Origin of the sequence: Methylobacterium sp. CB376 (assembly GCF_029714205.1) — a bacterium.
Classification (GTDB): Bacteria; Pseudomonadota; Alphaproteobacteria; order Rhizobiales; family Beijerinckiaceae; genus Methylobacterium.
In genome coordinates, this window is the sequence record NZ_CP121648.1 from 3545694 (window position 1) to 3602396 (window position 56703).

The following is a 56703-nucleotide window of genomic DNA, read 5'->3' on the forward strand; positions in this document are numbered from 1 at the left end:
CAGTGGCGCCGCCGAGGCCGCCGAGGCCGCCGCGGGCGCGCGAGGCCCTCCCGGGGCGCGCCGCCCCGCGCGGGCCGGCGATCGCGGGATCGCGCCCGGAGGCCGCGCGGCCTCTCCCGCGCGCCTGGACGTGCCCGGACGGGTCGGGGGGCGCCTCCGGATTCGCTCCGCGGGGACGGGCGGGGGCCGAGGGGCCCCCACCCTCACGCCCCGGCGTCGACCGGGGCGCCGCTGCCGTTGAGCGTGCGGGGTGCCGGCAGGGCCAGGGGCTCCTCCGGGGCGGCGAGCTTGGCCGGGCCGTGGTGGAGGCGAAGCCGCTTGATGCGGCGTGGATCGGCGTCCAGCACCTCGACCTCGAAGTCGCCCGGAACCGCCACGACCTCGCCCCGGGACGGCACCCGCCCGGTGATGGTGACGACGAGGCCGCCGATCGTGTCGACCTCCTCGGCGAGTTCGCCCACCGCCCCGGCGATGTCGAAGCCGGTCGCCTCCGCGACGTCGTCGAGGCTCGCGCGCGCATCCGCCACGTAGATCTCGGCCTCGCCGTCGACCCGCAGCACCCGGTGCCCCTCGGCCACGTCGTGCTCGTCCTCGATGTCGCCGACCACGACCTCGATCAGGTCCTCGATCGAGATCAGCCCGTCGGTCCCGCCATACTCGTCGATGACGAGGGCCATGTGGGTCCGGCTGGCCTGCATCCGCACCAGGAGGTCGATCGCCGGCATCGAGGGCGGCACGTAGAGCACGGGCCGCAGGATCCGCGTGGCGGCGAGGGAGAGGTCGAGATCGACCTCGCACAGGTCGGGCGTCCGGGCGAGGTGCGGCCGGCGCGCCCGCCCGTCCCCCTGGATCACCGGCGGCGGCTCGGCCGCGGGCTTGGCCGGGGAGTTGGCCGGGGAGTTGGCCGGGGATCTGGCCGGGGATTTGGCGCCGTGGGCCGCGCCGGCCTCGGCGCGGGTGGCGAGGTGGTCGACGAAGTCGCGGATGTGGACCATGCCGCGGGGATCGTCCAGGGTGTCGCCGTAGACCGGCAGGCGCGAATGGCCCGCCGTCCGGAACACCTTCAGGAGTTCGCCGAGGGAGATCTCCGCCGGCACGGCGACGATGTCGGCCCGCGGCACCATCACGTCGTCGACCCGCACCCGGTGCAGGCTCAGCACGTTCTTCAGCATCGCCCGCTCGACGGGCGAGAAGGCGTGATCGCCCGACTGCGCCTCCGCCAGCGCGTCGGTGATCTCGTCGCGCGGAGCCTCCCGCGGCTTCAGGTGGAAGATGGTGAGGAGACGGTCATACCACGGCTCACGGGCCGGACTGTCCTCGTCCGGGGCGGGCTGGGCGGTCGCGGCGGCGCCACGACTTCGATCGTTGCTCATGTCTCTCTGGTCTGGAATTGCAGGATCCGCGGCTCATTCCGCGGGCTCGCCGTAGGGATCCGGAACGCCGAGCCGCGCCAGGGCCGCGGCCTCCAGAGCCTCCATCGCCTCGGCCTCGGCCTCGCCGGTCTCATGATCCTGGCCCAGGAGATGGAGCGTGCCATGAACCAGCAGATGCGCGAGATGGTGGCCGAGAGGCTTCGACTGCTCCCCACTCTCGCGCAGCATCGTGTCATACGCAAGAACCACGTCGCCGAGGGGCCGCGGCGCCCCGCCATGGGCGTGGCCGGCCGGGAAGGAGAGCACGTTCGTCGGCTTGTCCTTGCCGCGCCATGTGCGGTTGAGCTCCTGCACCGCCTCGTCGTCGGTGAGCAGGACGCTCACCTCGACCGCCTCCGCGGGCGGCAGGATCGCCAGGGCCGCCTCGACGGCGCGGCGCACGAAGGGGCCGAGATCCGGGATGGCCGCCTCCCAGCGCTCGTCCTCCAGGACGACGTCGATCTCGTTCTCCACGGCTCAGGCCCCGCGGCGCGGGGCGGGACGGTCCTCGGCCCCGGCGCGGCTCGTATCCGCCTCGTAGGCGCTGACGATCCGCCGCACCAGGTCGTGCCGGACCACGTCCGCGTCCTTGAAGGTGACGCGCCCGATCCCCTCCACGCCCTCCAGGATGCGGACCGCCTCGACGAGGCCGGATTTCTGGCCGGGCGGAAGGTCGATCTGGCTCGGATCGCCCGTCACGATCATCCGCGAGTTCTCGCCCAGGCGGGTCAGGAACATCTTCATCTGCATGGAGGTGGTGTTCTGCGCCTCGTCCAGCAGCACCACCGCGTTGGTGAGGGTGCGCCCGCGCATGAAGGCGAGCGGCGCGATCTCGATCATGCCGGTCTGCAGGCCCCGGTCGACGTGGCGCGCCTCCATGAAGTCGTAGAGCGCGTCGTAGATCGGGCGGAGATAGGGATCGACCTTCTCGCGCATGTCGCCGGGCAGGAAGCCGAGGCGCTCGCCCGCCTCGACGGCCGGGCGCGACAGGATCAGCCGCTCCGCGTGGCCCTGCTCCAGGAGCGAGACCGCGTGGCCGACCGCCAGCCAGGTCTTGCCGGTGCCGGCCGGCCCCTCGGCGAAGACGAGTTCGTTGGCGCGCAGGGCCTTGATGTAGGCGTCCTGCGCGGCGTTGCGGGCCCGCACGGCCCCGCGGCGGCGGGTGGCGATCTGGTCGAACTGCGCGCGCTCGCCGTTCGACGGGGCCTCGCTCGCCGGAAACAGGCTGCCCTGCAGGGAGGCCTCCTGGATGACGCCGTCGACGTCGCCGAGGGTCAGCGGCAGCCCGCCGCCGTCGCGCACCCGGGCATAGAGGGTCTCCAGCACGATCCGGGCCCGCTCGGCGGCCTCCGGCGTGCCCTTGACCACCACGTGGTTGCCGAGCGCGGTCGCGGTCACGCCGAGCCGCCGCTCCAGATGCGCCACGTTCTGGTCGTACTGGCCGAAGACCAGGCTGGCGAGGCGGTTGTCGTCGAAGGTGAGCGCGATCTCGGCGGCCTCGCTCAGGCCAGCGACCGGCCTGCCCGGCCCCTCGCGCCCCCGTCCGCCGCGTCCCGCGTTGTCGCCCGGTCGCACATGCGTCCCCTATGCTGCGGCGGCCGGGGCCGCCTCGGCCCGTTCCCCGAACAGGCTGTTCGATCCGGCGCGGGTGAGGCGCACCGGCAGGATCGTCCCGATCACCGCCGGCTCCGCCTCGATCTGCACCGCCTGGAGGTAGGGCGACTTGCCGGCGACCTGGCCCGGATGACGGCCGGGCTTCTCGATCAGCACCTCGACCGTGCGGCCGAGGCTGGCGAGGTTGAAGGCCCGGGCCTGCCCGTCGATCAGCGCCTGCAACGCGGCGAGGCGCTCGCGCTTGACCGCCTCCGGCACCGCGTCGGCGCTCTCCGCCGCGGGCGTGCCCGGGCGCGGGCTGTACTTGAACGAGAAGGCGCCCGAGAAGCCGATCTCCGCCACGAGCCGCATCGTCTCGGCGTGGTCCGCGTCGGTCTCGCCCGGGAAGCCGACGATGAAGTCGGAGGTGAGGGCGATGTCCGGCCGCGCCGCCCGGATCCGGTCGATCAGCCGCCGGTAGGTGTCCGCGTCGTGCCGGCGGTTCATGGCCGCCAGAATGCGGTCGGAGCCCGACTGCACCGGAAGGTGCAGGTAGGGCATCACCGCCGGGCAGTCCCGGTGGGCCGCGATCAGGTCGTCGTCCATGTCCCGCGGGTGGCTGGTCGTGTAGCGCAGCCGCGCGATGCCCGGCACCTCCGCGAGGCGGCGCATCAGGCGCCCGAGGGACCACGGGCGCCCGTCCGGCCCCTCGCCGTGGAAGGCGTTCACGTTCTGGCCGATCAGGGTGAGTTCCCGCGCGCCGCCCGCGGCCAGCCGCTCGGCCTCGGCGAGGATCTTCGCCACGGGCCGCGACACCTCCGCCCCCCGCGTGTAGGGCACGACGCAGAAGGCGCAGAACTTGTCGCAGCCCTCCTGCACGGTGAGGAAGGCGGAGGGACCGGCGACGCGGCGCGGGGGCAGGTGGTCGAACTTGTCGTCGAGGGGGAACTCGGTGTCGACGACCTTGCCGTCCCGGGCGCGGGCCAGGAGCTCCGGCAGCCGGTGGTAGCTCTGGGGTCCCACCACCACGTCGACGGCGGGGGCCCGGTGGATGATCTCGCGGCCCTCCGCCTGCGCCACGCAGCCCGCCACCACGATCGTGGTCTCGCGCCCCGCCCCGGCCCGCTCGCCCTTCAGGTCCCGCACCCGGCCGAGTTCGGAATAGACCTTCTCGGCCGCCTTCTCGCGGATGTGGCAGGTGTTGAGGATGACGACGTCCGCCTCCTCCATCGCCTCCGTCTCGGCGAAGCCCTCGCGGCCGAGGAGGTCGACCATCCGGGCCGCGTCGTAGACGTTCATCTGGCAGCCGTAGGATTTGACGAACGCTTTCTTCAACGAACCGGCCTTCGCGGATGGGGGAATGGGGCGACAGCCCCGTCATGTACGCGGTCGCGGCCGGAATGAGAATAGGGCGATGCCGCGCAGCGTCCCGCGCGGGCGGCGCCGGTTCGCCGGAGAAAAGAACGGCACGTCAGCGGCTTGGCCCGAATGGCGACCGCCCCCGGCCGGATCCCGCGAGGCACGGCCTCGGCCGGGCCCGCGGCGGGTCGTCCGGGAGCCGGCCGCCCGCGCCGCGAGCGTCCCGGGGGCGGCCCTGGGCAGAACGGCGTCGGGTGATTCTGCTCAGGCCCTTGTCTCCACATCATGTTTCGCTGACGCGGTGCTTCGGTTCGCCGCCGAAGCGGCGACCGCGTCGGCGCAAGCTGCTCGGATCACGAATGTTGCGCGGATCAGTAGCCGCGCGCCCGCGGCGAGGTCGGGTCGAGGTAGTCGAGGCCCGAGAGGTCGACCGTGACGGCGGCGCGGCGGGCGCCGATGAACGGCCCGTTGGTGATCGGGTCGGGCAGCACGCCGAAGCCGCCGAAGCGCTCGCGGTTGGCGATGTAGGGCGGCGAGGCGAGGTACGAGGCGGTGATGAAGTGCGGGTTCGTCGCCGGGTTGGAGACGGCGCCGGAATTCGCCTCCACGACGTTGCCGGCATCGAGCCAGCTGCGCGGGCGCACCCGGATGGCGAGGCCCTGGCCGCCGCGGGTGCTGCGGATGACGTAGGAATCCTGGGCCTGGGAGGCGGCGGTCTCGGCGCCGAGCGCCGCGAGGGAGAGAAGGCCGATCAGGGCCAGTCTGGACGTGCGCATGGCGGAACCTCGTTGTCGCGCCGCACCCTAGGCGGCGAGGTCATAAGGAAAGGTCAGCGGCTTGCCTCAGGATGACGTCCGAGCGCGGCCGTGGTTCCGGGCTCCAGCAACGCTTGGGCTGATTGTCGCACTTTCGCCGCATTCTTCCGGTCGCGCCCCTTTCGGGGCGCCAGCGCGGCGGCGGGCGGCGTGGGCGGCGCGCAGACCGGCCGGGCCGGCCGCGTCAGCAGATCGACGATCCCGGCGGGCAGCAGGACGCTGGGGCGCGCGGTCAGGCGGTCGATGGCGCAGCCGACCGCCGCGGGCTCGGGCGGCAGGCCCAGCGGCGCGCAGAGCCAGCCGTCGAGGCGCATTCCCGCGTCGAGGAGGCGGAAGGCCGTGCAGGCGCGGCGCCCTTCCGGCCCCGAGAGCGTCGCCTCGACGGTCTCGACCGGCCCGAAGCGGCTCTCGATCGCGCCGCGGTCGCCCGCGCGCAGGACGGCGAGCCCGTCATGCTCCGCGGCGCGGCGGGCGAGGGTCACGAACAGGCTCGCCTCCGGGTCGGGGGACTCGGCCAGGGTCAGGCGCAGGAAGGGCTGCTCGATGCTGCCGAACGCGCCGGCGACGAGGCTGTCCTCGCGCAGGCCGAGGCTCGGCCGGCGGCGGGCGGTGGCGCGCACCTCCTCGTCGCCCTCCAGGGCGTAGCGGTCCGCCGCCACGCCCTCCCAGGGGGGCGCGGCCGCGACCGCGGCGGCCTGCGCCTCGGCCTCCGCCTGCCGCCGCTCGCCCGCCAGGATGCTCAGGAGCGCGATCACGGCGGCCGCGCCGATGCAGCGCCGCAGCAGGCGCCAGCCCCCGCCGCCCGCCGCCCGCGGCAGCGGGCGCGGCAGGACGGGCTCGGCGGGACCGAGATCCCGGGCCAGGGCCCGGCCGGCCCGCGTGAGGGCCGCGTCATCGAAATCCCGATGCCTCACGGGGCCTCCGAACGCTCGCGCGGCCGTCGCGCGGCCGCCCCGCCATGCAAGCGCGCAGGCCTCGCCATCCGGTTGACGCCGGCGCGCCGTCCACGGAAGCGCGCGAACGTGGTGAACAATCCGTCACCGCATGACGGCCGCGCGATTCTGTTGCCGGCGCGGCCAAGCGGCCCTTGACAGATCCGCCGCCGCGCGGTGTTGGTGCGCTCGGCCGTGCCTCCGATGAGCGGAGCACCGTCCGGGGACGATTCACCGCGCCATGCGTGCCGCGTCGCAGACGACGAAAACGAAAGCGCTGACGGCGGTCATCGCCGGCTGAAGCCTCGCGTCGTCCTCGGATCCCTCCCCGTCCGCGGCGGACGGAGGCCGGGCTCCTTCGAGCGAGGCCCGATCACGATCTCCGGGGAGGGTCGTCGCCAAGCTGGAGTGAGTGAGATGGGTTACAAGGTCGCCGTCGTGGGAGCCACCGGCAATGTCGGCCGGGAGATGCTGGACATCCTGGCGGAGCGCGCCTTCCCGGCCGATACGGTCGTGGCGCTGGCCTCGCGCCGCAGCCTGGGCCAGGAGGTCTCCTTCGGCGACAGGACGCTGAAGGTCCAGGCCCTCGACCAGTACGACTTCTCCGACACGGACATCTGCCTGATGTCGGCGGGCGGCGAGACCTCGAAGGAATGGTCGCCGCGGATCGGCGCGCAGGGCTGCGTGGTGATCGATAATTCCTCGGCCTTCCGCTACGATTCCGACGTGCCGCTGATCGTGCCGGAGGTGAACGCGGACGCGGTCGTCGGCTTCTCGAAGAAGAACATCATCGCCAACCCGAACTGCTCGACCGCGCAGCTCGTGGTGGCGCTGAAGCCGCTGCACGACGCCGCCACCATCAAGCGCGTCGTCGTCGCCACCTACCAGTCGGTCTCCGGCGCCGGCAAGGACGCCATGGACGAGCTGTTCAACCAGACCCGCGCCGTCTTCACGGCCGGCGAGGTCAAGGTCCAGAAGTTCACCAAGCGGATCGCCTTCAACGTCATCCCCCACATCGACGTCTTCATGGAGGACGGCTCCACCAAGGAGGAGTGGAAGATGGTGGCCGAGACCAAGAAGATGCTGGATCCCAAGATCAAGCTGACGGCGACCTGCGTGCGGGTGCCGGTGTTCATCGGCCATTCGGAGGCGGTGAACGTGGAGTTCGAGCGGCCGATCAGCGCCGAGGAGGCGCGCGAGATCCTGCGCTCGGCGCCCGGCGTGCTGGTCGACGACAAGCGCGAGCCGGGCGGCTACATCACGCCCCACGAGGCGGCGGGCGAGGACGCGACCTACGTGTCGCGCATCCGCGAGGACATCACGGTCGAGAACGGCCTGTCCTTCTGGTGCGTCTCCGACAACCTGCGCAAGGGCGCGGCGCTGAACACGGTCCAGATCGCCGAGGTGCTGATCAACCGCAAGCTGATCAGCCCGAAGAACAAGGCGGCCTGAGGGCCCCCGGCCGGATCCGCGGCCGCGCCGGCGAGGTGCTCCGGCGCGGCCGCCTTTTGCCCCCAGCCCCGGACACCCGCATGGCCCCGACCGTCCTCTCCATCCGCGACGACCTCCTCGCCGTGCTGGAGCGGCTCGGCGTCCCGGCCTCCTTCGCCAGGACGGGCCTGCCGGTCCGCTCGCCCATCGACGGGCTGGTGATCGGCCACCTGCCCGAGACCCGGGAGGCCGGGCCGGCCATCGCGGCGGCCGCGGAGGCCTTCCCGGCCTGGCGCAGGGTGCCGGCGCCCCGCCGCGGCGAGCTGGTGCGGCTCCTCGGCGAGGAGTTGCGGGCCGCCAAGGCCGATCTCGGCCGGCTCGTCACCCTGGAGGCCGGCAAGATCCTCTCCGAGGGCCTCGGCGAGGTCCAGGAGATGATCGACATCTGCGACTTCGCGGTCGGCCTCTCGCGCCAGCTCCACGGCCTCACCATCGCGACCGAGCGCCCGGACCACCGCATGATGGAGGTCTGGCACCCGCTCGGGCCCTGCGGGGTGATCACGGCCTTCAACTTCCCGGTGGCGGTCTGGTCCTGGAACGCGGCGCTCGCCCTGGTCTGCGGCGATCCGGTGGTCTGGAAGCCCTCGGAGAAGACGCCGCTCACGGCCCTGGCCGTACAGGCCATCGCCGGGCGCGCGCTCGCGCGCTTCGGGCCCGAGGCGCCCCCCGGGCTGCTCTCGGTGCTGATCGGCGGGCGGGCCCTGGGCGAGGCGCTGGTGGCCGATCCGCGCATCCCCCTCGTCTCGGCCACCGGCTCGACCGCGATGGGGCGTCGGGTGGCGCCGATCCTGGCCGCGCGCTTCGCGCGCGCCATCCTGGAACTCGGCGGCAACAACGCCGCGATCATCGCGCCCTCGGCGGATCTCGACCTCGCGCTGCGGGCCGTCGCCTTCGCGGCGATGGGCACGGCCGGCCAGCGCTGCACCACGCTGCGGCGCCTCTTCGTGCACGAGAGCGTCGCCGGGAGCTTCCTGCCGCGGCTGCGGCAGGCCTACGCCTCGGTGCGGATCGGCGACCCTCGCGACCCGGCGACGCTGGTCGGCCCGCTGATCGACGTCGCGGCGGCCGAGGCCATGGCCCGCGCCCTCGACGAGGCCCGCGCCCTCGGCGCCGCGATCCATGGCGGGCAGCGCCTGACCGACATCCGCGGCGAGGAGGCGGCCTATCTCCGCCCGGCCCTGGTCGAGATGCAGGCGCAGGCCGGCCCGATGCTGCGCGAGACCTTCGCGCCGATCCTCTACGTGGTGCCCTACCGCGACCTCGCCGCGGCGATCGCGGCCCAGAACGCGGTGGCGGCGGGCCTCTCCTCCTCGATCTTCACCCGCGACCTCGGGGAGGCCGAGACCTTCCTGTCGGCGGCCGGGTCCGATTGCGGCATCGCCAACGTCAATATCGGCCCCTCGGGCGCCGAGATCGGCGGGGCCTTCGGCGGCGAGAAGGAGACGGGCGGCGGGCGCGAGGCCGGCTCGGATGCCTGGAAGGCCTACATGCGGCGGGCGACGAACACGATCAATTACGGCCGCGCCCTGCCCCTCGCCCAGGGCGTCAGCTTCGATCTCTGATCCCGACGGCCCTGTCTCATGACCGTCGGTTCGGTTCCCGAATGTTCGTCACGCCACCGGCTTGCGTCGACGATTCATGATGGTCGACGGCCCGATGCGGCAGCATCCTGGGCCGCCGGGGCGAGGCGCATCCGCTCTCGCCTCCTCCAAGCGGAATTGCCCCATGCAATTCTGCTCGGTCTCTTGGTCTCGCATCGTGTTTCGCCGACGCGGTCCTTCGGTTCGCCGCCGCACCGCTGAGCCCTTCGGCCCCGGCCGGCGGAATGAGGCTCAGGCCGGCATCGCCCGCTCGATCAGCCGCGCCCACAGGGACACGCCGTAGGGCGTGGCGGCATCGTTGAAATCGTAGGCCGGGTGGTGCAGGCCGGGCCCGTCGCCGGTGCCGAGGAAGATGTAGGCGCCCGGCCGCTCCTCCAGCATGTAGGAGAAGTCCTCCGCCCCCATCATCGGGTCGACGGCGCGGTTCACCCCGGCCTCGCCCGCGACCTCCTCGGCCACGTCGGCCATGAAGGCGGCCTGATCCGGGTGGTTGTCGGTCACCGGGTAGCCCCGCACGTAGTGGGTCGTGGCGCGCGCCCCGAAGGCCTCGGCGATCCCGGCCGCGAGCGCGCCGATCCGCGCCTCGCACAGCGCCCGCACCGGCTCGGCGAGGCAGCGCACCGTCCCGTTCAGCACCGCCGTCTGCGGGATGACGTTGAAGGCGTCGCCCGCCCGCACGGTCGTCACCGACACCACCGCGGAGGCGATCGGGTCGGCGTTGCGCGCCACAACCGATTGCAGGGCCGTGATGATCTGGGCGGCGACCACCACCGTGTCGATGCAATCGTGCGGCGCGGCCGCGTGGCCGCCGCGCCCCTCGATCGTGATCGTGAAGCGGTCCGCCGCCGCCATGATCGGCCCGGGCCGGATCGCGAAGGAGCCGAGGGGCAGTCCCGGCTTATTGTGCAGCCCGTAGACCTCCTGGATGCCGAAGCGCTCCATGAGGCCGTCCTTCACCATGGCGGCGCCGCCCCCGCCGCCCTCCTCCGCCGGCTGGAAGATCACCACCGCCGTGCCGTCGAAGTTGCGGGTCTCGGCGAGGTACCGGGCCGCGCCGAGCAGCATCGCGGTGTGGCCGTCATGGCCGCAGGCGTGCATCGTGCCGGGCACGGTCGAGCGGTAGGGCAGCTGGGTCGCCTCCTCGATCGGCAGCGCGTCCATGTCGGCGCGCAGCCCGATCGTGCGGCCGGACTCGGCCCTGCGGCCCCGGATGAGGCCGACGACGCCGGTCTTGCCGAGCCCGGTCACCACCTCGTCGCAGCCGAAGGCGCGCAGCTTCTCGGCGACGATGCCGGCGGTGCGGTCCACCGCGTAGAGGAGTTCCGGGTGCTGGTGGAAGTCGCGGCGCCAGCCCGTGATCTCGTCGGCGAGGGCGGAAACGCGGTTGATGACGGGCATGGCGGACTCTGGGGTGAGCGGGGATGGGCCGCCGCACAGCAAGCCCCGGGCCAGGGAGCAGGTCAACTCCGGCGCGCATTGCGCCCTGCGCATGGCCGGCCGCGCGGCCCGCCCGGCGACCCGCGCCCGGTGCAAGCTGGACCCTGGCCGGGGCGGTGGTCTAACTCTGCGCCGCGGCCCGGGCGCGGCCGCCCGGGGAGATCGCGATGAGTGAGACGGTGGAGATCCGCAGCGGCGACACCCGCGCCCGCATCGCCCTCGACGGCGCCGAGCCGGTCTCCTGGCAGGTGGCGGGCCGCGAATGCCTGTGGGGCGGCGACCCCGCGCACTGGAACCGCCACGCCCCCTGGCTCTTCCCGGTCGTCGGCGCCTCGGCGGAGGGGCAGGTGACGGTCGCGGGCCGCGCCTACCCGATGGGGCAGCACGGCTTCGCCCGCGACAGCCGCTTCACCCTGGTCGAGCAGGGTCCCGACCACGTCCGCCTGCGGCTCGAGGAGAGCGAGGCGACGCTGGCGCGCTACCCGTTCCGGTTCCGGCTCGAGATCACGGCGCGCCTGCGCCCGGGCGAACTCGCCCTCGCCTGCGAGGTCGCCAATCCGGGCGAGGAGCCCCTCCCCTACGCCCTCGGCTTCCACCCGGCCTTCCCGTGGCCCTTCGCGGGCGGCGCGCGCCGGGCGGGGGGCGGCTACGCGGTGCAGTTCGAGCGGGCCGAGACGCCCGCCGTGCCGGAGGTCGGCCCGGGCGGGCTGCTGCGGCGCGAGCGGCGCCCGGTGCCGCTCGACGGCGACCTCCTGGCGCTCGATCCGGAGACCTTCACGGAGGCCCTGGTCTTCCTCGCCGCGCGCAGCCGCTGGATGCGCTTCGTCGCCCCCTCCGGCGCCGCGATCCGGCTCGAGGCGGAGGATTTCCCGCACCTCGCCGTCTGGACGCGGCCGAGTGCCCCCTTCCTCTCCCTCGAATGCTGGACCGGCCACGCGGATTGGGTCGGGTTCTCGGGCGAACTCGCCGAGCGCGACTCGCAGCGCCTGCTCGCCCCGGGCGCGCAGGCGCGGCACGGGGTGGTGCTGGCCTTCGAGCCGGGCTGAGGGCGGGCGCAACCCGCGGTGGATGGCGGGCGCGTCGTCAACGGAGCCTCAACGGCTGACGGGTCTGCTGGGGCGGCCGCCCCGGCGGGGCGGCGCCACGAGGGACCCGCGCCGTGCTCCAGACCACGCCCCCCGACCTCCTCCCCGGCGCCGCGGACGTGCGGGAGGCGGTCGCCTCCTGGCTGACCCTGCTCGCGCGCGAGCGCCGCTTCTCGCCCAACACCGTCGAGGCCTATGCGCGGGACCTGCGCCAGTTCCTGGCCCACCGCGCGCGGGCGGGAACCCAGCCCGACATCCCGTCCCTCGTCGCCCTCAAGCCGCGCGACCTGCGCGCCTTCATGGCCGCGCGCCGGGCCGAGGGGATCGGCGGGCGCAGCCTGATGCGGGCGCTCGCGTCCCTGCGCTCCTTCGCCCGCCACCTGGAGCGGGAGGGGCACGGCACGGTCTCGGCCCTCTCCGCCGTGCGCTCGCCCAAGGTGGAGCGGCGGCTGCCACGGCCCCTCCCGGTCGCCGCCGCCGTGGCGCTGGCAAGCCCCGACATCCGGGCCGGCGAGGATCGCCCCGACTGGGTGCTCGCCCGCGACGCGGCGGTGCTCGCGCTGCTCTACGGGGCGGGTCTGCGCATCGGCGAGGCGCTGGGCCTGCGGCGCAAGGATGCGCCGGTCGGCGGCCTCGACACGCTCACCATCGTGGGCAAGGGGCAGAAGACCCGCATGGTGCCGGTGATCGCCCCGGTCCAGGCCGCCCTGGCCGAGTACCTCGCCGCCTGCCCCTACGCGCTCGCGCCGGACGGCCCGCTCTTCGTCGGGCAGAAGGGCGGCCCGCTCTCGCCCCGCGTGGTGCAGCTCGCGGTCGCGTCCCTGCGCGGCGCCCTCGGCCTGCCCGACAGCGCGACGCCCCACGCCCTGCGCCACTCCTTCGCCACGCATCTCCTGGCGCGGCAGGGGGACCTGCGCGCGATCCAGGACCTGCTCGGCCACGCCTCGCTGGCCACCACGCAGATCTACACCAAGGTCGATTCCGCCCGCCTGATGAGCGCCTTCGAGGCGGCGCATCCGCGGGCCGGGCGGATGTGATCCGGGATCCGCTTGATCGAAGCGGATCCCGGATCACAAGCCTGCGCGGCGCCTGAGCGAAGCCCACATCCGCCATCCCGAAGGGATCAAGCGGATCCCGAGCCCGCGCGGCGCCTGAGCGAAGCCCACATCCGCCATCCCGAAGGGATCAAGCGGATGTGGGATGAGCGGGGCCGGGCGCCGCCCGGACCCGCTCAGGCCCCGGCCGCGTCCCGCGGGCGCGCCGCGCCGTCCGGATCCTGCCCGGCCATCATCAGCCCGAGCCGCGTCAGGTCGAGGCGCTCGGACTCGAGCGCCGGTGACAGGCGGGAGCGCACCATCACGGCGATCCGGTCGCTCAGCGCGAGGAGTTCGTCGAGATCCTCCGAGATCAGCACGATGCCGGCCCCGCGCAGCCGCGCGTCGAGGAGGCGGCGGTGCACCTCCGCCACGGCCCCGACGTCGAGGCCCCGGGTCGGCTGGGCGGCGACGATCAGGCCCGGCGCGCCGTCGAGGGCGCGGGCCAGGATCGCCTTCTGCATGTTGCCGCCCGAGAGGAGCCGGATCGGCGCGTCCGGGCCCGGGCAGCGGATGTCGTAGTCGCGGATCGCGGCCTCTGCGCGCGCCCGGATCGCGGGAAAGCGCAGCAGTCCCGCCCGCTGGAAGCGGGTGCGGATCCCCTCCGCCGCGATGGTCTCGGCCACCGACATCGTCGCCACCACGCCCTCGTGGTGGCGGTCCTCCGGGATGCGGCCGATGCCGAGGGCCACGGCCTGCTTCGGCGCGAAGCGGCGGAGCACCTGCCCGTTCACGCGCACCGTGCCGGCGCTCGGCCGGGCGAGCCCGAACAGGAGCCGGGCCAGGGCGGCCTGGCCGTTGCCCGCCACCCCGGCGATGCCGAGGATCTCGCCCTCGCGCAGGGACAGGCTCGCCCCGTCGAGGCGGTTGCGGGCATCCGGCCCGGCGACGCTCACGCCGTCGAGGGCCAGCACCTCGCGGCCGGGGGCCCGCGCCTGCCGGCGCGAGGCCGGCACGGCCCGGCCGACCATCAGCTCGGCGAGGACCGCCCGGTCGGCGCCGGCGGTCGGGCGCTCGGCCACCTTGCGCCCGCCGCGCAGCACCGCGACGCGGTCGCTCCCGCCCAGCACCTCGCCGAGCTTGTGCGAGATGAAGGCGACGGCGAGCCCCTGCCCGGCGAGCGCCCGCAGGGTCGCGAACAGGCCCTCGCTCTCGGCCGGGGTGAGCACCGCGGTCGGCTCGTCGAGGATCAGCACGCGCGCGTCGCGGTAGAGCGCCTTCAGGATCTCGACCCGCTGGCGCTCGCCGACCGCGAGCCGCGCGACCGGCACGTCGAGGTCGACGCCGAGGCCCGAGCGCCGCATCAGCCCGTCCAGGCGGCGGCGCGCGGCGGCGACGCGGCGGCCGGGGCGCCAGAGCGGCTCGGTGCCGAGCGTGACGTTCTCGAACCCGGTCAGCGCCTCGGCCAGGGCGAAGTGCTGGTGCACCATGCCGATTCCCGCCGCGAGCGCCGCCCGCGGCCGGCCGGGCGGGAGCGCGACGAGGCGGCCGTCCGGGCCGGCGACGCGCACGCTCCCCGCATCGGCCGTGTAATGGCCGAACAGGATGCTCATCAGCGTCGTCTTGCCGGCGCCGTTCTCGCCGAGGAGCGCCAGGATCTCCCCTTGCCTCAGGTCGAGGTCGATGGCGTCGTTGGCGACGAGCGATCCGAAGCGCTTGGTGATCCCGCGCAATTCCAGCACGACCCGCCCGGACCCGTCAGGCCCGGGACGGGAGGGGGCTCGGCCGCTCACCTCAGGCGCTGGATTTCGGCTCGGAATCGTTCACCGCCACCGTGAAGGAACCGCCGCGGATCTCCTTCTCCTTGGCGAGGACGAGATCGATCACCGGCTGCGGCACCAGCTTCGGATCGAGGGGGGCGAGCGAGCAGCCGCCCTTGGCCATGTGGCTCCAGGGGCCGTAATCCTCCGCCGTGAAGCTGCCCTCGATGACCTTGGCGACGGCGCGGTCGATCGTCGGCTCCATGTGCCAGAGGGCCGAGGCGATCACCGTGCCCGGGTATTGCGCGGCCGTGTCGATGACGTTGCCGATCGCCTTGACGCCGCGCTCCTTGGCGGCGTCGGAGACGCCGAAGCGCTCCGCGTAGAGCACGTCGGCCCTGCGCTCGATCATGGCGAAGGCGGTCTCCTTCGCCTTGGGCGGGTCGTACCAGGAATTGATGAAGGAGACCAGGAACTTGACGTCCGGATTGACGGACCGGGCGCCGGCCATGAAGGCGTGCATCAGCCGGTTCACCTCCGGGATGGCGTAGCCGCCGACCATGCCGATGATGTTGGTCCTCGTCTCCTTCCCGGCCACGATCCCGGTCAGGTACGAGGCGTCCTGGATGTAGTTGTCGAAGACCGAGAGGTTGGGCGCCTGCGCCGGGAAGGACGAGCCCATCAGGAAGGCGGTGGACTTGTAGTCGGCGGCGATCCGGCGCGCCGGCCGCTCCAGGCCGAAGGCCTCGCCGATGATCAGGTCCTTCCTGCCCTCCGCGTATTCGCGCAGGACGCGCTCGGCATCGGTGTTGGCGACGTTCTCGGAATACGCGTAGGTGATGTCGCCGCGCGCCTGCGCCGCCTTGAGGGCGAGGTGGATGCGGCTGATCCATTGCTGCTCGATCGGCACCGAGGCGACGAGGGCGACGGCGATGGGCTTCGCCTTCGCGGCGCGGGCGCCGCCGCATCCGAGCCCCGCGAGGGCCGCCCCGCCCGCCGCCAGCAGCGTGCGCCGGCTCAGCTGTCGTCCCGGGTCCGTCATGGTCCTCCTCCCCGAAAGCCCGGGCAGGCGACCATGGCGGGCGGCGCGGCGCAAGCCGTTTCGGCAGGCAATCCTGACCGGTTTGCGCTCAGCGGCCGAGGCTGACGCGTCCGTCTCCCCGCCACCGGCCCGGCGGCCTCTCCGGCGGATGGGGCTCAGGCCGTCACGGTGAAGCAGGTCCCCAGGCAGGGCTCGACCTCGATCCGCGCGTTGATCTGCTCCAGCATCGCCCGCACGAGCTTCATGCCGAGGCCGGTGCCGCGGGCCGGGGCCTCGGCCCAGCCCGTCGGCAGTCCGCGCCCCTCGTCGCGCACCGAGAGGCGCACGCGGCCCTCCGCCTGGGAGGCGACGCTCACGGAGACCCGCCCGCCCTCCGCGCCGTCATAGGCGTACTTGAAGGCGTTGGTGACGAGTTCGGTGGCGATCAGCGAGAGGGCCACCGCCTTGCGGTAGGGCACCATCAGGCCCTGCTCGGCATCGAGTTCCAGCGTGTGGCGATCCCCGGCCATGGCCGAGAGGTCCGCGCACAGGTTCTCGATGGTCTGCCCGAGATCGACCTCGTCCACGCTCTCCGTCTGGTAGAGGCTGTCATGCACGCGGGCGACGCTCATCACCCGCCCCATCGTCTCCGAGAAGGCCTGCTGGGCCGCCGGATCCTTCACCTGGCGCCGCTGCATGTGCAGGAAGGCCGAGACGATCTGCAGCGAGTTCTTGACCCGGTGGTCGATCTCCTTGGCGAGCAGGTCCTTCTCGGCGAGCAGCGCCTCCTTCTCGGCGAGCAGGCCGGTGAGTTCGGCGATCTTGCGCCGCTGGCGCAGCACCACCCCCTCCACCGCCTGGGCCAGCGCCTCGGCCATGCCGACCTGCCACTCGGCGAAGGGCTCGGCGGCGCCGCGCCGCTCCTCCACCCAGCGCTCGAAGGAGCGGCGCGGCAGCATCGTGGCGGTGCCGGCGGCGGCGAGGACGGGCTTGCGCGGGTCGCCGCCCCAGGTGACCGTGCTCGACACCTCCGGCCGAAACCAGAGCAGGAGATGATCGCGGGCCGGATCGACGAAGGCCGCGAGCAAGCCGCTCGCGATCTCCGCGTAGGGCCGGGTCGGCGGGTGCTCCGCCGCGAACTCCGTGGCCGCGTAGCTCGACCGTTCGGCCGGCAGGCGCGCGCGCAGATGCGCCGCGATGGCCAGGATCGCCGCGTCCGGGGGCGCGGCGCCGAGCCGGCGCACGGCGCCCTGCGCGACGATGGCCGCCCCGGTCGCGCCGAAGAGGTCGAGGAGCGTCGTCTCGCCGGAGGTGAGCGCCGTGAGCACGTCGTCCGAGCGGGCGAGCGCGCGCACGAGCCGGCTCTCGGCCGCCAGATGCGCCTGCTGCTCGCGCCGGAGACGGCGGCTCTCCAATTCGTGCAGCCGCAGCGCCAGGGCGTCGGTCAGCAGGCCCGCGGCGGCGCGCGTCTCGGGGGCGACGTAGTGCGGCTTGCGGTGATGCCCGATCATCAGGCCCCAGAGCCGGCCCTCGAGCAGGATCGAGACCGACATGGAGCCGTTCACCCCGAGATTGCGCTGGTACTCCAGGTGGATCGGCGACAGGCTGCGGCTCTGCGCGAAGGTCAGGTCGATCGGCCCCGGCGCGTCCGGGCCCGCCAGCAGCGGGACCGGCACGTAGTCGCGGTCGATGACGAAGCGGCTCTTCGCCCGCGCGTAGAGGGCGCGTGCCTGGGCCGGGATGTCGGAGGCGGGGAAGTGCAGCCCGAGGAGCGAGCGGTCCCAGGCGGGATCCCGCGCCTCCGCGATGGCCTCGCCGTTCCAGTCCGCGTCGAAGCGGTAAATCAGGATGCAGTCGAAGCCGGTGAGGCGCCGCGCCTCCCGGGCGGCGACGCGGGCCGCCTCGGCCAGCGTCTCGGCCGCCCGCAGGTGACCGATCGCCTCCTCGACCTCGGCGAGGCTCGCCGCCGCGAAATCCGCCGGATCGGCCGGCACCCGTTCGAGCTCGACGATCACCCGCGCCCCGCTGCGATGCGCCAGCACCTCGTGCGGGGCACCCCCGGGCGCCAGGGCCGTGCGCCAGCGCAGGATCCGCCCCGCCTCCCAGGCGGAGGCGGCGGCCGCGCGGATCGCCGCGACGAGCGGGTCCGGCAGCAGTCCGGCGAGCGGGCGGCCGAGCGGCGCGGCGCCGAGGGTCTCGGCCGCATTGGCGCTGCAGGCGGCCACGGTCAGGGTCGCCGCGTCGCAGGCGAGCAGGACGGCGTGCGGCTGGATCGCGCCGGGGACGTGGATCGGCTCCCGCGCGCAGAGATCGGGATCGATCGGCTCCGCCCGGACGCGCTGGTCGACCGCGACGCGGACCGCCTCACGGGCCTCCGAGACGGTGACCTGCCCGACGGGCCGCGTCACGATCCAGTAGCGGCCGGGCGTCGCCGAGCCGCGCAGGGCGACGCGGACCCGCAGCGGCTGCGGATCGAAGCCGTAGGCGAAGGAGAACACCTCGTCGAGGACGCCCCGCCGCACCCCCTCGCGGAAGCGGCCGTAGAAGGCGGGCAGGCGCGTGCAGGGCGCGACGTCGCGGAAGAAGTTGCGGCCGACGACGCGCTCCGCCGACCGGCCCGAGAACACGCTCTCGGCCCGGTTGTAGAGGAGGATCGTCCCGTCGGAATCGACCTGGACGACGCCCAGGTCGAGGGCGTCGATCTCCCCGGTCGAGAGGGCGTCGAGCCGCGCGGCTTCCGCGGCCAGCGCGCGGTCGGACATCGTGTTCATCACAGCGGTCTAATCTTATCGGCTTAAGCTGAAGCCGAAAAGTGCCGGGCTGACGCCGCGCCCGGCCGCGCGACGGGGCGGGCCTCGCCAGGGACGATCCGTCGCGACCGCCCACCCTGCCGCCGCTCCCCCCGCATCGCGCCGCCCCGTGCTCCTCGACCGCCAGGAAGCGCGGGCGATTGCGATTGGTTCCGCGGTCAGCCGCCCGCCGGTTCGGCGAGGAGCCCCGCCACGAAGGCGTCGAGCCCGACCTGCCGGGTGCGGCGCAGGCGCTCGGCGCTGAGGATCGCCTCCAGGGTCTTGAAGGAGCGGTCGAGGTCGTCGTTGACGAGGACGTAGTCGTATTCCGACCAGCGCTCGATCTCGCTGCGGGCATTGCGCAGGCGCCGCTCGATCGTCTCGCGGGAATCCTCGGCCCGGCGCTCCAGGCGGCGGCGCAGCTCCGCCATGCTGGGCGGCAGGATGAAGATCGTCACCACGTCGTCGCGCAGCTTGGCGCGCACCTGCCGCGTGCCCTGGTAATCGATGTCGAAGATCATGTCGCGGCCGGCCGCGAGCGCCCGCTCGACCGGGCGGCGCGGCGTTCCGTAGAAATTGCCGTGCACCTCGGCCCATTCGAGCATGTCGTCGCGCTCGCGCAGCTGCTCGAAGGTCTCCCGGTCGATGAAGCGGTAGTGCTGGCCGTCGATCTCGGAGGGCCGCCGGGCCCTGGTCGTCACCGAGACCGAGAGCTCGAGCCCCCATTCGGGCTGCTGGGCGAGGGCGCGGGTCAGCGTCGTCTTGCCCGCCCCCGAGGGCGAGGACAGGATCAGGACCAGACCGCGCCGCGACACCGGCGTCTGCGACCCCACGCTCATCTGCACTCGATTCTCCCGGGCCTCGTCGCGCCAGCTTACCGTTCGACCGTTAAGGACCCGCGGCGGCCGGGCCCGCTACTCGACGTTCTGCACCTGCTCGCGGAATTGCTCAACGACGGCCTTGAGGTCGAGGCCGATGCGCGAGAGCGCCACGTCGTTGGCCTTGGCGCAGAGCGTGTTGGCCTCGCGGCCGAATTCCTGGGCCAGGAAGTCGAGCCGCCGCCCGACCGCCCCGCCGGCCTCCAGCAGGGTGCGGGCCGCCGCCACGTGGGTGCGCAGGCGGTCGATCTCCTCGCGCACGTCGGCCCGCGAGGCGAGCAGCACCGCCTCCTGGTGCAGGCGCGCCGCGTCGAAGGCGGAGAGCTCCATCAGCGCGGCGATCTGGGCCGCGAGCTTGGCGCGGATCGCCTCGGGCTGGCGCGCCGGGCAGGCATCGGCCGCATCCGCCAGGGCGGCGATGGTCGCGAGCTGCTCGGCGATGAGGCCGGCGAGCGCCCGGCCCTCCTCGGCCCGCATGCCCGCCAGCGCCTCCGCGAGGCGTGCGCCCGCCGCCGAGAGGTCGCTCTGCAGGGCGCCCGCATCCTCGCGCACCTCCTCGGATTCGATGACGCCGCGCACCTGCAGCAGCCCGTCCAGGGTCGCGGGCGCGACGCCCTCCGGCCGCGGCAGCCGGGCCACCGCCTCGATCAGGGAGGCGAGCAGCGCCTCGTTGACGCGCACGCGCGGCGCGGACTCGGCGCGCGAGAGCGTCAGGGCGAGCTGGCACTGGCCGCGGGCGAGGCGCCTCTGCAGGCGGCCCCGCACCTCCTCGCCGAGGGCCTCGAAGCCCGGGGGCACCCGCACCCGCACGTCGAGGCCGCGGCCGTTGACGCTCCTGACCTCCCAGGCCCAGTGGACCGGGCCGGTCACGCCCGCCTCGCGGGCGAAGCCCGTCATGCTCGCGATCGCCATCGCTCCGGCCTCGTCAGGGATTGCGCAGGACCGGAACGGTCTTGGGATAGGTCAGGTCGTAGGTCTTGTTGCGCAGAGGATCGCGCGCCGTCCCCTCCGAGGCGTCGAAGCCCCGCGGCTTCGCGTTGGGATCGGCCGCGTCGTAGGCCAGGGGTGCCGCGCCGAGCCCCCGCGTGGCGGGCAGCGCGGAGGGATCGGCCGCCGGCGGCTCGACCTTGTCGACGGAGGTGGCCGCGGCCGGGTCGGTCGCGGCCTTCGCCTTCTCGGCCGCCCGCCAGCGGGCGACGTTGCGATTGTGCGCGTCGAGGCTCTCGGCGAAGGCGTGGCCCCCGGTGCCGTCGGCCACGAAGTAGAGCTCCCGGGTGCGCGACGGGTTCGCCACCGCCTCCAGGGCGGCGCGGCCCGGATTGGCGATCGGCCCGGGCGGCAGGCCCTCGATCACGTAGGTGTTGTAGGGGTCGGGCGCTCGATCTCCGAGCGCAGGATGCCCCGCCCGAGGGTGCCGCGCCCGCCGACCAGCCCGTACACGATGGTCGGGTCGGATTGCAGCTTCATGCGCTTCTGCAGGCGGTTGACGAAGACGCCGGCGACCCGCGGGCGCTCGTCGGCCCGGCCCGTCTCCTTCTCGACGATCGACGCGAGGGTCACCAGTTCCTGGGGCGTCTTGACCGGGATGTCGGGCGAGCGCCGGGCCCAGACCTGGTTCAGCACCTCGCGCTGCTTGGCGCGCATCAGGTTGATGATCTTCTGGCGGCTGTCGCCGCGCTCGAACTTGTAGGTGTCGGGCAGGAGCGAGCCCTCGGGCGGGACCTCGCCGATCTCGCCGGTGAGTATGTCGTTGTCGTTGAGCCGGGCGACGATCTGCTCGCTGGTGAGCCCTTCCGGGAAGGTCACGGCGTGCTGGACGGGACGGCCCTGGACCAGGGTGTCGATCACGTCATCGATGCTGGCATGGGCCCTGAAGTTGAACTCGCCGGCCTTGAGCGGCTGCTTGCGGGCGAAGCGGGCCGTCAGCTCGAACAGGGCCGGGTGGTCGATCACGCCCTCGCGGGCGAGCAGCGCCGCCATCTCGCCGACGCTGGAGCGCGGCGGCACCACCACCACCTTGTCGTTGGCGAGCGGGCCGGCCTCATTGACCTGGCGGTTGAGCACGACGAGCCCGAGCATCGCCCCGAGCCCCAGGATGGCGAAGAGCGTGAGGAAGCCGCTGATCGCCGAGAGCAGGCCGCCGCGCTCGCGCGGGGGCGGCTCCGGCGGGGGCGGCGCCGCGGTCGGCTTGATCGCCTCGCTGGGGCTGCGGGGGGCGAGACGGCTCGGCGGGGCCGGCTGATCCGGCGCGCTCGGCGGGGGCGCGTCGGTCTTTCGGGTACGGAACATGGCGGTCCTGTTGTGGCGGTCCCCGAGGCGGGACGCGCGCGTGGCCGGCCCGCGGGTCCGGGACCGCCCGACCCTACCAGCCTTTATGGCGAAATGGAGCCGGTCCCGCCCGGCGCGGATGGGCGCGCCGCGCGATCCGGACTGCAACGCCCGGTTGGCCGGGTGCCCGCGCGACCGGATCGGCTTGATTGCGGCGGCGCTTCGCTGCGCCCGTTCGAGCGAGACCCCCGACGCGTCGCGCCGCCGGACGCCGAACCGGCCGGCATCCCGGCTCGGGGGCGCTCGCGGCCTCCTTCGCCGCAATGGCCACCGGGTCGTCAGCTCCGATGACCGTCACAGAATGAACCGTCCGACTGACCCCGGGCACATCCGATCAGGTGCAGTGCGGGCGCGCGGCGCAAGAGAGACGGAGATGCGAGAGAGACAGGACGTGCCACGCATTCGCAATTCATGAAGCGTCGAAGAGAAGCCGGTCAAGAATGCGACCAGATGGACAATACTGCGTCATCAATATTGATAAATGCCATGCGAATCCGCTGATCACATGATCACCGTGCAATTGCACGACTGGAAATACATTCCTAGAAAAAGCAGTTTATCATTAAAGAGAAAATACATTGCAATTGATTCACGCATTTCGATCTCGTAAGCAGAGCGGCGATCCGAAGCTGTTGCCGCTTCTGGTCGCCATGAGCAGCGCTTCGATTCGTGAGAAATCCGGCATAGTCTGCAGGAGGACAGAATGACGACGGGAATCAGAGGCTTGAGCAATCGCTCCGACACGGGAGTGTCTTTCGTAAACACTGAAAACTCACGAGATGATCGCTATATCCATCCAAATACAAAAGATTATAGTGTCTATGCCTGGATCTCACAGCACCGCGAACGCCCATTGGTTGTACAAACCAAAAAAGGCACGCTCAAGATTTGGGATAGTGACTGGAAGATATACGGAAATTGGAACGGGCAATCCGATTTTACCCTGATACCGGATGCGAAGAATACGCAGGATTATTTTATAAACGTCGACGAGTCGGGAGATATCTATTTATCCATCGGCGAAGGCACGAAGAACCGCTACCTTCAGGTCACGGCGATCAAGTGCATCAAACCGTCCGAGCCGGTGGCGAGCGGCCCGCCGGCCTTCTTCCTGGCCGTCCTGGGCGGCGCCGCCGCTCTCGCCGTGACCGTCGGCACCGCAGGAACGGGTGCGATCGTGCTCTCCGTGGCAGGAGGCGCCATCGGCGGCCTGGCCGGCGCCGCCTCGATCTATCCGGAATTGAACAAGATCTTCGACGGGCTTCCCGACGATGTCTTCCTGAGCGTGAACGGCAACAAGGTCTGGCCTCAAAACCAGAATTGCGTCAGCATGAAATCGCAAGAGAGAAAAGAAGTCAATATGATGTTCCAAATGACGGACGAGATGAAGCTTGAAATCTACGATTGGGACGTGATTCGCAATGATGTATTAGGCTCGCGCACTTTCCATAAAAGCAGGCCAGAAGATATTGGTGGCTTCATCATGTTCGGCAACAACGAAGGAGCATTGTATGAGGTCGAATGTGCGATCGTTTATGCCTAGAGCATTTTCGACGAAGTGGACGCCGATTCGGCGTAGGCAACGCGGCGAAATCAACACACCAAAGCAGGGTCCCGCTGCAACTTGATCGAACCCTGCTCTCGAGCATCTCACGCTGACGTGAATGCCGGTTCGTCGGAAATGCGGTGAATCAAGGACCGAGAGCCGCGCCCGATGGCGACGCGATCGGGCGCGGCTCCAGGCTGGCGCATGGTCATGTCCCATGACCCCCGGTTCCGTTCTCGCATTGTCGTCGCGCGATCGGCGTGTCTCGAGATTTCGAGAGGGTCGACGGCCCGGTGCGTGAGCATCCCGGCCGTTGGTCTTCTCTCGGTCTTTCTGGCCTTCGGCGCTTCGTTCCGATTTGGGCCGAAGCGGGGTGATCCGGATTGCCGGCGATCGGTTCGGCGCGAGATCCGGGCAGGGCCGCATCGCCTGTCCGGTGTCCGCCCGCTTGCCGGGCCCGGTTCGTCGCGGTCCGCACGGAACCCTCGATCGCCGTGCCGGGACCAGGTCCCTGCCGTGAGGACCGGGCGGGACCCGCGGTCCGGGAGCCCGCGCCGCCGTCAGGCCACCCGCCGCAGGATCAGCGAGGCGTTGGTGCCGCCGAAGCCGAAGGAGTTCGAGAGCACCACGTCGACCTTGCGGCGGCGCGCCTCGTGCGGGACGAGATCGATCGCGGTCTGGACCGAGGGGTTGTCGAGGTTCAGGGTCGGCGGCACGACCTGGTCGCGGATCGCCAGCACGGAGAAGATCGCCTCGATGGCGCCCGCCGCGCCGAGCAGGTGCCCGGTGGCCGACTTGGTCGAGGACATCGAGACGCCGCGCGCCTCACCGATCAGGCGCTCGACCGCCTTCAGCTCCAGCTCGTCGCCGAGCGGCGTCGAGGTGCCGTGGGCGTTGATGTAGTCGATGTCGGAGGGCGCGATCCCGGCCCGCTTCACCGCCGCGCTCATGCAGCGATAGGCCCCGTCCCCGTCCGGCGAGGGCGAGGTGATGTGGTAGGCGTCGCCCGAGAGGCCGTAGCCCACCACCTCGGCGTAGATCCGGGCGCCGCGGGCCTTGGCGTGCTCGTACTCCTCCAGCACCAGCACGCCCGCCCCCTCGCCCATCACGAAGCCGTCGCGGTCGCGGTCGTAGGGGCGGGAGGCCTGCTGCGGCCGGTCGTTGAAGCCGGTCGAGAGGGCGCGGCAGGCGGCGAAGCCGGCGAGCGACAGCCGGTTGATCGGCGATTCGGCGCCGCCGGCCAGCATCACGTCCGCGTCGCCGAGCGCGATCAGGCGGGCGGCGTCGCCCACCGCGTGGGCGCCCGTGGAGCAGGCCGTGACCACCGCGTGGTTCGGGCCCTTGAGCCCGTGCGCGATGGAGACCTGGCCCGAGGCGAGGTTGATGATCCGGCCCGGGATGAAGAAGGGCGAGATCCGCCGCGGGCCCTTCTCGAACAGCGTCACGGAGGCGTCGTAGATGCCGCCGATGCCGCCGATGCCGGACCCGATCAGCACGCCGGTGGCGCACTGGTCCTCGTGGGTGGTCGGGTGCCAGCCGGCATCGTCGAGGGCCTGCGCGGAGGCCGCCATCGCGTAGACGATGAAGGGATCGACCTTCCGCTGCTCCTTGGGCTCCATGTAGGCGTCGGGGTTGAAGGCCCCCTCACCCGCATTGCCGAGCGGAACCGAGCAGGCGATCTGGCAGGAGAGATCCGAGACGTCGAAGGCCTCCACGCGGGCAGCCCCGCTCTGCCCCTCGATGAGGCGGCGCCACGTGATGTCGACGCCGCTTCCGAGCGGCGACACCATCCCGAGGCCCGTGACGACGACCCGACGCATCGCGTTATCCCAAACCCGTCTCAAACCGCATTCCGCCCGGCCGCCGCACGGCCGAGCCGCTCGATCCCGCGTCCGACCCTCAGCCGGAGTTCTTCTCCAGGAACTTGATCGCGTCGCCGACCGTCTGGATCGTCTCGGCCGCGTCGTCCGGGATCTCGACGTTGAACTCTTCCTCGAACGCCATCACCAGCTCGACCGTGTCGAGGCTGTCGGCCCCGAGATCGTCGATGAAGTTCGCGTTCTCGGTCACCTTCTCGGCCTCCACGCCGAGGTGCTCGACAACGATCTTCTTCACCCGGTCCGCGATATCGCTCATCTGATGGTCCTCGGTTCTTCTCGTGGTGAGGGAGGCGCCGCTGCTGGCGAGCCGGTGCTCCCCGGGAAGCTGGTGGTGCGGCCGGTTTTGCCGGCCGCGCGGTGTGATGGGAAGCCGCACGCGGCCGGACCGCTCAATCCCCTTGTGCGGCCGGCCGGGTGCTTAACACAGGGCTTCCGCCCTGGCGAGGGCCGGTTCAGCGCCGGTTCAGGCACCCGGGCGGCGTGCTGCGCGCTCAGATCATGGCCATCCCGCCGTTCACGTGCAGGGTGTGGCCGGTGACGTAACCCGCCTCGTCGGAGGCGAGGAAGACCGCCGCCGCCGCGACCTCGCCGCCCTCGCCGAGCCGCCCCATCGGGACGGTGGCCAGGATGGCCTCGCGCTGCTTCGCGTTGAGCGCGTCGGTCATCGGCGAGGCGATGAAGCCCGGCGCGATGCAGTTCACCGTGATCTTGCGGCTCGCCACCTCGGCGGCCAGGGCCTTGGTCAGGCCGACGAGGCCGGCCTTGGCGGCGGCGTAGTTGCCCTGGCCGGCATTGCCGGTCGAGCCCACCACCGAGCCGATATTGACGATGCGGCCGGAGCGGCGGCGCATCATGCCCTTCACGGCCGCCCGCGACAGGCGGAACGCCGCCGTGAGGTTGACCGCGATGACGCTGTCCCACTCCTCGTCCTTCATGCGCAGGAAGAGGTTGTCGCGGGTGATGCCGGCATTGTTGACGAGGATGTCGAGCCCGCCGAGCGCCGCTTCCGCCGCCGGCACCAGCGCCTCGACGGCGGCGGTGTCGGAGAGGTCGGCCGGGACGACGTGGACGCGCGCGCCGCCGAGTTCCGCCGCCAGCGCGTCGAGCGCCTCGCGGCGGGTGCCGGAGATCGCCACCTGCGCCCCCTGCGCGTGGAAGGCCCGCGCGATGGCGCCGCCGAGGCCGCCGGTGGCGCCGGTGACGAGGGCCTTGCGGCCGGTGAGGTCGAACATGCTCGTGAGGCCCCGCTCAGAGGGTGAAGGCGTCGATGTCGGCCGGCGCGCCGATCGCGACCGCGCCGGCGCCCGGCGCGATGCGCTTCACGAGGCCGGTCAGGACCTTGCCGGAGCCGACCTCGCAGAAGGCGTCCACGCCGGACGCCGCCATGGCGGCGACGCATTCGCGCCAGCGCACCGTCCCGGTCACCTGCCGGACCAGCGCGTCGCGGATCGCGGCGGGCTCGCGGATCGGCGCGGCCAGGATGTTGGCCACGACCGGCACCTTGGCGGCGCCGAGCTGAACTTGGTCGAGGGCCGCCCGCATCGTCTCGGCGGCGGGACTCATCAGGCGGCAATGGAAGGGGGCGGAGACGTTCAGCATCACGGCGCGCTTGGCGCCGCGCGCCTGCGCCAGGGCGACCGCCCGCTCGACCGCCGCCACGTGGCCGGAGACCACGACCTGGCCGGCGCCGTTGTCGTTGGCGACGTCGCAGACCTCGCCCTGCTCGGCCTCGCCGGCGATCTCCTCGACGGTCTCGATCGGCAGGCCCAGCAGCGCCGCCATCGCCCCGGTGCCGACCGGGACCGCCCGCTGCATCGCCTCCCCGCGCAGGCGCAGCAGCCGCGCCGTGTCGGCGACCGAGAGGGCGCCCGCCGCCGCGAGCGCGCTGTACTCGCCGAGCGAGTGGCCGGCCACGAACGCCACGTCGCGGGCGAGGTCGAGCCCGCGCTCGGCCTCCAGCACCCGCAGCACCGCGAGGCTCGCGGCCATCAAAGCCGGCTGGGCGTTGGCCGTCAGGGTCAGTTCCTCGGCCGGCCCCTCGAACATCAGGCGCGACAGGCTCTGTCCGAGCGCCTCGTCGACCTCGGCGAAGACCGCCCGGGCCGCCGCGTGGCTCTGGCCGAGCGCCGCGCCCATGCCGACGGCTTGGCTGCCCTGTCCGGGAAAGATGAAGGCGCGCGACACGGCTGCGGGTTCCTGCCCTGGGTTGGTTCTTCGATTGGGGCGCGGCACTCGCACCGCTTGGCCCGCCAGTCAAGCGCGGCCGGAGAGGTTCCTCGTCTCAGGCGGCGATGAGGCCGAAATGCAGGGCGACCAGGAGACCGAGCCCGAGGGCGATGCGGTAGAGCACGAAGGGCCAGGCCGAGAAGCGCTCGAGCACGCGCATCAGCAGCCAGATCGCCGCGAAGGCCGAGACGCTCGCCACCGCGAGCCCGACCGCGAGCACGCTCCAGCCCGCGGCGCTGAGCCCGGCCTTGTGCAGGATCCAGATCTCGCGCAGGCCCGCGAGCAGGATTGCCGGCAGCCCGAGGATGAAGGAGATGCGCGCCGCGTCGGCCCGCTGGAAGCCGAGCATGAGGGCGCCGGTGAGGGTCGATCCCGAGCGCGAGACCCCCGGGACGAGGGCGCCGACCTGGGCGAGGCCGACCGCCAGCATGTCGCGCAGCTTCGCCGAGCCCGCCGGCCGCACGTGGCGGGCCGCCGCCTCCGCCAGGGCGAGCAGCAGGCCCATGACCACGCAGGCCCAGGCGATGACCGGCAGGGTGCGCAGCGGCGAGTTGCAGGCGTTCAGCACCGGCGACAGCAGCACGCCCGCGATCACGATCGGGACCGTGGCGAGGGCGATGCCGACCGCGAAGCGGAAGTCGGGGCTGTAATAATCCTTGCGGATCACCGCCGTGACCGAGCCGACGGCGATCTCGCGCACGTCGCGCCAGTAGTAGCTCACCACGGCCGCCAGCGCCGCGAGCTGCATCGCGGCCGAGAAGGCCGAGCCCGGATCCTGCCAGCCGAGGAGCCCCGGCACCACGCGCATATGCGCGGTCGAGGAGATCGGCAGGAGTTCGGTCAGACCCTGCACGACCCCGAGCACGGCCACCCGGACATAGCCGAGGGAGACGAAACCGGTATCGATGCCCTGCACGCAGGCATCCGTCGCGCCATTGGCCACCATCGTTCTCCTGTCGCTGCCGCCGCGCGGGCGCCCCCTCGCGGGTGCAATCCCCTTGCGGGCGCAAGCCCGCCCCGCAGGCCCCTTGCGGGCGCAAGCCCGCCCCGCAGGCCCCTTGCGGGCGCAAGCCCGCCCCGCGGGAGAAAACCCGCCCCGGGCGGCGCCTTTGACGCGCGCAAAGTGTCCGGCTGAAGGCAGGCCCGACCCGTGGCGGCGGCGCCGCGCTTCGGCTATGCGCGGACCGCCGACACGGAACCGCCCATGCACCGCCACCTCGTCCACACCCGCGCCCTCGACTTCTGGCTCGCGCGGGGCGCGATCGGGGTCGTGGCCGCGCTCCAATTCCTCGTCGTCAACGACCTCACCATCGGGCCGCGCTGGCTCGCCCCCGGCCTCGAACTGGCGCTGCTGCTGCCGCTCTCGGCCGCGACGGCCTGGAACCAGCGCCGGGCCAGCCGGGCGACGACGGACGCCCACTGGCAGATCGTGGCCCGGCACCGCCGCCTGATCCGCCGCACCGCGCTGGTGCTGACCGTCCTCGTCACCATCATGAACACCGCCGCGCTGGTGGCGCTCGTGCGCGCGCTCCTGGCCGGCAAGGCCGGCACCGCCCCGACCCTCCTGCTCGACGCCCTCAACATCTGGTCGACGAACGTCATCATCTTCGCGCTCTGGTACTGGGCCTCGGACCGCGGCGGCCCGGCCCTGCGCAGCTTCCGCACCGAGCGGGGCGCCGATTTCCTGTTCCCCCAGATGACGATCGAGAAGGCCGGGGAGACCGGCTTCGTGCCGGGCTTCGTCGATTACCTGTTCCTCTCCTTCACCAACGCGACCGCCTTCTCCCCCACCGACACGCTGCCGCTCACGCAGCGGGCCAAGCTCCTGATGATGGCGGAGGCGTCGATCTCGCTCCTCACCGTCGCGCTCGTGGCCGCGCGGGCGGTGAACATCCTGTCCTGACGCGCCGGCGGGGAGCGCCGCGGGGCTTTCCCCGGCGGGATGCCCGGGCCTCGCTCAGGCCGCGCTCGCGCGGGGGCTGCCGGGGCCGGCTCCAGCCGCCAGAGCTCGGGCCGGGCCATCAGCTCGGCCACGAAGGCGAAGGTCAGGGCGTGGGTCGGGCAATTGGCGACGATCCGCGCGCGCAGGGGCCGCCCGGCGAGCGCGAGGTCGCCGAGGAGGTCGAGCACGCGGTGGCGCACCGGCTCGTCCGGGAAGCGGGCGCCGCCGAGGATGCGTCCGCCCAGCACCACGGCGACCCGCCCCGGCCGGGCGCCGCGCAGCAGCGGCTCCGGCGCGGTGACGATCATCCGGGACAGGGTCCAGGGCGAGATCGGGTGCTGGCACTCGGGCCGGGGCTCGGCGGGAGTGGGGCCGGTGCAGCCGGTGACGGTCTGGCTGTGGAACGAGCGCAGCCAGAGCCGGTGCCGCAGGTCCGGCGGCAGCAGGCGCGTGGCCAGCCGGCTGCGCAGGGCGGCCCGCCAGAGCACCGAGGCGTTGCCGAAGCTGCGGCTCGGCGCGATGGCGCTCCGGAAGGTCTCGGGATCGATCGCGCCCGACCAGCGCAGGACGCCGAAGCCGGGCATGCGGTCGGTGCTGACATCGACGCAGCAGCGGTCGCAGGGCTCCCCCCGCACGAAGCCGTGCGCGTCGCTGACCTCGAACGGCGCCAGCAGGGCGATGGCGTGGCGGGCGGCGGCCTGACGGCGCAGCCCGGCCCGCCCGATCAGGCCGCACCAGGGGCCGGCCGAGCCGTCGAGGATCGGGATCTCCCCGCCCGCCACCGTGACGGCGGCGTTGTCGATGCCGCAGCTCGCGAGGCTCGCCATCAGGTGCTCGACGGTGCGCAGCCGACCCCCGGCCCCGAGATCGAGCGCGGTGCTCATCCGGCTCGGCACCCGCACGCGCCACGTCGCCGGGGTGAAATCCGCCGCCTGACGCAGCGTTCGGAACCGGATGCCGAAATCGGGGGGCGCCGGCTCCACGATCACCCGGCACGTCCTCCCCGTGTGGAGCCCCGGGCCTACGACCTCGAAAGGTGCGGCGAGTGTCGCCTGATCTTCCCCGGACGCGGCACGTCCGTGCCCGCACCAATCCTTCCCACGCCCCTCTCGCACGTGCCGGCCCGCCTCGCCCCCGATCCCGCCTCCCATCGCGCCGGATAGCGGCGTCGGTCAAGTCGCAAGCAGACCAAAAAGGGGGCGTGGCGGATCTGGTCTGTGGCTCGACTGTGCGGGTGGAGGGCGGGAGGCTGGTTTCATTTCCCCTATCGTTGCCGGCCGAACGGTCTGACGAGGAAGACGACGTCGCCGCACGATCGGGACGAGCCGCCCACCATGCATGAAAGTGCCGGTCATCCGCCATCCGGTCGATGGCTTCGCCATCTCCCGTTTCGGCCATGCGGATGTCGGCGTCGCTCGGGCGCCGCGCGGGCTCGTGATCCGGGATCCGCTTCGATCAAGCCGATCCCGGATCAGCCGAGGCGCTTGCACAATTATTCGCAAGTCGGGTTGTGGAGGGCTGCCGGCCGCGGCCAAGACCCGCGCAGCAACAAAAAAGGCCGCCCTTGCGGAACGGCCCGAAGTCTAGGGAGGAAACGCCCACAGGGGCGGCGTGGTCACGACGCCATCGTGACGACGCATGTCTTGCATCGCATGGTGCGGCGCACGCTGCAATCATCCGAATGGGTGGTGCGGCGGAACGCTGCAAGAGGGGAACTTTCCGCTGGGTCTCCGGCGCTCGGCACGACGCGATCCCGGCGGAAGGCGGCTCCCGGGGAACCGGATCCGGAGGTCCGGCGGCCCGCGAGGGCGGGTTCCACCGACGTCACCATCGGGCCCGCCGGACAGGCGCGGCCCGCCGGACAGGCGCGGCCCGCCGGACAGGCGCAGGCCCGCCGGACAGGCGGGCCCCTCATGCCGGTCCGCTCAGCCGAGGATGGCGAGGAGCACCGCCGTGCGCACGGCGAGGTGGCGGGCGGTGCGGCTCACCTCGGCGTCGTAGGCGACCATGTGGGCCCAGGGATGATCGAGGACGGCCGCGGCGATGTCGAGGATGACCCCGTCGGCGATGGTGCGGGGTCCCGGCGCCGGCGCGGCGAGGAAGTCCGAGACGGCGGCGTCGATCTGGTCACGGGTGATGAGGTCCGCCTTGCACAGGTCGGAGAGGGTGGGGGGTGTCGGCATCCCGCCCACATAGCGCGTCCGTACGGCCGAGCTATGCGCCCGCGGGCGGCCGGCCCTGCGGGAAGGGCTCTTCCCGGCCGCCGCGGGGCGGCGCGCCTCACTCGGCCAGGAAGGCGACGAGCGAGAAGAGCCCCGCGATGGCGAGGTTCGCGGCAGCCAGGATCGTCAGAAGCAGCATCGGAGCATCCCCCCGGTCATCGACCTTCGCCGGAAGAACGCGCACGCCCAAGCTAGGGTTTCCGCGCCGGATGCCGGCGCCACGCCGTCGCGGCGCCGGATGCGGGCGCCGCCGCGTCGCGGCGCCCGCCGCGCTCACTCCGCGGCGTCGACGTAGAGCTTGCCGCCCTCGGCCAGGAACTCGGCCGACTTGGCCGCCATGCCGGCCGCCCGGTCCGCCTCGCTCATCGCGGGGGCGGCGCCCACCACGGTGCCGGCCGCCTCCATGGCCAGCACGTCCGCCCGCAGGTCCTGCGTGATCTTCATCGAGCAGAATTTCGGGCCGCACATCGAGCAGAAATGCGCGACCTTGTGGGCGTCCTTGGGCAGCGTCTCGTCGTGGTAGGCGCGGGCCGTGTCCGGGTCGAGGGAGAGGTTGAACTGGTCCTCCCAGCGGAAGTCGAACCGGGCCCGGGACAGGGCGTCGTCGCGCAGCTGCGCGGCCGGGTGGCCCTTGGCGAGGTCGGCGGCGTGGGCGGCGATCTTGTAGGTGATGACGCCGGTCTTCACGTCGTCGCGGTTCGGCAGGCCGAGATGCTCCTTGGGGGTCACGTAGCAGAGCATCGCGGTGCCGTACCAGCCGATCATCGCCGCGCCGATGCCGGAGGTGATGTGGTCGTAGCCGGGCGCCACGTCGGTGGTCAGCGGCCCGAGCGTGTAGAACGGCGCCTCGCCGCACTCGCGCAGCTGCTTCTCCATGTTGACCTTGATCTTGTGCATCGGCACGTGGCCGGGGCCCTCGATCATGACCTGACAGCCCTTCTCCCAGGCGACCTTGGTGAGTTCGCCGAGGGTCTCGAGCTCGGCGAATTGCGCCGCGTCGTTGGCGTCGGCGATCGAGCCGGGCCGCAGGCCGTCCCCGAGCGAGAAGGAGACGTCGTAGGCGCGCATGATCTCGCAGATCTCGTCGAACCGCTCGTAGAGGAACGATTCCCGGTGGCCGGCGAGGCACCAGCGGGCCATGATCGAGCCGCCGCGCGAGACGATGCCGGTGACCCGCCGCGCGGTCAGCGGCACGTGGGCGAGCCGCACGCCCGCATGGATGGTGAAGTAGTCGACCCCCTGCTCGGCCTGCTCGATGAGCGTGTCCCTGAACACCTCCCAGTCGAGTTTCAGCGGGTCGCCCCCGACCTTCTCCAGGGCCTGGTAGATCGGCACGGTCCCGATCGGCACCGGCGCGTTGCGCAGGATCCAGCCGCGGATGTTGTGGATGTTGCGGCCCGTCGACAGGTCCATGACGGTGTCGGCGCCCCAGCGGGTCGCCCAGACCATCTTCTCGACCTCCTCGGCCGCCGAGGAGGTCACGGCCGAGTTGCCGATATTGGCGTTGATCTTGACCAGGAAGTTGCGGCCGATGGCCATCGGCTCGAGTTCGGTGTGGTTGATGTTGGCCGGGATGATGGCGCGGCCGCGGGCGATCTCGTCGCGCACGAATTCCGGGGTGATGAAGGGCGGAATCGCCGCGCCGAAGCTCTCGCCGTCGGCGAGCTTGGCCTCGGCCTGGTCCAGCATCGCCCGGCGGCCGAGATTCTCCCGGTGGGCGACGTAGATCATCTCCTCGGTGACGATCCCGGCCCGGGCGAACTCGTACTGGGTCACCATCTGGCCGGGAGCGGCCCTGCGGATCGTGCGCGCGGCCGGGCAGGGGGCGACCAGCCTGTCCTCGGCCGCGAAGCCGTTATCCTCCGGCTTGACCGCGCGGGGCGTCACCGCGGCGTAGCCGCGGCCGGCGATCCAGGGATCGCGCAGCTGGGGCAGGCCGGCCGCGAGGTCGACCTTGGCGTCGCTCTCCGTGTAGGGGCCCGAGGGATCGTAGACGCGCACCGGCGCCTCGGCCGGATCGCTGAGGGCGATCTCGCGCAGCGGCACCCGGATGTCAGGCCGCCCCTCGGGACTGGCATAGACCTTGACGGAGCCGGCGATCGGTCCCGTGGTCACGCTCTGCGGCAGGCCTTTGGGGGGAATGACGGGGGCGTTCATGGATCTCTCCCGGTTCGAGGAGATCCGGACAGTGACCGTGGCGTACGGGGGAGCGTCTCGCGTGGTGGTTCCCGTCCCTCCGCCGGTATGACCCGGATCAGGTTCAAGGGTCAGGGCGCACGAAACCCACTCTCAGCCCCATGCGGGGCCCCCCTCGGAACGCCCGAACTGTCTGCGCCGCCGACGGGTTTGTCAATTGCGCGCGATCCGCCGCAGCGCGCGGCCCTCGCCCGCCCGCCGGGCACATCCCAGATCGGGGCGGCGCGAGGGGCCGGGGGCGGCGAGCGGGGAGGACGGGGTGGGACGGCGAGGCCGGCGCTGGCGGGGCGACGATCCGGCGACGCCGGGCGCCTCCGCCCCCGCGACATGCCCCCTCTGCGAGCGGCCGATCCCGCCCGGCGCGCGCCAGAGCCGCCACCACCTCACGCCGAAGCTCAAGGGCGGCACCCACGGGCGGACCGTGCAGCTGCACCAGATCTGCCACTCGGCGATCCACGCCCGCTACAGCGAGGCCGAGATCGCCCGCCGGCTCGCCGACGTGGAGAGCCTGCGCGCCGATCCGGAGATCGCCCGCTTCCTCGCCTGGGTGCGCACCAAGCCCGACGATTTCCACGCGGCGACGCGGCTGACGCGCGCGCGGCGCGCCACGAAGCGCGAGCCCCGTTAACCTGCCGTCAAGGCTTTCCCGCGCTCGGTCCGCGCCGAGACGCGGCCTTTACCGCCGATGGGCTCAACTCGGCGGCGAAGACAGCCAGGAGGCCCCGATGTCCGCCCCTCCCCCGCCGCGCCGTCCCGCCTCGCCTGGGTCGACGTCGCCAAGGGCATCTGCATCCTCCTCGTGGTGATGATGCACGCGACCCTCGGCACCGGCGAGGCGATGGGCGGCGAGGGCTTCCTCCACCCGGTCGTGGCCTTCGCCAAGCCGTTCCGGATCCCGGACTTCTTCCTGCTCTCGGGCCTCTTCGTCGGGCGCGTCCTCGACCGGGACTGGCGCCTGTTCGCGGACCGGCGCGTCGTGCACTTCGCCTATTTCTACGGATTGTGGACGCTGATCCAGTCGGCCGCGAAGTACGGCCAGATCACCGCGGGGGCGGGCCCCGGGGCCTTCCTGCTCCACCTCGCGCACGCCCTCGTCGAGCCCTACTCGACGCTGTGGTTCATCTACCTGCTGGCGCTGTTCTCGGTCGCGACCAAGCTCCTGCGGCGGGTGCCGTGGCCGGTCCTGCTCGGCGCGGCGGCCGCGCTGGAGATCCTGCCGATCGAGACCGGCTGGCTGGCGGTGGACGAGTTCTGCGCGCGCTACGTCTACTTCCTCGGAGGCGCGCTGTTCGCCGAGCGGATCTTCGCCCTGGCCGACTTCGCCCGCCGCCGCCCGGCCCCGGCCCTGGCGGGGCTGGCGGCCTGGGCGCTCCTCGACGGCGTCCTCGCCTTCACACCCTCCGGGCTGGCCGGGCATCCGACGCTCGCGAGCCTGCCGGTGGTGGGTCTGCTGCTCGGGGCGGCCGGGGCGCTCGCCATCGTCGCGGCGGCGGCCCTCCTCACCCGGGCCGGCGGCCCGGTCACGGCGGCGCTCCGGCACTGCGGCGAGCGCTCGATCGTGATCTACCTCGCCTTCTTCCTGCCGATGGCGGCGACCCGCATCCTGATCGCGAGGACCGGGGTGATCGCGGATGTCGGCCTCGCCTCGCTGGCGGTGACGGTCGCGGCCGCGAGCGTGCCGCTCCTCATCGCGCGCGCGGTGCGGCACACGCCCCTGCGCGTGCTGTTCGTGCGGCCCCGGGCGTTCCGGATCGTGCCGGACCGCCCGGAAGCGGACGGCCCGGCGGGCGCGATCGGCTCCCTGCGCGGCGCCTGACCCCGGCCGCCGGGGCGGTCGGGGGCCCGTCAGCCCCCCGCCAGCATCCCCTTCACGAGCCCGCTCGCCCTGGCGAAGTCCATCCGTCCGGCATATTTCGCCTTCAGGGCGCCGATCACCCTGCCCATGTCCTTGGGGCCGGCGGCGCCGGTCTCGGCGATGGCGGCCTCGATCGCGGCCCGGGTCTCGGCCTCGTCCATCTGCTGGGGCAGGAAGGTGGCGATGATCGCCGCCTCGGCCCGCTCGGCGGAGGCGAGTTCCGGGCGCTCGCCCTGCTCGTAGAGCGCGGCGGATTCGTTGCGCTGCTTGATCATCTTCTGCAGCACGGCGAGGATCTCCTCGTCGGCGAGCGGCCCCTTGCCGAGACCGCGGGCCTCGATGTCCTTGTCCTTGAGGGCGGCCTGGATGAGGCGGACGGTGGCGAGCTTCGCCTTGTCGCCGGCCTTCATGGCCTCCTTCATCTCGGCGGTGAGGCGCTCGCGCAGCATGGTGGTCGGATCTCCGTTTGGAACGAGGAACTTGAGCCGCCGGCGCGGGATCCCCACATTGACCGGGCGAGGGGGCGCCCCTTAAAGACGCCCTGCCGGACACTTCCCGCGCGCGCCACCCCCCGGGCGGTCGGCCGTCCGCGCGACATAAGCGAGATCACGATCATGCTGCAAGACGACGCCGCGGGCGCCCCCGCGTCCTCCGACGGCTGGGCCGAGCCCGTCGCCACCGCCCTGCTGGTGCTGGCGGACGGCACCATCCTCGAAGGCTTCGGCATCGGGGCGACCGGCGAGGCGGCGGGCGAGGTCTGCTTCAACACCGCCATGACCGGCTACCAGGAGATCCTGACCGATCCCTCCTACGCGGGCCAGATCGTCACCTTCACCTTCCCGCATATCGGCAATGTCGGCACCAACGACGAGGACCTGGAGAGCCTGGAGCAGGCCCCGGCCTCGGGCGTGCGCGGCGCGGTGATCGCCGCCGCGGTGACGAACCCGTCGAACTGGCGCTCGTCCGACCACCTCGACGGCTGGCTGCGGGCCCGCGGCATCATCGGCATCACCGGCGTCGACACGCGGGCGCTCACCGCGCTGATCCGCGAGCGCGGCATGCCGAACGCCGTCATCGCCCACGACCCGCAGGGGCGCTTCGACCGCGAGGGCCTGAGGGCCAGGGCGCGGGACCTGCCCTCCATGGAGGGGCTCGACCTGGTCCCGCCGGTGACGAGCCGCGCCACCGCCGCCTGGGGCGAGACCGTGTGGGAGCGCGGCCAGGGCTACGGCCGGAAGGCGCCCGGCGAGGGCCTGCGGGTCGTGGCGATCGATTACGGGGTCAAGCGCAACATCCTGCGGCTGCTCACCCGGGCGGGCTGCGACGTCACCGTGGTGCCGGCCACCGCGACGGCCGAGGACATCCTGGCCTTGAAGCCCGACGGGGTCTTCCTGTCGAACGGCCCGGGCGACCCGGCCGCGACCGGCGCGTATGCGGTGCCGGTGATCCGCCAGCTCCTCGACCGCAAGGTGCCGACCTTCGGCATCTGCCTCGGCCACCAGCTGATGGGCCTCGCCCTCGGCGGCAGGACCGTGAAGATGGGCCAGGGTCACCACGGCGCGAACCACCCGGTGAAGGACAAGACCACCGGCAAGGTCGAGATCGTGTCGATGAATCACGGATTCGCGGTCGATCCGCAGAGCCTGCCCGGCACGGCGGTCGAGACGCACGTCTCGCTGTTCGACGGCTCGAATTGCGGGCTCGCGCTCACCGACCGCCCGGCCTTCTCGGTGCAGTACCACCCGGAGGCCTCGCCGGGACCGCGCGACAGCCACTACCTCTTCGACCGCTTCGTCTCGCTGATCCGCCAGGCGAAGGGCGGCAACGCCTGACCGGCGGGCCGCGGCGCCGCCATGCCGACGGTCATTTCCGATGGCCGTTGGTTCCGTTCTCGACGTGCCGCCACGCTATTCGCTCGTGTCGACCCTTCGAGAGGCTCGAAGGCCCGCGGCGTCAGCGTCCGGGCCGTTCGCATGATACGCCCGGTACCAGTCCACGAAGGCGGCGACGCCCTCGCGCAGGGGCGTCGCGGGCGCGTAGCCGATGAGGTCGCGCAGCAGGCCGGTCTCGGCCTGGGTGAGCGGCACGTCGCCGGGCGGCAGGTCGCGCAGCAGGCGCGTCGCCCGCCGCCCCAGCGCCGCCTCCAGGCCGTCCAGCAGGTCCGAGACGGTGGCGGGGTTGCCGCCCCCGATATTCACCACCCGGAAGGGCGCGACGGGGCTGAGCGAGTCGGATTCCGAGACCGGCGCGCCTCCCGGCGGCCGGTCGATCAGCCGCACGATGCTCTCGATCAGGTCGTCGATGTAGGTGAAGTCGCGCGCGGCCCGGCCGTGGTCGAACACCTCGACCGGCTCGCCCGCCAGGATCCGCTTCGTGAAGACGAACACGGCCATGTCCGGACGGCCCCACGGCCCGTAGACCGTGAAGAACCGGAAGGCGGTGGTCGGGATCCGCCACAGATGCGCGTAGGCATGCGCCATGGATTCTCCCGCCACCTTGGAGGCGGCGTAGAGGCTGACCGGCCGCGCCACCGGGTCGGTCTCGCGGAAGGGGACGCGGTCGTTGCCGCCGTAGACCGAGGAGGTCGAGGCGAGGAGCGCGTGGCGCACCGGATGCGCCCGCAGGCCCTCCAGCACCTCGAAGGTGCCCACCACGTTGGCGGCGACGTAGCTCGCCGGGTTCTCGAGGCTGTAGCGCACGCCCGCCTGGGCGGCGAGGTGGACGAGGATGTCGGGCCTCGCCTGGTCCATCACGCGGGCGAAGAAGCCGGGCTCCTCCAGGAGGCCGACGTGGTTGGCAAAGCCCGGCCCTTCGAGGGCGCGCAGCCGCGCCCGCTTCAGGCCGACGTCGTAATAGTCGGTGAGGCCGTCGATCCCGGTGACGCGGTGTCCGTCGGCGAGGAGGCGCCGGGCGAGGTGGAATCCGATGAAGCCGGCCGCCCCGGTCACGACACAATGCATCTCGACTGATCTCCGTGCGGCCCGGCGCACCTTGCGCGCGGCGCCGCATTCGTCAACGCTCCGGGCCCCGATCCCGCACCCGGCTCGCCCGCCCGCCATCCTCCCGCTCTTCAGCCCCGCGCAAGCCTGCGGTCCTATCCCACGACCATCGGCGACTGTCCCGGGGGAGCGAGGATCGTGGGTGTACTGATCGGCTTGGTCATCGCGCTCGGGGCGATGATCGGCGGGTTCCTCGCCGAGGGCGGGCACCTCGCGGTGATCTGGCAGCCCTGGGAATTCGTCATCATCGGCGGAATGGCGATCGGCACCTTCGTGATCGCCAACCCGATGAAGACGGTGGTCGATTCGGGCAAGGGCCTGCTCGAGGCGGTCACCGACCGGGTGCCCAAGCGCAAGGATTACCTCTCGCTCCTCGGCCTGCTCCACGCCCTCATGCGCGAGCTCAAGGCCAAGCCGCGCAACGAGGTCGAGCCGCACCTCGACGACCCGGCGAACTCGTCGATCTTCAAGAACTATCCCGACATCCTGAAGAACCTCGAACTGACGATGTTCATCTGCGACTACGCCCGGCTGATCCTGATCGGCAACGCGCGGCCGCACGAGATCGAGGCGCTGATGGACGAGGAGATCGGCACCCACAAGCGGGACGCGCTCAAGCCCTACGCCTCGATCAGCACGGTCGCGGAGGCGCTCCCGGCCCTCGGCATCGTGGCGGCGGTGCTCGGCATCGTGAACGCCATGGGCGCCCTGGACCAGCCGCCGCACGTGCTGGGCCACCTGATCGGCGCCGCGCTGATCGGCACGCTCGGCGGCATCACGCTCTCCTACGGCATCCTCGCGCCCCTCGCCAGCAAGGTGAAGATGGTGCGCGACAAGCAGACGAGGGTCTACGTCATCGTGAAGCAGAGCCTCATCGCCTACATGAACGGCGCCCTGCCGCAGATCGCGGTCGAGCACGGCCGCAAGGGCATCTCGCTCGCGGACCGCCCGACCATCGACGAGGTCGAGACCGCCACCGTGGGCGGCGGCCAGCAGCGCGAGGCGGCCTGACCATGATGGACGTCCGCGACCGCCTGCTCGACGCCTCCGGCCTGTCCCCGGACAGGCTGCCGATGCTCAACGTCATCTTCGACCGGCTGGCCACCGCCTGCGCCGACAACCTCAAGCACCTCGCCGTCTCGCCGATCTTCTACTCGCTGATGAGCGTCGAGAGCGGCCTGTTCGGCGACCTGCTCGAGCCCTACGAGGCCAACGCGGTGGTCGGCATCTTCTACTCGCCGCAATGGGACGGGCACCTCCTGGTCGGGCTCGACCGCGACTTCGTCTTCACCATGGTGGAGGTGCTGCTCGGGGCCGACGGCTCGGAGCCGCCCGTCGAGGAGGCGCGCAACTTCTCCAGCATCGAGTTGCGCATCGCCCAGATGACCTTCGAGCAGATCGGCAAGGCGCTCGAAGCCGCCTTCGCGCTGGTCTCGGTGGCGACGCTGAAGCTGGAGCGGACCGAGACGCGCATGGACTTCGCCATCATCGGCCGGCGCTCGAACAAGGCGGTGGCGGCGAAATTCCTGCTTCAGGCACTCAACCGGGGCGGCGAAATGTTCCTCATCATCCCGCAGGCGGTGCTCAACCCGATGCGCCAGAGCCTGTCCAAGGTCCTCACCGGCGAATCGACCAGCCGGGACCCACGCTGGGAGAAGCAGATCTCGACCGAGGTCCGCAAGACGGAGGTCACGCTGCGGGCGGTGCTGGAGGAGCGCACCCTGACGCTCGGCGAGATCGCCGACCTGAAGGTCGGCCAGGTCCTCACCTTGGACGCGACGCCGCGCAGCCGGGTGAAACTCCAAGGCAACGATCAGGCGCTCTTCTGGTGCCAGGTCGGCCAGGCGAACGGCGCCTACGTGCTGCGCGTCGAAGACCAGATCGATCAGGATAAGGAATTCATGGATGGCGTCCTCGCTCGTTGACGGCGTCCTGCTCGGCGCCCTCGTGCTCACCTGCCTGTGCGTCGTGCCGATGTACCTCAAGCTCAAGCGCCTCGACCGCGTCCAGGCCGAGTACGGGCGCGCCTTCGCGCAGACGAGCCAGGCCCTCACCCAGGCGGGCGAGGCTTTGCGCGGCTTCACCGGCGAGGGCCGGGAGATTCTGGAGGCGCTCTCGGCCAAGATCGACGAGGCCCGCCGCACCCTCGCCGACCTCGATGCCCGGCAGCGCCCCCCTCCCCTCAAGACCTTCGCCAAGACCGCCGCCAAGACCGCCGCCCGGCGCCCTGACGGACGCCGCGCCGCCCCCGACCCCACGCCCCCGCCGCGAGACCCGTTCCGATGAGCAAGAACCCGTTCGACGACGCCCCCGACCTGTCGGCGAGCCACGCCGAGGCCCTGTTCGGCACGGCCGCCACCATGGCGCCGCCCCGGGCGGAGGAGACGGTCGGCGCCGGCCGCAACCTCGACTCGGTGCTGCGCATCCCGGTCCTGATCCAGGTCGTCCTCGGCTCGGCCACGATGCCGGTCGCCAACCTGATGAAGCTCGGCCGCGGGGCCATCGTCCCCCTCGACCACCGGGTCGGCGAGCCCGTCGACATCATGGTCAACGGCCGGGTGATCGCCCGCGGCGAGGTCGTGGTGGTCGAGGAGGACAATTCCCGCTTCGGCGTCTCGCTGACCGAGATCGTCGGGCCCAGCAGCAACGAAGCCGCGTAAGGCGGAGAGGGCGGGATGACGGCGGCACCCCTGGCGGTTCGAGGCGGCGCGCCGCGCCGCCTGCGTGCGGTGGACGAGGTCGCGACGCTGCTGCTCGCCATGGGCAAGCCGGCGGCCGGCCGCCTCCTCAAGTACTTCGACGAGGACGAGATCAAGCTCATCACCCGGGCGGCGGTGAAGCTCGGCCCCGTCAGCGCCGACACCCTGGAAGGCCTCGTCGACGCGTTCGTGTCCGAATTCTCGCAGGGCGCGAACCTGCTCGGCACCGTGCAGGAGGTGGAGAAGCTCCTCAGCGGCCTGCTTCCCCCCGAGCAGATCGCCGACATCCTCGCCGAGGTGCGCGGCAACAACTCGAAGCGCTCGGTCTGGGAGCGGCTGTCGGGCGTGTCCGAGACCGTGCTGGCGAGCTACCTCGTCAAGGAGCACCCGCAGACGGCGGCCCTGATCCTGTCCAAGATCAAGCCGGCGGCCGCCGCCAAGGTGATGACCCACCTGCCCCAGCCGCTGCGCAACGGATTGATGCGGCGGATGCTCGCCTTCAAGCCGATCGTCGACGACACGCTGCGCTCGATCGAGAAGATCATCAACGACGACCTGATGGTGAACTTCGCGCGCAACGCCGGCGCCGACACCCACGCCAAGATCGCCGACATCATCAACAAGATGGAGCGCGAGCACATGGACGACGTGCTGTCGAGCCTGTCGGAGTCGCGGCCGAAATCCGCCGAGATCCTCAAGGGCCTGCTGTTCACCTTCGAGGACATCGTCAAGCTGGCGCCGCGGTCGCGGACCGCCCTGTTCGACGCGGTGCCGAACGACCGCCTCGTCCTCTCCCTCAAGGGCACGCCGGCCGATTTCCGCGACACGGTGCTCTCCTCGCTCTCGGCCCGCGTGCGCCGCATGATCGAGCACGAACTCAACGGCGGCGAGCCAGCGGCCCAGCGCGACGTCCTCGACGCCCGCCGCGCCATCACGGACCTCGCCCTCGACATGGCCGGGCGCGGCGAGATCGAGATCAACGGCGAGGGCGAGGATGACACCTTCATCCGCTGACGGCCGCACCGTTCGCCCGCCCCCTCCCCCGACCCGCGGCGCGGGAGCGTGACGCCGCATGGCCGACGAGACCGATCAGGAGAGCAAGACCGAGAGCCCGACCGAGCGCCGCGTCCGCGAGGCGATCGAGAAGGGCGACGTTCCGGTCTCTCGGGAGGCGTCGGTGCTCGCCTCGGTGATCGGCCTGCTGATCGCCCTGACCCTGTTCGTGCGCGGGCAGGCGGCCACGCTCGCCCGCGAGTTCGTGCCCCTGATCGATCAGCCCCGGGGCTTCACCCTGGAGAATGCGCGCGACGCCACGCTGCTGCTGCAGAGCGTCGCCATCGCCGCCGGCCGCTTCCTGCTGCCGGTCCTGGCCATCCTGGCGGTCTGCGGGCTCGCCGCCTCCATGCTGCAGAACCTGCCCCGCTTCGTCGGCGACCGCATCCAGCCGAAATGGTCGCGGGTCTCGCCCGCCTCCGGCTGGAGCCGCATCTTCGGCCGCTCGGGCCAGGTCGAGTTCCTGAAATCGCTCTTTAAGTTCCTCACGATCACTGTGGTCTCCCTGCTGCTGCTGCGCTCCGAGCGGCACAAAGTGCTGAACGCCATGACCGTCGATCCGAGCCAGGTACCGGAACTGATCCTGTCGATGGCGATCCGCCTCGTCTCGGCGGTCAGCATCGCCACGATCGTCCTCGTCGCCGCCGACCTGATCTGGGCCCGGCTGCGCTGGCAGCGCTCGCTGCGGATGTCCCGCCAGGAGACCAAGGACGAGCACAAGCAGATCGAGGGCGATCCGCTGGTCAAGGCCCGCCTGCGCTCGCTGGCGCAGGACCGCACCCGCAAGCGGATGCTGGCGGCGGTGCCGCGCGCGACCGTGGTGATCGCCAACCCGACCCACTTCGCGGTGGCCCTGCGCTACGAGCGCGACGAGAACCCCGCCCCGCTGGTCGTTGCCAAGGGGCAGGACCTGATCGCCCTCAAGATCCGCGAGATCGCCGAGGCCAACGGCATCCCGGTGATCGAAGACAAGCCTCTGGCAAGATCGCTCTATGATAGTGTGCAAGTGGATCAGTTGATCCCGGCTGAGTTTTACCGCGCTGTGGCTCAGATCCTGTTCTATGTGTTCGCGAGGTCGCGATGATGGCCCAAGCCTCTGACATGCCTGCCGGGATGCCGGCCGCGGCCAGCCTGCTCCAGGCGGCGGAGTGCATCTTCGCGCACGAGATCCGCGACTTCATCGCCGAGTTCTGCCTGCTCGACGGCGGCGTGCTGATCGGCTGGGTGCGCGACGACCGCCACGGCAACATCGCCGACCTCGTCGCCTCCTCGGCCGAGCCGTTCTTCAAGGAATCCACCCTCACCTACGCCGACGCGGCCGACGTGAGCTTCTCCTGGGGCCGCTCGCCCACCGTCGTCCTCGACATGGAGTTCGGCAGCGAGGCGATGACGGTCTTCTTCAAGCTCGTCCTCGACGGCACCTACGTGGGCGTGGCGATCGACCGGATCCTGGCCGGCCCGGGCCTCGGCCTCGACCTGGAGCGCTTCGCCGAGGTGCTGACCCGGGCGCGGCTCGCGCCCGCCTGAGCCCAGGGGCGATGCCCCTGTGGCAGCTTTGCCCCGTTGTTGCATCGCTGCCATTGACCGAATCACCCACCCCGGACATGATCGTTCAAGAAGGGTTTGCAGCCTCCTTCGACCGACCATTTCCCCGCCGGAGAAGTTCTCGCCGTGGCCGCCCCAAGGGGGCCGGGCCCGCGTGCCGAGCTGCCGCCGGGACATGGACGGAGGATGACTGCCGAAAACGATGCACCGGGTCCCCGATCCATGTACATTTTCGTCGATGACCGGCCGACGGTGACGAGCGGCTACGCGGCGAGTTTCGAGCGGGAGGGCGTTTCGTCCCTCGGGCTGATGGGCGAGGAGTTCAAGAACTGGTTCAGCGCCGCCTCGGCCTGCGACCTCGACGCCATCCAGGGCTTCCTGCTCGGGGATTTCGCCGACCGCATGGCCTGCGCGAGCCTGATCCGGCGGCAGTCCCGCGCGCCGATCATCGCGCTGAGCGACGTGAGGACCCTCGAGACGACCCTGCAGCTCTTCACCGCGGGCATCGACGACGTGCTCGGCAAGCCGGTGCACGTCCGGGAGATCCTGGCCCGCTCCGAGGCGATCTGGCGCCGGGTCAACGGCGAGACGCAGCCGGCCGGCGAGCAGGGCGAGCGCCTGAAGGTGCATTTCGACGGGCGCGACCCTGAGGTCGACGGCGAGACCCTGCCCCTGCCCCGGCGCGAGCGCAGCATCCTCGAGTACCTCGTCCGCAACCGCGGCCGCCGCCTGACGAAGGCGCAGATCTTCAACGCGATCTACGGCGTCTACAGCAACGAGGTCGAGGAGAGCGTGGTCGAGGGCCACGTCAGCAAGCTGCGCAAGAAGCTCCGGGAGCGGCTCGGCTACGACCCGATCGAGGCCAAGCGCTACATCGGCTACACGTTCGTCGGCTGAGCGCGGCCCCGCGCGAAGGGGTCTCGCCTGATCGGTTCAGCGCCGCGATCCGGCAAGGCCGACATCGGCTGCCCGGGCTCTGGCCGCGCGGGTCCGGCCTGGGGAGGGGAGCCTGGGGACCCCGGATGGGTGATGACGGCATCGGCGGGTTTTCATGCCGGCCCGATCACCGGGAAGCCGCGCGACGCCGATCCCGCGCCGATCCGACCGGAAGCCCCGGAAGTCGAGGTGACCGCCAAGCTCCGTCCGATTCTGCGCGGATCAGGCGGAAACCCCATCACGCGCCGTGCGGTCCGCGTGCTTGGCGCCCGCGGTGATCCGGGACCAGCTTGACCCAAGCGGATCCCGGATCACGCGCCTGCGCGGCGCCTGAGCGCGGCGCCTGAGCGCGGCGCCTGAGCGCGGCGCCTGAGCGCGGCGCCTGAGCGCGGCGCCTGGGCGAAGCCGACATCCGCATGGCCGAAATGGGAGATGGCGAAGCCATCAACCGGATGGCGTATGACGGACCGCGTCCGCCAGCACCCCGGTCCCGGTCCTCCGGGCTCGCCGCGCGTGAGGGGAGCGCGCCGCTCGCGGGCGCGCCGGGCGGGCCCTACTGGCAGAAGGCCCGCGCCTGAGGCGTCCAGGTGCCGAAGCCGGTCGCCACCATGTTGGTGATGACTTGGCAGACATACTGCTTCTGGGCGGGGTTGTTGTTCGGGCCGGCGTGATAGCGCGCCACCGCGAGCGTCCAGGTGCCCTCGCGGGCCTTCAGCTCCTTGAGGAACCGCGTCGCGTATTCGACATTCGCTTTCGGATCCAGCATCGCCTCGACGGAGCCGAACTTGGCCCCGTGGAAGTGATGGTTGATCTGCATGCAGCCGAGATCGATCAGCCGGGCGCCGCGGCGCCGGGCCTCGTCGAACTTGGCGCGCACGTCCGCGACGCTGCTGCCGAAATACGGCTTCCCCTCGATGTTCATGGCGAAGGGCTGCAGCGAGCCGCGCTTGCCGCTCTCGGTGAGCCCCACCGCGTAGAGCATGCCGAGCGGCACGCCGTGCCGCGTCGCCGCCTGCGCCATCTCGCGCTCGCAGACATTGGCGGCGACCGGCCCGGCGCTAGAGATAAACGCCGCTGCGGCCAGAATTGGACTGCGAACCCGTCTCATCCTGCGTGTTCCCTCGCGCTCCGGCGCGCTGGTCGGCACCCGCCTCCTGGCGGCGGGCCGGGTGGTCGGACCCGTCGGCGAAGGAAGGCTGTCCGCCGCCCGGCGCGCCGAACCCTCCGCTCCCTGCCGGGGACGCGAAGCCCTGCGGGCCGCTGCCCCGGGAATCCGCCGCCTGGATGCCGATGCTGTCGGGCCGGTATCCGGCCTCCCGCAGCAGTCCGGCGAGGAGGTCCGCATCCTTGCGCAGCATCTCCGCCGTCTCGGCACGGCTGGTCTTGAGACTCATGTCGAGCTGCCCGTCGCGCAGGCGCATCGTCACCGTGACCGAGCCGAGATCGGCCGGTCTCAGCTGGAGCGTCAGGATGCGCAGCGGTCCGGCCGCCATCGCGGTGCTCGGTCCGCCCTGCGCGTCGAGAGAGGCCACGAGGTGCGGCAGCGTGGCGGAGGGCAGGGCGCCCGAGGGCGGCGCGCCCGGAGGAGGTGCGGATGACGGCCTCGCGGCCGCACCGGCCGCATTCACCGGCAGGGCGAGCGCCCCCGGATCGCCCGCGTCGCCCGGGCGCGGCGCCTCGGCCGGGAACCCGGCAGCCGTCATTCCCGCGACAGGTTCGGCGGCCACCGTCGGCGTCCCGGCATGCGCGCGGATCGGCGCACGGGCCTCCTGGCGCCCGCCCTCGGCGGCCGCCGGCGCGACAGGACCGGCCTTGGCCGGCCCCGGCGCGTCCGTGCCGCCGAACCCGTCCCCTGCCCGATCGCCGACGGCCCGGTTCTCGCCCGCGGCGCCGGAGTCGCGGCCGGCCCGACCGCCGGGCCCGAGGGGCCGCGGCGCGATCCCCGCGCGGGCCGACGGGCCCGCCACCGGCTGCGACGCGGCGGGCGCGGAAGCTGCCGGCCGCGCGCCCGCGTCGCCCGCCGGAGCCGACGCGAGGGCGGCCTGCGGCGACGAGGAGGATCCCGCCGCCTGCCTGCTCGCGGGCAGCTCGGGGACCGGCGCCGCGGAGGCCAGGAGGGCGGCCGAGCCGGCCGCATCCGGCCGGGGCGCCGTCGCGGGCGCTGCCGCATCGCGGGCGGGTGCGGAGGAATCCTGGACCCGGTTCGGCCACCCGGTCGTCGCGGTGGCGCTCGGCGTGGCGAGGGCCCTCGCCGGCCCCCCTGCGGCCCAGGTCGGGTCGGTCGAAGGCGCGTCCGCGCGCTGCGGGCGCGACGGCCCGCTCGCCGCCCCGGTCGGACCGGAGGGCCGCGGGGCGCCCACGCCGGCGCGTCCGCCCGCGGCACCGGACGCAGCGAGGGCGTCGGGCCGGAGCAGGCGCGGCGCGGCCTCCCCGGCCGGAGGCGGCTCGGCCTCCTGGGTGAGGGCGGCGAGCGCCGCGACGGGATCCCCGCCGGCCTCGGGCCCGGCCGCCAGCAGCTGCGGCATGACCGGGTTGAAGTGGGTTTCCTGCGCCAGGACCGTCGCAGGCGGCAGGACGGTCGCGACCGGCGCCGGCCCGGTGCCGGGCGCGAGCAGCGCCGGAGGCTGAGCGGGGACCGCCGGCGCAGCCGTCTGATCCGCGGCGGCGACCGAGGCGGACGCGCCGAACGCGCCGAGCTGGGCCGCGAGGGCGGCCACGGCTTCCTGCGCGAGCGCGGCGGTGAGGGCATTCGCGACATCCGGCCGCTCCGGCGCCGTCGCGGGTGCGGGGCCCGGGGCCTCGGTCGAGGCGGCGCCGTCCCCCTCGCCGGCCGCCAGCGCGCTGAGGCGCTGCAGGAGCGCGGCGGCCCGTTCCTGCTTCGGCGGCGCCGGCGCGATGAGGGCGGCCGGGCCCCGGGCCGGCGCGTCGCGGCGCTCGTCCAGGGCATCGAGCACCGTGTCGAAGCTGTCCTGGCCGGAGGGGGCCCGGCCATCCCCGTCCGAGGATCCCCGGCCGGACGTCGCGTCGACGGCGATCCGGATCAGGCCGTGGAGGCTGTCGAGGGCGTTCATGGGCGCGTCCTCCGCATCATGTCGTCGATCTGTTCGATCGCCTCCTGGGCGCGGGCGATCGTCTTGGCCTGGGGGACGGGCCGCTTGCCGTCGGCGGCCTCCTCGGGAGGAGTCGCGGGAGCGGGCGGCAGGTCGCGGCGGATCTGCGCCGCCGTCGACAGGGCGGCGTCGAGCAGACCGGCATCCGCGCTCGGCAGGGCCGCGCGGTCCAGGCTGCGCAGCACCGCGTAGGCGCCGTCGAACCCGTCCGGCGTGGCGATCGCGGCCGCCGCCCGGTAGAGCCGGGCCTGGGCCGCCCTCACGCTGCCGGCCTCGACCAGGGCCGCCGCGCGGTTGGCGGCGAAGACCGCGGCCCGCATCTCCCCCTGCTCCACCGCCGCCCGGGCGACGAGCAGGTAGAGGTCGCCCCGCCCCTCGGGCTCGATCTCGGCCAGCATCGCTTCCAGGCGCCCGATCCGGACCGGGTCGTCGCCGTATTTGAGGCGGGTGAGCGCCGCGGCGAAGCGCTGGCGGAAATTGCCCGCGTAGACCGAGTGCCGGAAGCGCCGCAGGTACTGGATCGAGAGCGCCTCGAAGCGCGGGATGTTGCCCGCCTGGGCGAGGACGAACACCTCGCGGCGCAGCGCCCCCTCCTCCACCAGCGTGCCCGGGGCGAGCAGCCGGGCGAGATCGAGGAGCCGGAGGGCCTGATCGGGATTCTCGCGCACCACCAGGGCGGATTGCGCGAGGGCGACCTGGCCGCCGAGGCTGGCCGGAAGGGTCTGCGCGTCGAGCTTGGTGAGCACCGTGCGGGCGTCCCTCTCGCGCCCCTCCAGGAAGGCGAGGGCTCCCTGCAGGAGCGGCGCCTCGGAATCCGGCAGGCTGCCGGCCTCGATCACGCGCCGGAGCACGCCCGGCCCGCCGCCGGCGAGCGCGAAGGTCACGGCGGCCTGCACGTTGGCGGGCTTGCCCCAGGTCTCCGGTTCGAGCCCGATCAGGCGCTGCTCGATATGCGCGATGAGCTGGCGCTGGGCGAGGTGGGCCTGGGTGCCGCCGCGGGCGATGCGGTCCTGAAGGAGCTGCAGCGTGCGCACGAGCTCGACCGACAGGCTGCGCGGCGCGACCGGCAGCGGCGCGACGACCGCCGCGGCGGCGGAACCGCCGTGCCCGCCACCGCCGCCCGCCGCCGGAGGGCTCGCCGCGTGGCCGGAACCGGCCGCGCCCTCGGCCTTGCCGTCGCCGTGGCCGCCCGCCCCGCCCCCCCCTCGCCCGCGCGGCGCCGGCGAGGACCAGGCCGCAGAGCAGGGCCAGCGCGACGGGCCGCCCGAGGGCGCGCGGGACCCTCTGGCCCGTCACTCGGGCTTCTCCCGCAGCAGGATCTCGATGCGCCGGTTCTCGGCGGCCATCGGATCGGAGGGATTGCGCGGCTGCCGGTCGGCGTGGCCCTCGATCCGGACGATGCGGCGCTCCGCGACGCCGCCGCGGATCAGCATGTAGGCCGCCATCTGCGCCCGGGCGCTCGACAGGCGCCAGTTGTCGTAGCTCTCCGACTTGAACGGGCGCGCATCCGTGTGGCCGCGCAGGACGATCTGGCCCGGCCGGCTGCTCAGCACCTTGGCGATGCGCTCCAGGGCCTTGACCACCTTCGCCTGCGGCTCGGCCGAACCGACGTTGAACATGCTGAAATTGAGCTCGTCCGTGATGCTGATGAGCGTGCCTTCGCCGGTGCGGCGCACCTCGACCTTCGGGGCCGGTGCTCCGGTCGCGAGGGGCTGGACCGCCTTCAGGACCTCCGCCTTGAGCTCGGCCAGGGCGGCGTTCTCGCCCGGCTCCGCGGCCTTGGCGTCGACCGGCGCGACGGCCGCGGGCTTGACCTCCGCGGGCTTGGCCTCCGCGGGCTTGGCCTCCGCAGGCTTGGCCTCCGCAGGCTTGGCCTCGGCGGGTTTGGCCTCGGCGGGTTTGGCCTCGGCGGGTTTGGCCTCGGTCCGCTCCGGCTTCGCGCCCGGCGGCTTGAGCAGGTCGGCGATCTCCTTCGGCACCAGGTCCAGCCCCGTCCGACCCTCGCGCGCCGCATTCGGCAGCGCCGCCCTGGCATCGACGCGGCTGGGGGTCTTCGCCACGGTGTTGATCGGGCCGGGCGTCTCGCTGCGCGCCTGCGGCAGCGGGGCGACCTGCCAGTAGAGCGGGTCGAAGGGGTCGCGGGCCGCCTCGCCGCCGGTCACGCCCGGCTTGCCCTCCTGGACGGTGACCGCGTCGGCCGAGGAGGCGTCGCCGGGCCGCTCCGCATCGGCCTCGGCGGCGAGCTTCGCCAGGACCGCGTAGGGATCCTGGAACAGGGCCGCCTCCTTGGCGCGGCTGGCGGAGCCGCTCGTCGAGGAATCCTTGCCCTTGCCCTCGCCGCCCTTGCTCTCGCCGGTCTTGCCGGGCTCGCCGCTGTCGCTCGGCGCGTTGGTCGGATCGCGCAGCCCCTTCTTCTCGGGGGACATCTCGGCGAGGCGGATCGGGTTGAAGTAGTCGGCGATCGCGCTCTTCGTCTCCTTGCTGGTCGAGTTGACCAGCCACAGCACCAGGAAGAGCGACATCATGGCGGTCATGAAGTCGGCGAGCGCGATCTTCCAGGCGGCGCTGTGATGGCCGTCCTCGTCGTCGCCGCGGCGACGGACGATGATGATCTCGTGGGCCTCGTCCGCCATCTCAGGCCTCCGTCACCGCCGCCGAGAGCAGGCCGGTCCAGGCGGCGAGCTGCGACTCGATCACCGCGTCCTCCGCCGTCACGGTCACGTCCGCCCCCTGCGCGGGCGCGAAGGCGATCCCCTGCGCCTGCGGGCCGAGCGCCGCCGCGAGCGCGTCGAGCAGGTCCTGCGGGCCGCTCACCCGGACGGCCGGCTTGGCGGCATCCGCGAGGAGCCGCGCGATCGCGTCGCGCAACTCGGCGACGGCGCGGGCGCGCACCGCCTCGCCGAGAACCGGCAGGAGCAGGTGGGCCAGGCGCGCGGCCAGCCGGGCCTCGATCTCGCCCGTCGCCCGGATCAGCGCCGCCGCGAGGACCTGGCCCTCCTCCTCGGCCCAGGCCCGGCGGGATTCGCGCATCTGCGCGTCGGCGACGGCCTGGGATTCGGCGAGGGCGGCGTCCAGGGCGGCGGCGGTCTCGGCCGCCGCCTGGGCCCGGCCGAGCCTCCGGCCGCGCTCCTCGGCCTCCCGCAGCAGGGCCTCGCGGTCCTCCGCCGGGGGCGGGGGCGGGGGCGGCTCCGCCGAGCGGCGCGCGGAGCGCAGCAGGACGGCGAGGGGCTCGGCCTCGGCGGCGGCGGAGGTCTCCGCCGAGAAATCGGGCAGGTAGCGGGCGAAGATCGCGGTCATCAGGCCGGCTCCTCACGCATCAGCCAGCGCTTGAGGATGTTGGCGGCCTGCTCCTCGTCGAACTCGATCATCTGCTCCAGCTTCTTCTGCGGCGAGGAGTTCATGCGGTTGGTGAGATCGTCGATCAGGCTCGCCATGACGGGCGGGCCGAGCTGCGCGGGCCCCGGCGTGCCGCCCGCGGCCGCGAGGGCCGCCGCCTCCGGCGAGCCTTCGAGCAGGCCCGCGGCGGCACTCCCGGCCTCGGCGCCCGGCAGCGCCGGCACCGCGCCTGCCGCGCCCTCGGCCGCGAGGGCCGCGATCTCCTGCTCGGCCGCCGGGACTTCCAGGATGGCCCGGAGGGCCGGGCGCAGGCCGAACCAGATCAGCAGGGAGGCGACGACCAGGATGGTGGCGGCGTTGATCAGCGTCGCCGACTGGCGCATCAGCACCTCGGTCAGGCTGAGCGGCGGCACCGGCTCGAGGGGCGCCCCGTCGTTGACGAAGCCCACCGCCGCGACCTTGACGTGGTCGCCGCGCTCCTTGCTGAAGCCGGCCGCCGAGGCGACGAGCTGCTCGATCTCGCCGATCTGCTGGTCGATCGCGGCGGGCGGCGCGTTGGGGCCGGCGAGCGAGGACAGGCGAGACTTGTTCACCAGCACCGCCACCGAGATCTGCTTGATCCCGTAGCCGTCGCTCACCGTCTGGATGGTCTTCGAGGAGATCTCGTAATTGGTGAGGTCCTCGCGCTTCTGGGTCTCGGTGCTCGACGTGTCGTTCCCGTCCGAGCGCGTGCGCTGGTCGGGCAGGTTCTGCTGGGCCGTGGTCGGCCGCTGCGAGGAGCGGTTCTGCGAGTTCTCGGTCTCCCGCGTCGCCTTGACGGAGCGCTCGACCCGCTGGTCGGGGTTGAAGATCGTCTCGTTGGTGCTCGTCTTGTCGGTGTTGAGCCGGGCCGCGACGCTGACCTCGAAATTGCCGACGCCCAGATAGGGCGTCAGGGTGCGGCGGATGTTGTCCTGGATCTCGCGGTTCACGAGCTTCTCCAGGTTCGCCATCTTGCCGGTCGGGGCGTTGCCGACGTCGTCGCCGGAGAGGAGCAGCGTCCCGTCGGTGCCGATCACGGTGACGCGCTCGGGCTTCATGCCCGGGATCGCCGAGGCGACGAGGTGGCGGATCGCCTGGGCGCCGCTGCCGTCGTCGGCCGGCTCGGTGCGCACCACCACCGAGGCGGAGGGCGGCTGCTGCTCGCGCCGGAACGAGCCGCGATCCGGCAGCACGATGTGGACCCGCGCCGCCTTCACGCCCTTCATGGTCTGGATGGTGCGGGCGATCTCGCCCTCCAGGGCGCGCACCCGCGTCACCTCCTGCATGAAGGAGGTGAGGCCGAGGGAGCCGAGGTCGTTGAACAGCTCGTAGCCGGATTTCGAGCTCTGCGGCAGGCCCTTCTCGGCGAGCAGCATGCGCGCCTGGGCGGTGTGCCCGTAGGGGACCAGCACGGCGGTGCCGTCGGTGCTGACGTCGAAGGGGATGTTGGCGTCCTTCAGCACCGAGCCGATGCGGCCGACATCGTCGCGGCTCAATCCCCCGTAGAGGGTCTCCTGGGCGGGGCGGCTGAGGTAATAGGCGCCGAGCCCGACCGCGAGGAACACCGTCAGCCCGATGATGCCGAGCGCCGCGAGGCGCCGGGCGCCGAGCTCGATGATGTTGTTCCAGAGCCTCTCGGCCTGTTCGCGACCTGACATCGATGAACCGCCCTCGGGGTGAGACGATGGGAGCCTGATCGCGCCCCATGTTGGGGGTCAGCCTTGTGCGGAGGTTGCGCGGATCCCCCGGCGGCAGAGGGCGGCCGGCGGGTGCGCCCCGCCGGGGCTTGCCACGGCCCTGCGGGGCTTGCCACGACGCCCTGCGGGGCTTGCCGCTGGGCTTGCCGCGGGGCCCTGCGGGGCTTGCCGCGGGCCTGCGGGGCCCGCCGCGCGGGTGCGCGCTCGGGCCTCGCGTGACGCGCGCGCGCCCTCGTGCTATGGCGCCGCCCCGAACACCCTCCCTCCCCCGATCAGGCCTGCTCGCGCTCCTCCCGCCGCGGGGCGGGCGAGCGATGCATCCCCTGATGAGTGCTGCCCCCAAGATCTCCTTCGTGTCGCTCGGCTGCCCGAAGGCCCTCGTCGATTCCGAGCGGATCCTCACGCACCTGCGCGCGGAGGGGTACGAACTCGCCCGCAAGCACGACGGCGCCGACGTCGTCATCGTCAACACCTGCGGCTTCCTCGATTCCGCCAAGGCGGAATCCCTGCAGGCGATCGGCGAGGCGATGGCCGAGAACGGCCGGGTGATCGTCACCGGCTGCATGGGGGCGCAGCCCGAGGAGATCCGCGAGCGCTACCCGAACCTGCTCGCGGTCACCGGCCCGCAGGCCTACGAATCCGTGGTCGCGGCCGTGCACGAGGCGGTGCCGCCCGCGCACGATCCCTACCTCGACCTCGTGCCGCCCCAGGGCGTGAAGCTGACGCCGCGCCACTACGCCTACCTGAAGATTTCCGAGGGCTGCAACAACCGCTGCACGTTCTGCATCATCCCGTCCCTGCGCGGCGACCTCGTCAGCCGCCCGGCCGGCGACGTGCTGCGCGAGGCCGAGAAGCTGGTGAAGGCGGGCGTCAAGGAACTCCTCGTCATCTCCCAGGACACCAGCGCCTACGGGGTCGACCTGCGCTACGCGGCGAGCCCCTGGCGCGACGGCGAGGTGCGGGCGCGCTTCGTCGACCTCGCCCGGGCCCTCGGCGAGCTCGGCGTCTGGGTGCGCCTGCACTACGTCTATCCCTACCCGCACGTGGACGAGGTCATCCCGCTCATGGCGGAGGGCAAGGTGCTGCCCTACCTCGACATGCCGCTCCAGCACGCGAGCCCCTCGGTGCTGCGGCGCATGCGCCGCCCCGCCAACCAGGAGAAGATGCTGGAGCGCATCCGCGGCTGGCGCTCGGTCTGCCCCGACCTCGCCATCCGCTCGACCTTCATCGTCGGCTTCCCGGGCGAGACCGAGGCCGAGTTCGAGGAGCTGCTGTCCTGGCTCGCCGAGGCGAAGCTGGAGCGGGTCGGCTGCTTCCCCTACGAGCCGGTCCGGGGCGCCGCCGCGAACGAGGTCGCGCCCCCGGTCCCCGACGAGGTCAAGGCGGAGCGCTACCGCCGCTTCATGGAGGCCCAGGCCGCCGTGTCGCTGCGGCTGCAGAGGGCCAAGGTCGGCAAGCGCCTGCCGGTGATCATCGACGAGGCCGGGCCGACCGTCGCCAGGGGCCGCTCCAAATCCGACGCGCCGGAGATCGACGGCAGCGTCCACGTCGCCTCCCGGCGCCCGGTGCGGGCGGGCGACATCGTCACGGTGAAGATCGAGCGCGCCGACACCTACGACCTGCACGGGATCGCGGTCTGAGCCGCGAGAACCGCGGCGGCTCAGCCGCCGATCGCCGCGAGGGACACCCGCGCGACACCCGCGCGCGCCATCGCCTCCCAGGCGCGCGCGAGCGAGCCCGCCTGATCGATCCCCCGGCAGGCCTCCTCGACGACCACGGCCTCGAACCCGGCCGCCCGCGCGTCGAGGGCGCTCCAGCCGACGCAGAAATCCGTGGCGAGCCCGCACAGCACGACCCGCGCGAGGCCGCGCTCGCGCAGGTAGCCCGCGAGCCCGGTCGTCGTGCGCCGGTCCGCCTCAAGGAAGGCCGAGTAGCTGTCGATGCCGGGCCGGTAGCCCTTGCGGATCACCAGTTCGGCCCCGGCGAGATCGAGCCCGTCCGCCAGCGCCGCGCCGGGCGTGCCCATGACGCAATGGTCCGGCCACAGCACCTGCGGGCCGTAGGCGAGGTCCAGGCTCTCGAAGGGCGCGCGGCCCGGGTGGCTCGACGCGAAGGAGGCGTGGCCGGGCGGGTGCCAGTCCTGGGTGAGGACGACGTGCCGGAAACGCCGTCCGAGGTCGTTGATCGGCCCGAGCACCGCGTCCCCGTCCGGCACCGCGAGGGCGCCGCCGGGGAGGAAGTCGCGCTGGACGTCCACCACCAGGAGGACGTCGGTCTCGGCCGGAACGATCACGGGATCAGCACGGTGGCGCCGGTGGTCTGGCGGCCGGCGAGGTCGCGGTGGACCTGCGCGGCCTCGGCCAGCGGCACCCGGCTGTGGACCGGGATCCTCACCGCGCCGCTCCCGACGACCCCGAACAGGTCATCCGCCATCGCCTCCAGGCTCGCCCGCTCGGCCACGTGCGTGAACAGCGTCGGCCGGGTGGCGTAGAGCGAGCCCTTGGGCCCGAGCAGCCCGATGTTGAAATTCTCGATCACGCCCGAGGCGTTGCCGAAGCTCACGAACATGCCGAAGGGCCGCAGGCAGTCGAGGGAGGCCGGGTAGGTCGCCTGGCCGACGCCGTCGTAGACCACCGCGCAGCCCTTGCCGCCGGTGATCTCCTTGACCCGGGCCGCGAAATCCTCGTCGCGGTAGAGGATGACGTGGTCGCAGCCGTGCTGCTTGGCGAGTTCCGCCTTGTCCCGGGAGCCCACCGTGCCGATCACCGTCGCGCCGAGATGCTTGGCCCATTGCGTGGCGATGAGGCCGACGCCGCCCGCCGCGGCGTGGAACAGGATCGTGTCGCCGGGCTGCACCCGATAGGTCTTGCGCAGCAGGTACTGGGCGGTGAGCCCCTTGAGCATCATGGCGGCGGCCGTGGCGTCGTCGATGCCGTCCGGCACCTTGACGGCCATCCGGGCCTCGATCACCGCCTCCTGCGCGTAGGTCTGCGCGGCCGAGCCGTAGGCGACCCGGTCGCCGACCGCGAGGCCGGCGACGCCCTCGCCCACCGCCACCACCTCGCCGGTCCCCTCGTTGCCGGGGGTGAAGGGCAGCTGCGGCGCCTTGTAGAGGCCGGAGCGGAAGTAGATGTCGATGAAGTTGACGCCCACCGCCCGCTGCCGCACGCGGATCTGGCCCGGGCCGGGCGCCGGGAGGTCGACCTCCTCGTAGCGCATCACCTCGGGGCCGCCATATTCGTGCACCCGGATCGCCTTCGGCATCGGATCCTCCCGCCCTCGTCTCTCGAGCCGGGCGGATCATAGGTGCCGCGACGGTTTCGGCAATGGCGCCGGGCGCGGACCGCCCCCATCTTGCCCGCAAGTCATCCTGGGGAGTGTCGGCGTGGGCGAGGCAGAGAATCCCGACTTCGAGGTCGCCGTGGTGGGGGCGGGCGCGGCCGGCCTGGCCGCGGCCCTCGCCCTGTCCCGCGACGGGCTGCGCACCGCCCTCCTCGGCCGGCACGCCCCGGTGGCGGACGGGCGCACCGTCGCGCTGCTCGACGGGTCGGTGCGCTTCCTCGGGGCGCTGGGAGCCTGGGAGGCGATCGCGCCCTCCGCCGCCGCCCTGGCCGAACTGCACCTCATCGACGACACAGGCAGCCTGTTCCGACCGCCGCCGGCCCGCTTCGTCGCGGCGGAGATCGGCCTCGGCGCCTTCGGCTGGAACGTCGAGAGCGCGCGCCTGGTCGAGGCCCTGCGCGCCTGCGCCCGCGCGGCGCCGGGCCTGACCCTGATCGAGGAGGACGTGGCCGGCGCCGCGCCGGCAGGCGGGGCCGCGACCGTCACGCTCGAAGGGGGGGCGCAGGTGCGGGCCCGGCTCGTCGTCGCCGCGGACGGCGCCCGCTCGCCCCTGCGCGAGGCGG

At 72.6% G+C, this 56703-nt stretch carries 48 protein-coding genes, 3 pseudogenes and 1 riboswitch (1 of these 52 cut by a window edge); of the genes and pseudogenes, 19 read left to right on the forward strand and 32 right to left on the reverse strand.

Annotated features, from left to right (window positions below):
• Positions 1-203 precede the first annotated feature (203 nt).
• From QA634_RS16120 to QA634_RS16145, 6 genes are all read right to left on the reverse strand, one after another.
• Complete coding sequence (locus QA634_RS16120; protein ID WP_012332985.1) at positions 204-1373, reverse strand: hemolysin family protein; 1170 nt, start codon at positions 1371-1373, stop codon at positions 204-206.
• Positions 1374-1406: 33 nt separating this feature from the next.
• Entirely contained in the window at positions 1407-1886 is a 480-nt protein-coding gene (gene ybeY, locus QA634_RS16125) for an rRNA maturation RNase YbeY (protein ID WP_012332986.1), read from the reverse strand.
• Between the two features lie 3 nt (positions 1887-1889).
• On the reverse strand, positions 1890-2987 hold the full coding sequence (locus QA634_RS16130; RefSeq protein ID WP_012332987.1) for a PhoH family protein: 1098 nt from the start codon (positions 2985-2987) through the stop codon (positions 1890-1892).
• A gap of 9 nt (positions 2988-2996) precedes the next feature.
• Positions 2997-4340 (reverse strand): tRNA (N6-isopentenyl adenosine(37)-C2)-methylthiotransferase MiaB, encoded by a 1344-nt coding sequence (gene miaB, locus QA634_RS16135; protein ID WP_012332988.1) that lies wholly within the window; start codon positions 4338-4340, stop codon positions 2997-2999.
• Between the two features lie 395 nt (positions 4341-4735).
• Positions 4736-5140, reverse strand: coding sequence for a hypothetical protein (locus QA634_RS16140; protein ID WP_012332989.1), 405 nt, complete (start codon positions 5138-5140; stop codon positions 4736-4738).
• Between the two features lie 53 nt (positions 5141-5193).
• Positions 5194-6093, reverse strand: a complete 900-nt coding sequence (locus QA634_RS16145; RefSeq protein WP_012332990.1) for a hypothetical protein — start codon at positions 6091-6093, stop codon at positions 5194-5196.
• Positions 6094-6528: 435 nt separating this feature from the next.
• Here QA634_RS16145 and QA634_RS16150 point away from each other — a divergent pair, with 435 nt between their 5' ends.
• Both QA634_RS16150 and amaB read left to right on the forward strand, forming a co-directional pair.
• Positions 6529-7563 carry an aspartate-semialdehyde dehydrogenase gene (locus QA634_RS16150; protein WP_012332991.1) on the forward strand — a complete coding sequence of 345 codons (1035 nt, stop codon included), beginning with the start codon at positions 6529-6531 and terminating at the stop codon, positions 7561-7563.
• 80 nt (positions 7564-7643) lie between these two features.
• On the forward strand, positions 7644-9164 hold the full coding sequence (amaB, locus tag QA634_RS16155; RefSeq protein ID WP_012332992.1) for an L-piperidine-6-carboxylate dehydrogenase: 1521 nt from the start codon (positions 7644-7646) through the stop codon (positions 9162-9164).
• A gap of 270 nt (positions 9165-9434) precedes the next feature.
• On the opposite strand, the gene QA634_RS16160 is transcribed toward amaB, so the two are convergent.
• Positions 9435-10601, reverse strand: coding sequence for a M20 aminoacylase family protein (locus QA634_RS16160; protein ID WP_012332993.1), 1167 nt, complete (start codon positions 10599-10601; stop codon positions 9435-9437).
• Positions 10602-10807: 206 nt separating this feature from the next.
• Between QA634_RS16160 and QA634_RS16165 the strand changes: the two genes are divergently transcribed.
• Positions 10808-11686 carry an aldose 1-epimerase family protein gene (locus QA634_RS16165; protein ID WP_012332994.1) on the forward strand — a complete coding sequence of 293 codons (879 nt, stop codon included), beginning with the start codon at positions 10808-10810 and terminating at the stop codon, positions 11684-11686.
• Positions 11687-11799: 113 nt separating this feature from the next.
• Entirely contained in the window at positions 11800-12762 is a 963-nt protein-coding gene (locus QA634_RS16170; RefSeq protein WP_012332995.1) for a tyrosine recombinase XerC, read from the forward strand.
• 194 nt (positions 12763-12956) lie between these two features.
• Here QA634_RS16170 and QA634_RS16175 read toward each other — a convergent pair whose 3' ends face one another.
• From QA634_RS16175 to mltG, 6 genes and pseudogenes are all read right to left on the reverse strand, one after another.
• The gene (locus QA634_RS16175; protein ID WP_012332996.1) at positions 12957-14501 is read right to left on the reverse strand and encodes an ABC transporter ATP-binding protein; all 1545 of its coding nucleotides are present in this window, start codon (positions 14499-14501) and stop codon (positions 12957-12959) included.
• A 52-nt stretch (positions 14502-14553) separates the two neighbouring features.
• Complete coding sequence (locus tag QA634_RS16180) at positions 14554-15561, reverse strand: BMP family protein (protein ID WP_012332997.1); 1008 nt, start codon at positions 15559-15561, stop codon at positions 14554-14556.
• 155 nt (positions 15562-15716) lie between these two features.
• Positions 15717-18311 carry a histidine kinase dimerization/phosphoacceptor domain -containing protein gene (locus QA634_RS16185; RefSeq protein ID WP_012332998.1) on the reverse strand — a complete coding sequence of 865 codons (2595 nt, stop codon included), beginning with the start codon at positions 18309-18311 and terminating at the stop codon, positions 15717-15719.
• 197 nt (positions 18312-18508) lie between these two features.
• Positions 18509-19168, reverse strand: a complete 660-nt coding sequence (gene gmk / locus QA634_RS16190; protein ID WP_012332999.1) for a guanylate kinase — start codon at positions 19166-19168, stop codon at positions 18509-18511.
• Positions 19169-19243: 75 nt separating this feature from the next.
• Positions 19244-20119 (reverse strand): YicC/YloC family endoribonuclease, encoded by an 876-nt coding sequence (locus QA634_RS16195; protein ID WP_012333000.1) that lies wholly within the window; start codon positions 20117-20119, stop codon positions 19244-19246.
• 13 nt (positions 20120-20132) lie between these two features.
• Positions 20133-21496: pseudogene (gene mltG, locus QA634_RS16200) on the reverse strand (endolytic transglycosylase MltG).
• A 742-nt stretch (positions 21497-22238) separates the two neighbouring features.
• On the opposite strand from mltG, the gene QA634_RS16205 reads away from it, so the two are divergent.
• Positions 22239-23078: a hypothetical protein gene (locus tag QA634_RS16205; protein WP_012333002.1), complete on the forward strand. Its 840-nt coding sequence runs from the start codon at positions 22239-22241 to the stop codon at positions 23076-23078.
• Positions 23079-23641: 563 nt separating this feature from the next.
• On the opposite strand, the gene fabF is transcribed toward QA634_RS16205, so the two are convergent.
• The 5 genes from fabF to QA634_RS16230 all read right to left on the reverse strand — a co-directional run bounded on the left by fabF (position 23642) and on the right by QA634_RS16230 (position 28133).
• Positions 23642-24901, reverse strand: coding sequence for a beta-ketoacyl-ACP synthase II (fabF, locus tag QA634_RS16210; protein ID WP_012333003.1), 1260 nt, complete (start codon positions 24899-24901; stop codon positions 23642-23644).
• A gap of 79 nt (positions 24902-24980) precedes the next feature.
• Positions 24981-25217 carry an acyl carrier protein gene (locus QA634_RS16215; protein WP_012333004.1) on the reverse strand — a complete coding sequence of 79 codons (237 nt, stop codon included), beginning with the start codon at positions 25215-25217 and terminating at the stop codon, positions 24981-24983.
• A gap of 235 nt (positions 25218-25452) precedes the next feature.
• A complete protein-coding gene (fabG, locus tag QA634_RS16220) occupies positions 25453-26193 on the reverse strand; it encodes a 3-oxoacyl-[acyl-carrier-protein] reductase (protein WP_012333005.1) in 741 nt (246 codons plus the stop codon).
• Between the two features lie 16 nt (positions 26194-26209).
• Positions 26210-27145 (reverse strand): ACP S-malonyltransferase, encoded by a 936-nt coding sequence (fabD, locus tag QA634_RS16225; protein WP_012333006.1) that lies wholly within the window; start codon positions 27143-27145, stop codon positions 26210-26212.
• A gap of 97 nt (positions 27146-27242) precedes the next feature.
• Positions 27243-28133, reverse strand: a complete 891-nt coding sequence (locus QA634_RS16230; RefSeq protein WP_012333007.1) for an undecaprenyl-diphosphate phosphatase — start codon at positions 28131-28133, stop codon at positions 27243-27245.
• 258 nt (positions 28134-28391) lie between these two features.
• Between QA634_RS16230 and QA634_RS16235 the strand changes: the two genes are divergently transcribed.
• Positions 28392-29090 carry a hypothetical protein gene (locus QA634_RS16235; protein ID WP_026190582.1) on the forward strand — a complete coding sequence of 233 codons (699 nt, stop codon included), beginning with the start codon at positions 28392-28394 and terminating at the stop codon, positions 29088-29090.
• Between the two features lie 176 nt (positions 29091-29266).
• On the opposite strand, the pseudogene QA634_RS16240 reads toward QA634_RS16235, so the two are convergent.
• The 4 genes and pseudogenes from QA634_RS16240 to thiC all read right to left on the reverse strand — a co-directional run.
• A pseudogene (locus QA634_RS16240) lies at positions 29267-30280 on the reverse strand (UDP-3-O-acyl-N-acetylglucosamine deacetylase); the annotation flags it as partial.
• A gap of 774 nt (positions 30281-31054) precedes the next feature.
• A complete protein-coding gene (locus QA634_RS16245; RefSeq protein WP_018260422.1) occupies positions 31055-31312 on the reverse strand; it encodes a hypothetical protein in 258 nt (85 codons plus the stop codon).
• Between the two features lie 97 nt (positions 31313-31409).
• The gene (locus tag QA634_RS16250; RefSeq protein WP_265576625.1) at positions 31410-31535 is read right to left on the reverse strand and encodes a hypothetical protein; all 126 of its coding nucleotides are present in this window, start codon (positions 31533-31535) and stop codon (positions 31410-31412) included.
• 89 nt (positions 31536-31624) lie between these two features.
• Positions 31625-33508 carry a phosphomethylpyrimidine synthase ThiC gene (thiC, locus tag QA634_RS16255; RefSeq protein WP_012333012.1) on the reverse strand — a complete coding sequence of 628 codons (1884 nt, stop codon included), beginning with the start codon at positions 33506-33508 and terminating at the stop codon, positions 31625-31627.
• A gap of 57 nt (positions 33509-33565) precedes the next feature.
• A riboswitch (TPP riboswitch) is annotated at positions 33566-33673 on the reverse strand.
• A gap of 133 nt (positions 33674-33806) precedes the next feature.
• On the opposite strand from thiC, the gene QA634_RS16260 reads away from it, so the two are divergent.
• The gene (locus QA634_RS16260; RefSeq protein WP_012333013.1) at positions 33807-34175 is read left to right on the forward strand and encodes a restriction endonuclease; all 369 of its coding nucleotides are present in this window, start codon (positions 33807-33809) and stop codon (positions 34173-34175) included.
• 57 nt (positions 34176-34232) lie between these two features.
• Positions 34233-35363, forward strand: a complete 1131-nt coding sequence (locus QA634_RS16265; protein WP_283027507.1) for an acyltransferase family protein — start codon at positions 34233-34235, stop codon at positions 35361-35363.
• A gap of 29 nt (positions 35364-35392) precedes the next feature.
• Here the strand turns inward: QA634_RS16265 and QA634_RS16270 are convergent, their stop codons facing one another.
• A complete protein-coding gene (locus QA634_RS16270; protein ID WP_012333015.1) occupies positions 35393-35851 on the reverse strand; it encodes a GatB/YqeY domain-containing protein in 459 nt (152 codons plus the stop codon).
• 165 nt (positions 35852-36016) lie between these two features.
• Between QA634_RS16270 and carA the strand changes: the two genes are divergently transcribed.
• Positions 36017-37234: a glutamine-hydrolyzing carbamoyl-phosphate synthase small subunit gene (carA, locus tag QA634_RS16275; RefSeq protein ID WP_012333016.1), complete on the forward strand. Its 1218-nt coding sequence runs from the start codon at positions 36017-36019 to the stop codon at positions 37232-37234.
• Between the two features lie 75 nt (positions 37235-37309).
• Here carA and QA634_RS16280 read toward each other — a convergent pair whose 3' ends face one another.
• Entirely contained in the window at positions 37310-38362 is a 1053-nt protein-coding gene (locus tag QA634_RS16280; protein ID WP_012333017.1) for an NAD-dependent epimerase/dehydratase family protein, read from the reverse strand.
• A 177-nt stretch (positions 38363-38539) separates the two neighbouring features.
• Here QA634_RS16280 and motA point away from each other — a divergent pair, with 177 nt between their 5' ends.
• From motA to QA634_RS16320, 8 genes are all read left to right on the forward strand, one after another.
• Positions 38540-39412 carry a flagellar motor stator protein MotA gene (gene motA / locus QA634_RS16285; RefSeq protein WP_012333018.1) on the forward strand — a complete coding sequence of 291 codons (873 nt, stop codon included), beginning with the start codon at positions 38540-38542 and terminating at the stop codon, positions 39410-39412.
• 2 nt (positions 39413-39414) lie between these two features.
• Positions 39415-40326 (forward strand): flagellar motor switch protein FliM, encoded by a 912-nt coding sequence (locus QA634_RS16290; RefSeq protein WP_012333019.1) that lies wholly within the window; start codon positions 39415-39417, stop codon positions 40324-40326.
• Positions 40307-40687, forward strand: a complete 381-nt coding sequence (locus tag QA634_RS16295; RefSeq protein ID WP_283027508.1) for a hypothetical protein — start codon at positions 40307-40309, stop codon at positions 40685-40687. The genes QA634_RS16290 and QA634_RS16295 overlap by 20 nt, the downstream gene beginning before the upstream one ends.
• Positions 40688-40761: 74 nt before the next feature.
• The gene (fliN, locus tag QA634_RS16300) at positions 40762-41061 is read left to right on the forward strand and encodes a flagellar motor switch protein FliN (RefSeq protein WP_236728893.1); all 300 of its coding nucleotides are present in this window, start codon (positions 40762-40764) and stop codon (positions 41059-41061) included.
• A gap of 15 nt (positions 41062-41076) precedes the next feature.
• Positions 41077-42114 carry a flagellar motor switch protein FliG gene (locus tag QA634_RS16305; RefSeq protein WP_012333022.1) on the forward strand — a complete coding sequence of 346 codons (1038 nt, stop codon included), beginning with the start codon at positions 41077-41079 and terminating at the stop codon, positions 42112-42114.
• Between the two features lie 58 nt (positions 42115-42172).
• Positions 42173-43237 carry a flagellar biosynthesis protein FlhB gene (flhB, locus tag QA634_RS16310; protein ID WP_012333023.1) on the forward strand — a complete coding sequence of 355 codons (1065 nt, stop codon included), beginning with the start codon at positions 42173-42175 and terminating at the stop codon, positions 43235-43237.
• Positions 43237-43680, forward strand: coding sequence for a hypothetical protein (locus QA634_RS16315; RefSeq protein ID WP_236728679.1), 444 nt, complete (start codon positions 43237-43239; stop codon positions 43678-43680). Before flhB ends, QA634_RS16315 begins: the two co-directional genes overlap by 1 nt.
• A 240-nt stretch (positions 43681-43920) precedes the next feature.
• The gene (locus QA634_RS16320; RefSeq protein WP_012333025.1) at positions 43921-44595 is read left to right on the forward strand and encodes a response regulator transcription factor; all 675 of its coding nucleotides are present in this window, start codon (positions 43921-43923) and stop codon (positions 44593-44595) included.
• A 592-nt stretch (positions 44596-45187) separates the two neighbouring features.
• On the opposite strand, the gene QA634_RS16325 is transcribed toward QA634_RS16320, so the two are convergent.
• From QA634_RS16325 to fliF, 6 genes and pseudogenes are all read right to left on the reverse strand, one after another.
• Entirely contained in the window at positions 45188-45742 is a 555-nt protein-coding gene (locus QA634_RS16325) for a transglycosylase SLT domain-containing protein (protein WP_012333026.1), read from the reverse strand.
• Positions 45693-47705: a flagellar hook-length control protein FliK gene (locus QA634_RS16330; RefSeq protein ID WP_012333027.1), complete on the reverse strand. Its 2013-nt coding sequence runs from the start codon at positions 47703-47705 to the stop codon at positions 45693-45695. The genes QA634_RS16325 and QA634_RS16330 overlap by 50 nt, the downstream gene beginning before the upstream one ends.
• A pseudogene (locus QA634_RS16335) lies at positions 47702-48853 on the reverse strand (chemotaxis protein); the annotation flags it as partial. The pseudogene QA634_RS16335 and the gene QA634_RS16330, both read right to left, overlap by 4 nt.
• Before the next feature lie 183 nt (positions 48854-49036).
• Positions 49037-50377, reverse strand: a complete 1341-nt coding sequence (locus QA634_RS16340) for a MotB family protein (protein ID WP_283027509.1) — start codon at positions 50375-50377, stop codon at positions 49037-49039.
• 1 nt (position 50378) lies between these two features.
• Complete coding sequence (locus QA634_RS16345; protein ID WP_012333030.1) at positions 50379-51041, reverse strand: hypothetical protein; 663 nt, start codon at positions 51039-51041, stop codon at positions 50379-50381.
• Positions 51041-52759, reverse strand: a complete 1719-nt coding sequence (fliF, locus tag QA634_RS16350) for a flagellar basal-body MS-ring/collar protein FliF (protein ID WP_012333031.1) — start codon at positions 52757-52759, stop codon at positions 51041-51043. The genes QA634_RS16345 and fliF overlap by 1 nt, the downstream gene beginning before the upstream one ends.
• A 353-nt stretch (positions 52760-53112) precedes the next feature.
• Between fliF and rimO the strand changes: the two genes are divergently transcribed.
• Positions 53113-54438: a 30S ribosomal protein S12 methylthiotransferase RimO gene (gene rimO / locus QA634_RS16355; protein ID WP_012333032.1), complete on the forward strand. Its 1326-nt coding sequence runs from the start codon at positions 53113-53115 to the stop codon at positions 54436-54438.
• A gap of 20 nt (positions 54439-54458) precedes the next feature.
• Here rimO and pncA read toward each other — a convergent pair whose 3' ends face one another.
• Positions 54459-55091: a bifunctional nicotinamidase/pyrazinamidase gene (pncA, locus tag QA634_RS16360; RefSeq protein ID WP_012333033.1), complete on the reverse strand. Its 633-nt coding sequence runs from the start codon at positions 55089-55091 to the stop codon at positions 54459-54461.
• Positions 55088-56062 carry a quinone oxidoreductase family protein gene (locus QA634_RS16365; protein ID WP_012333034.1) on the reverse strand — a complete coding sequence of 325 codons (975 nt, stop codon included), beginning with the start codon at positions 56060-56062 and terminating at the stop codon, positions 55088-55090. Before QA634_RS16365 ends, pncA begins: the two co-directional genes overlap by 4 nt.
• 121 nt (positions 56063-56183) lie before the next feature.
• Between QA634_RS16365 and QA634_RS16370 the strand changes: the two genes are divergently transcribed.
• On the forward strand, positions 56184-56703 hold the start of the coding sequence (locus QA634_RS16370) for a UbiH/UbiF family hydroxylase (protein ID WP_012333035.1). 689 nt of this gene lie beyond the right edge of the window; only the first 520 of its 1209 coding nucleotides appear in the window; the start codon lies at positions 56184-56186; its stop codon lies off the right edge, out of view.

Excerpts from the sequence above, each read along its gene's own strand:
- QA634_RS16305 (WP_012333022.1), top strand. The coding sequence starts at position 41,077 with ATGACGGCGGCACCCCTGGCGGTTCGAGGCGGCGCGCCGCGCCGCCTG.
- QA634_RS16160 (WP_012332993.1), bottom strand. The coding sequence starts at position 10,601 with ATGCCCGTCATCAACCGCGTTTCCGCCCTCGCCGACGAGATCACGGGC.
- amaB (WP_012332992.1), top strand. The coding sequence starts at position 7,644 with ATGGCCCCGACCGTCCTCTCCATCCGCGACGACCTCCTCGCCGTGCTG.
- carA (WP_012333016.1), top strand. The coding sequence starts at position 36,017 with ATGCTGCAAGACGACGCCGCGGGCGCCCCCGCGTCCTCCGACGGCTGG.
- QA634_RS16185 (WP_012332998.1), bottom strand. The coding sequence starts at position 18,311 with ATGAACACGATGTCCGACCGCGCGCTGGCCGCGGAAGCCGCGCGGCTC.
- QA634_RS16270 (WP_012333015.1), bottom strand. The coding sequence starts at position 35,851 with ATGCTGCGCGAGCGCCTCACCGCCGAGATGAAGGAGGCCATGAAGGCC.
- QA634_RS16315 (WP_236728679.1), top strand. The coding sequence starts at position 43,237 with ATGGCCCAAGCCTCTGACATGCCTGCCGGGATGCCGGCCGCGGCCAGC.
- fabG (WP_012333005.1), bottom strand. The coding sequence starts at position 26,193 with ATGTTCGACCTCACCGGCCGCAAGGCCCTCGTCACCGGCGCCACCGGC.
- QA634_RS16180 (WP_012332997.1), bottom strand. The coding sequence starts at position 15,561 with ATGACGGACCCGGGACGACAGCTGAGCCGGCGCACGCTGCTGGCGGCG.
- QA634_RS16195 (WP_012333000.1), bottom strand. The coding sequence starts at position 20,119 with ATGGCGATCGCGAGCATGACGGGCTTCGCCCGCGAGGCGGGCGTGACC.
- QA634_RS16295 (WP_283027508.1), top strand. The coding sequence starts at position 40,307 with ATGGCGTCCTCGCTCGTTGACGGCGTCCTGCTCGGCGCCCTCGTGCTC.
- QA634_RS16205 (WP_012333002.1), top strand. The coding sequence starts at position 22,239 with ATGACGACGGGAATCAGAGGCTTGAGCAATCGCTCCGACACGGGAGTG.
- QA634_RS16325 (WP_012333026.1), bottom strand. The coding sequence starts at position 45,742 with ATGAGACGGGTTCGCAGTCCAATTCTGGCCGCAGCGGCGTTTATCTCT.
- rimO (WP_012333032.1), top strand. The coding sequence starts at position 53,113 with ATGCATCCCCTGATGAGTGCTGCCCCCAAGATCTCCTTCGTGTCGCTC.
- QA634_RS16320 (WP_012333025.1), top strand. The coding sequence starts at position 43,921 with ATGTACATTTTCGTCGATGACCGGCCGACGGTGACGAGCGGCTACGCG.
- QA634_RS16150 (WP_012332991.1), top strand. The coding sequence starts at position 6,529 with ATGGGTTACAAGGTCGCCGTCGTGGGAGCCACCGGCAATGTCGGCCGG.
- thiC (WP_012333012.1), bottom strand. The coding sequence starts at position 33,508 with ATGAACGCCCCCGTCATTCCCCCCAAAGGCCTGCCGCAGAGCGTGACC.
- QA634_RS16230 (WP_012333007.1), bottom strand. The coding sequence starts at position 28,133 with ATGGTGGCCAATGGCGCGACGGATGCCTGCGTGCAGGGCATCGATACC.
- QA634_RS16345 (WP_012333030.1), bottom strand. The coding sequence starts at position 51,041 with ATGACCGCGATCTTCGCCCGCTACCTGCCCGATTTCTCGGCGGAGACC.
- QA634_RS16365 (WP_012333034.1), bottom strand. The coding sequence starts at position 56,062 with ATGCCGAAGGCGATCCGGGTGCACGAATATGGCGGCCCCGAGGTGATG.
- fabF (WP_012333003.1), bottom strand. The coding sequence starts at position 24,901 with ATGCGTCGGGTCGTCGTCACGGGCCTCGGGATGGTGTCGCCGCTCGGA.
- flhB (WP_012333023.1), top strand. The coding sequence starts at position 42,173 with ATGGCCGACGAGACCGATCAGGAGAGCAAGACCGAGAGCCCGACCGAG.
- QA634_RS16330 (WP_012333027.1), bottom strand. The coding sequence starts at position 47,705 with ATGAACGCCCTCGACAGCCTCCACGGCCTGATCCGGATCGCCGTCGAC.
- QA634_RS16245 (WP_018260422.1), bottom strand. The coding sequence starts at position 31,312 with ATGCCGACACCCCCCACCCTCTCCGACCTGTGCAAGGCGGACCTCATC.
- QA634_RS16140 (WP_012332989.1), bottom strand. The coding sequence starts at position 5,140 with ATGCGCACGTCCAGACTGGCCCTGATCGGCCTTCTCTCCCTCGCGGCG.
- QA634_RS16120 (WP_012332985.1), bottom strand. The coding sequence starts at position 1,373 with ATGAGCAACGATCGAAGTCGTGGCGCCGCCGCGACCGCCCAGCCCGCC.
- QA634_RS16235 (WP_026190582.1), top strand. The coding sequence starts at position 28,392 with ATGCACCGCCACCTCGTCCACACCCGCGCCCTCGACTTCTGGCTCGCG.
- QA634_RS16165 (WP_012332994.1), top strand. The coding sequence starts at position 10,808 with ATGAGTGAGACGGTGGAGATCCGCAGCGGCGACACCCGCGCCCGCATC.
- fliN (WP_236728893.1), top strand. The coding sequence starts at position 40,762 with ATGGCGCCGCCCCGGGCGGAGGAGACGGTCGGCGCCGGCCGCAACCTC.
- QA634_RS16265 (WP_283027507.1), top strand. The coding sequence starts at position 34,233 with ATGGGCTCAACTCGGCGGCGAAGACAGCCAGGAGGCCCCGATGTCCGC.
- QA634_RS16280 (WP_012333017.1), bottom strand. The coding sequence starts at position 38,362 with ATGCATTGTGTCGTGACCGGGGCGGCCGGCTTCATCGGATTCCACCTC.
- fliF (WP_012333031.1), bottom strand. The coding sequence starts at position 52,759 with ATGTCAGGTCGCGAACAGGCCGAGAGGCTCTGGAACAACATCATCGAG.
- QA634_RS16290 (WP_012333019.1), top strand. The coding sequence starts at position 39,415 with ATGATGGACGTCCGCGACCGCCTGCTCGACGCCTCCGGCCTGTCCCCG.
- gmk (WP_012332999.1), bottom strand. The coding sequence starts at position 19,168 with ATGAGCGTGGGGTCGCAGACGCCGGTGTCGCGGCGCGGTCTGGTCCTG.
- QA634_RS16340 (WP_283027509.1), bottom strand. The coding sequence starts at position 50,377 with ATGGCGGACGAGGCCCACGAGATCATCATCGTCCGTCGCCGCGGCGAC.
- QA634_RS16215 (WP_012333004.1), bottom strand. The coding sequence starts at position 25,217 with ATGAGCGATATCGCGGACCGGGTGAAGAAGATCGTTGTCGAGCACCTC.